52 protein-coding genes (2 of these 52 cut by a window edge) are annotated in these 56556 nt (G+C 60.9%); 19 read left to right on the top strand and 33 right to left on the bottom strand.

All coding sequences use genetic code 11. The features are described 5' to 3' along the window. A protein-coding gene (gene zwf / locus CAF78_RS17345; protein WP_085676525.1) for a glucose-6-phosphate dehydrogenase crosses the window boundary here: on the top strand, window positions 1-1295 show its 3' portion. 148 nt of this gene lie to the left of the window's left edge; the window shows 1295 of its 1443 coding nt (coding positions 149-1443); the start codon falls outside the window, past its left edge; its stop codon occupies window positions 1293-1295. 12 nt (window positions 1296-1307) lie between these two features. Here the strand turns inward: zwf and CAF78_RS17340 are convergent, their stop codons facing one another. Beyond that, window positions 1308-3536 (bottom strand): putative bifunctional diguanylate cyclase/phosphodiesterase, encoded by a 2229-nt coding sequence (locus CAF78_RS17340; protein WP_371856910.1) that lies wholly within the window; start codon window positions 3534-3536, stop codon window positions 1308-1310. Between the two features lie 354 nt (window positions 3537-3890). Between CAF78_RS17340 and CAF78_RS17335 the strand changes: the two genes are divergently transcribed. The 4 genes from CAF78_RS17335 (at window position 3891) to CAF78_RS17320 (ending at window position 8026) form a co-directional block, all read left to right on the top strand. Further along, complete coding sequence (locus CAF78_RS17335; RefSeq protein WP_085676527.1) at window positions 3891-4208, top strand: hypothetical protein; 318 nt, start codon at window positions 3891-3893, stop codon at window positions 4206-4208. A 142-nt stretch (window positions 4209-4350) separates the two neighbouring features. Continuing rightward, window positions 4351-6537 carry a DNA helicase II gene (gene uvrD / locus CAF78_RS17330; RefSeq protein WP_085676528.1) on the top strand — a complete coding sequence of 729 codons (2187 nt, stop codon included), beginning with the start codon at window positions 4351-4353 and terminating at the stop codon, window positions 6535-6537. A 109-nt stretch (window positions 6538-6646) separates the two neighbouring features. After that, window positions 6647-7504 (top strand): Tim44 domain-containing protein, encoded by an 858-nt coding sequence (locus CAF78_RS17325; RefSeq protein WP_085676529.1) that lies wholly within the window; start codon window positions 6647-6649, stop codon window positions 7502-7504. A gap of 114 nt (window positions 7505-7618) precedes the next feature. Then, window positions 7619-8026 carry an SMI1/KNR4 family protein gene (locus tag CAF78_RS17320; protein ID WP_085676530.1) on the top strand — a complete coding sequence of 136 codons (408 nt, stop codon included), beginning with the start codon at window positions 7619-7621 and terminating at the stop codon, window positions 8024-8026. A gap of 130 nt (window positions 8027-8156) precedes the next feature. Here the strand turns inward: CAF78_RS17320 and CAF78_RS17315 are convergent, their stop codons facing one another. Further along, window positions 8157-9917, bottom strand: a complete 1761-nt coding sequence (locus CAF78_RS17315; protein ID WP_085676531.1) for a cation:proton antiporter — start codon at window positions 9915-9917, stop codon at window positions 8157-8159. Between the two features lie 331 nt (window positions 9918-10248). Between CAF78_RS17315 and CAF78_RS17310 the strand changes: the two genes are divergently transcribed. Next, window positions 10249-10734, top strand: a complete 486-nt coding sequence (locus CAF78_RS17310; RefSeq protein WP_016394349.1) for an acyl-CoA thioesterase — start codon at window positions 10249-10251, stop codon at window positions 10732-10734. Here the strand turns inward: CAF78_RS17310 and pdxY are convergent. Further along, on the bottom strand, window positions 10731-11603 hold the full coding sequence (gene pdxY / locus CAF78_RS17305) for a pyridoxal kinase PdxY (RefSeq protein WP_085676532.1): 873 nt from the start codon (window positions 11601-11603) through the stop codon (window positions 10731-10733). The genes CAF78_RS17310 and pdxY overlap by 4 nt on opposite strands. Window positions 11604-11723: 120 nt before the next feature. On the opposite strand from pdxY, the gene CAF78_RS17300 reads away from it, so the two are divergent. Next, window positions 11724-12116 (top strand): DUF3301 domain-containing protein, encoded by a 393-nt coding sequence (locus CAF78_RS17300; RefSeq protein WP_027917088.1) that lies wholly within the window; start codon window positions 11724-11726, stop codon window positions 12114-12116. Window positions 12117-12420: 304 nt separating this feature from the next. Here CAF78_RS17300 and CAF78_RS17295 read toward each other — a convergent pair whose 3' ends face one another. The 3 genes from CAF78_RS17295 to zigA are packed head-to-tail and all read right to left on the bottom strand — an operon-like array spanning window position 12421 to window position 15263. Beyond that, entirely contained in the window at window positions 12421-13392 is a 972-nt protein-coding gene (locus tag CAF78_RS17295; protein WP_085676533.1) for a GTP-binding protein, read from the bottom strand. Window positions 13393-13431: 39 nt separating this feature from the next. Next, complete coding sequence (locus tag CAF78_RS17290) at window positions 13432-14058, bottom strand: DUF1826 domain-containing protein (RefSeq protein WP_085676534.1); 627 nt, start codon at window positions 14056-14058, stop codon at window positions 13432-13434. Next, the gene (gene zigA, locus CAF78_RS17285) at window positions 14055-15263 is read right to left on the bottom strand and encodes a zinc metallochaperone GTPase ZigA (protein WP_085676535.1); all 1209 of its coding nucleotides are present in this window, start codon (window positions 15261-15263) and stop codon (window positions 14055-14057) included. The genes CAF78_RS17290 and zigA overlap by 4 nt, the downstream gene beginning before the upstream one ends. Before the next feature lie 112 nt (window positions 15264-15375). Between zigA and CAF78_RS17280 the strand changes: the two genes are divergently transcribed. Further along, window positions 15376-15756 carry a glutamine synthetase gene (locus CAF78_RS17280; RefSeq protein ID WP_085676536.1) on the top strand — a complete coding sequence of 127 codons (381 nt, stop codon included), beginning with the start codon at window positions 15376-15378 and terminating at the stop codon, window positions 15754-15756. A gap of 21 nt (window positions 15757-15777) precedes the next feature. Next, window positions 15778-16665 carry a GTP cyclohydrolase FolE2 gene (gene folE2 / locus CAF78_RS17275; RefSeq protein WP_085676537.1) on the top strand — a complete coding sequence of 296 codons (888 nt, stop codon included), beginning with the start codon at window positions 15778-15780 and terminating at the stop codon, window positions 16663-16665. 3 nt (window positions 16666-16668) lie between these two features. Here folE2 and CAF78_RS17270 read toward each other — a convergent pair whose 3' ends face one another. After that, window positions 16669-17196 (bottom strand): DUF3617 domain-containing protein, encoded by a 528-nt coding sequence (locus CAF78_RS17270; RefSeq protein ID WP_085676538.1) that lies wholly within the window; start codon window positions 17194-17196, stop codon window positions 16669-16671. Between the two features lie 130 nt (window positions 17197-17326). Here CAF78_RS17270 and cls point away from each other — a divergent pair, with 130 nt between their 5' ends. Continuing rightward, window positions 17327-18766, top strand: coding sequence for a cardiolipin synthase (cls, locus tag CAF78_RS17265; RefSeq protein ID WP_085676539.1), 1440 nt, complete (start codon window positions 17327-17329; stop codon window positions 18764-18766). Window positions 18767-18813: 47 nt separating this feature from the next. On the opposite strand, the gene cfaB is transcribed toward cls, so the two are convergent. Continuing rightward, complete coding sequence (gene cfaB, locus CAF78_RS17260) at window positions 18814-19998, bottom strand: C17 cyclopropane fatty acid synthase CfaB (protein WP_085676540.1); 1185 nt, start codon at window positions 19996-19998, stop codon at window positions 18814-18816. A 208-nt stretch (window positions 19999-20206) separates the two neighbouring features. On the opposite strand from cfaB, the gene lpdA reads away from it, so the two are divergent. Further along, window positions 20207-21607 (top strand): dihydrolipoyl dehydrogenase, encoded by a 1401-nt coding sequence (gene lpdA / locus CAF78_RS17255; protein ID WP_085676541.1) that lies wholly within the window; start codon window positions 20207-20209, stop codon window positions 21605-21607. A 73-nt stretch (window positions 21608-21680) separates the two neighbouring features. Then, window positions 21681-22589, top strand: a complete 909-nt coding sequence (locus CAF78_RS17250; protein ID WP_085676657.1) for a LysR family transcriptional regulator — start codon at window positions 21681-21683, stop codon at window positions 22587-22589. On the opposite strand, the gene CAF78_RS17245 is transcribed toward CAF78_RS17250, so the two are convergent. Beyond that, the gene (locus CAF78_RS17245) at window positions 22575-23345 is read right to left on the bottom strand and encodes a substrate-binding domain-containing protein (protein WP_085676542.1); all 771 of its coding nucleotides are present in this window, start codon (window positions 23343-23345) and stop codon (window positions 22575-22577) included. The two genes, CAF78_RS17250 and CAF78_RS17245, sit on opposite strands and share 15 nt — an antisense overlap. Beyond that, window positions 23342-24640 (bottom strand): MFS transporter, encoded by a 1299-nt coding sequence (locus tag CAF78_RS17240; RefSeq protein ID WP_085676543.1) that lies wholly within the window; start codon window positions 24638-24640, stop codon window positions 23342-23344. The genes CAF78_RS17245 and CAF78_RS17240 overlap by 4 nt, the downstream gene beginning before the upstream one ends. A 326-nt stretch (window positions 24641-24966) precedes the next feature. Here CAF78_RS17240 and CAF78_RS17235 point away from each other — a divergent pair, with 326 nt between their 5' ends. Then, a complete protein-coding gene (locus CAF78_RS17235) occupies window positions 24967-25389 on the top strand; it encodes a DoxX family protein (RefSeq protein ID WP_085676544.1) in 423 nt (140 codons plus the stop codon). A 74-nt stretch (window positions 25390-25463) separates the two neighbouring features. Here CAF78_RS17235 and glmS read toward each other — a convergent pair whose 3' ends face one another. From glmS to rpmH, 21 genes are all read right to left on the bottom strand, one after another. Beyond that, a complete protein-coding gene (glmS, locus tag CAF78_RS17230; RefSeq protein WP_085676545.1) occupies window positions 25464-27299 on the bottom strand; it encodes a glutamine--fructose-6-phosphate transaminase (isomerizing) in 1836 nt (611 codons plus the stop codon). Window positions 27300-27301: 2 nt separating this feature from the next. Beyond that, complete coding sequence (locus tag CAF78_RS17225) at window positions 27302-28078, bottom strand: DeoR/GlpR family DNA-binding transcription regulator (RefSeq protein ID WP_085676546.1); 777 nt, start codon at window positions 28076-28078, stop codon at window positions 27302-27304. Between the two features lie 258 nt (window positions 28079-28336). Beyond that, on the bottom strand, window positions 28337-29704 hold the full coding sequence (gene glmU / locus CAF78_RS17220; RefSeq protein ID WP_085676547.1) for a bifunctional UDP-N-acetylglucosamine diphosphorylase/glucosamine-1-phosphate N-acetyltransferase GlmU: 1368 nt from the start codon (window positions 29702-29704) through the stop codon (window positions 28337-28339). A gap of 121 nt (window positions 29705-29825) precedes the next feature. Beyond that, window positions 29826-30245 (bottom strand): F0F1 ATP synthase subunit epsilon, encoded by a 420-nt coding sequence (locus CAF78_RS17215; protein WP_085676548.1) that lies wholly within the window; start codon window positions 30243-30245, stop codon window positions 29826-29828. A 44-nt stretch (window positions 30246-30289) separates the two neighbouring features. Continuing rightward, window positions 30290-31666, bottom strand: coding sequence for a F0F1 ATP synthase subunit beta (gene atpD, locus CAF78_RS17210; RefSeq protein ID WP_085676549.1), 1377 nt, complete (start codon window positions 31664-31666; stop codon window positions 30290-30292). Between the two features lie 27 nt (window positions 31667-31693). Further along, window positions 31694-32554, bottom strand: a complete 861-nt coding sequence (gene atpG, locus CAF78_RS17205; RefSeq protein WP_013974905.1) for a F0F1 ATP synthase subunit gamma — start codon at window positions 32552-32554, stop codon at window positions 31694-31696. A gap of 48 nt (window positions 32555-32602) precedes the next feature. Further along, on the bottom strand, window positions 32603-34147 hold the full coding sequence (gene atpA, locus CAF78_RS17200; protein ID WP_085676550.1) for a F0F1 ATP synthase subunit alpha: 1545 nt from the start codon (window positions 34145-34147) through the stop codon (window positions 32603-32605). Between the two features lie 21 nt (window positions 34148-34168). Next, complete coding sequence (locus tag CAF78_RS17195; protein ID WP_003253191.1) at window positions 34169-34705, bottom strand: F0F1 ATP synthase subunit delta; 537 nt, start codon at window positions 34703-34705, stop codon at window positions 34169-34171. 12 nt (window positions 34706-34717) lie between these two features. After that, the gene (locus CAF78_RS17190) at window positions 34718-35188 is read right to left on the bottom strand and encodes a F0F1 ATP synthase subunit B (RefSeq protein WP_027917106.1); all 471 of its coding nucleotides are present in this window, start codon (window positions 35186-35188) and stop codon (window positions 34718-34720) included. A 57-nt stretch (window positions 35189-35245) separates the two neighbouring features. Continuing rightward, on the bottom strand, window positions 35246-35503 hold the full coding sequence (gene atpE, locus CAF78_RS17185) for a F0F1 ATP synthase subunit C (RefSeq protein ID WP_003097235.1): 258 nt from the start codon (window positions 35501-35503) through the stop codon (window positions 35246-35248). 144 nt (window positions 35504-35647) lie between these two features. Continuing rightward, window positions 35648-36517, bottom strand: coding sequence for a F0F1 ATP synthase subunit A (gene atpB, locus CAF78_RS17180; protein WP_085676551.1), 870 nt, complete (start codon window positions 36515-36517; stop codon window positions 35648-35650). Window positions 36518-36533: 16 nt separating this feature from the next. Continuing rightward, on the bottom strand, window positions 36534-36941 hold the full coding sequence (locus tag CAF78_RS17175; protein WP_008092225.1) for a F0F1 ATP synthase subunit I: 408 nt from the start codon (window positions 36939-36941) through the stop codon (window positions 36534-36536). A gap of 149 nt (window positions 36942-37090) precedes the next feature. Further along, on the bottom strand, window positions 37091-37963 hold the full coding sequence (locus CAF78_RS17170; RefSeq protein WP_085676552.1) for a ParB/RepB/Spo0J family partition protein: 873 nt from the start codon (window positions 37961-37963) through the stop codon (window positions 37091-37093). A gap of 9 nt (window positions 37964-37972) precedes the next feature. Continuing rightward, complete coding sequence (locus CAF78_RS17165; RefSeq protein ID WP_012316952.1) at window positions 37973-38764, bottom strand: ParA family protein; 792 nt, start codon at window positions 38762-38764, stop codon at window positions 37973-37975. A gap of 18 nt (window positions 38765-38782) precedes the next feature. After that, window positions 38783-39433 carry a 16S rRNA (guanine(527)-N(7))-methyltransferase RsmG gene (gene rsmG, locus CAF78_RS17160; RefSeq protein WP_085676553.1) on the bottom strand — a complete coding sequence of 217 codons (651 nt, stop codon included), beginning with the start codon at window positions 39431-39433 and terminating at the stop codon, window positions 38783-38785. Further along, on the bottom strand, window positions 39430-41322 hold the full coding sequence (mnmG, locus tag CAF78_RS17155; RefSeq protein WP_085676554.1) for a tRNA uridine-5-carboxymethylaminomethyl(34) synthesis enzyme MnmG: 1893 nt from the start codon (window positions 41320-41322) through the stop codon (window positions 39430-39432). The genes rsmG and mnmG overlap by 4 nt, the downstream gene beginning before the upstream one ends. 537 nt (window positions 41323-41859) lie before the next feature. Further along, on the bottom strand, window positions 41860-43230 hold the full coding sequence (mnmE, locus tag CAF78_RS17150; RefSeq protein ID WP_085676555.1) for a tRNA uridine-5-carboxymethylaminomethyl(34) synthesis GTPase MnmE: 1371 nt from the start codon (window positions 43228-43230) through the stop codon (window positions 41860-41862). A gap of 86 nt (window positions 43231-43316) precedes the next feature. Continuing rightward, window positions 43317-44993: a membrane protein insertase YidC gene (gene yidC, locus CAF78_RS17145; RefSeq protein WP_085676556.1), complete on the bottom strand. Its 1677-nt coding sequence runs from the start codon at window positions 44991-44993 to the stop codon at window positions 43317-43319. Window positions 44994-44995: 2 nt separating this feature from the next. Beyond that, window positions 44996-45241: a membrane protein insertion efficiency factor YidD gene (yidD, locus tag CAF78_RS17140; protein ID WP_085676557.1), complete on the bottom strand. Its 246-nt coding sequence runs from the start codon at window positions 45239-45241 to the stop codon at window positions 44996-44998. Beyond that, a complete protein-coding gene (rnpA, locus tag CAF78_RS17135; protein WP_082433472.1) occupies window positions 45234-45638 on the bottom strand; it encodes a ribonuclease P protein component in 405 nt (134 codons plus the stop codon). The genes yidD and rnpA overlap by 8 nt, the downstream gene beginning before the upstream one ends. A 13-nt stretch (window positions 45639-45651) precedes the next feature. Next, window positions 45652-45786: a 50S ribosomal protein L34 gene (rpmH, locus tag CAF78_RS17130; protein WP_003253163.1), complete on the bottom strand. Its 135-nt coding sequence runs from the start codon at window positions 45784-45786 to the stop codon at window positions 45652-45654. 585 nt (window positions 45787-46371) lie between these two features. On the opposite strand from rpmH, the gene dnaA reads away from it, so the two are divergent. The 4 genes from dnaA to gyrB are packed head-to-tail and all read left to right on the top strand — an operon-like array spanning window position 46372 to window position 52598. Then, the gene (gene dnaA / locus CAF78_RS17125) at window positions 46372-47910 is read left to right on the top strand and encodes a chromosomal replication initiator protein DnaA (protein WP_085676558.1); all 1539 of its coding nucleotides are present in this window, start codon (window positions 46372-46374) and stop codon (window positions 47908-47910) included. 40 nt (window positions 47911-47950) lie between these two features. Continuing rightward, window positions 47951-49054, top strand: coding sequence for a DNA polymerase III subunit beta (gene dnaN / locus CAF78_RS17120; RefSeq protein ID WP_015268408.1), 1104 nt, complete (start codon window positions 47951-47953; stop codon window positions 49052-49054). Between the two features lie 15 nt (window positions 49055-49069). Continuing rightward, complete coding sequence (gene recF / locus CAF78_RS17115) at window positions 49070-50173, top strand: DNA replication/repair protein RecF (protein WP_085676559.1); 1104 nt, start codon at window positions 49070-49072, stop codon at window positions 50171-50173. Window positions 50174-50177: 4 nt separating this feature from the next. Then, window positions 50178-52598 (top strand): DNA topoisomerase (ATP-hydrolyzing) subunit B, encoded by a 2421-nt coding sequence (gene gyrB, locus CAF78_RS17110; protein ID WP_085676560.1) that lies wholly within the window; start codon window positions 50178-50180, stop codon window positions 52596-52598. 63 nt (window positions 52599-52661) lie between these two features. On the opposite strand, the gene CAF78_RS17105 is transcribed toward gyrB, so the two are convergent. Next, window positions 52662-53066, bottom strand: a complete 405-nt coding sequence (locus tag CAF78_RS17105) for an RcnB family protein (RefSeq protein WP_085676561.1) — start codon at window positions 53064-53066, stop codon at window positions 52662-52664. Window positions 53067-53192: 126 nt separating this feature from the next. Beyond that, the gene (locus tag CAF78_RS17100) at window positions 53193-54482 is read right to left on the bottom strand and encodes a sigma-54-dependent Fis family transcriptional regulator (protein ID WP_085676562.1); all 1290 of its coding nucleotides are present in this window, start codon (window positions 54480-54482) and stop codon (window positions 53193-53195) included. A 222-nt stretch (window positions 54483-54704) separates the two neighbouring features. Between CAF78_RS17100 and CAF78_RS17095 the strand changes: the two genes are divergently transcribed. Beyond that, window positions 54705-55589 carry an MBL fold metallo-hydrolase gene (locus tag CAF78_RS17095; RefSeq protein WP_085676563.1) on the top strand — a complete coding sequence of 295 codons (885 nt, stop codon included), beginning with the start codon at window positions 54705-54707 and terminating at the stop codon, window positions 55587-55589. Window positions 55590-55629: 40 nt separating this feature from the next. Beyond that, a protein-coding gene (locus CAF78_RS17090; RefSeq protein WP_371856908.1) for an FAD/NAD(P)-binding oxidoreductase crosses the window boundary here: on the top strand, window positions 55630-56556 show its 5' portion. The gene runs 330 nt beyond the window's last position; the window shows 927 of its 1257 coding nt (coding positions 1-927); its start codon is at window positions 55630-55632; its stop codon lies beyond the right edge, outside the window.

Raw genomic sequence — 56556 nt, 5'->3', positions numbered from 1 at the left:
GTGACGACTACCTCAAGCTCGCCGAGCGCCATTGCCGGGCGCAGATCGCCCGCCACGACTTCGAAGAGGATGTGTGGCAACGCTTTTCCGCCCGCCTCGACTACTTCCCCATGGATGCCGCGCAAAGCGCCGATTTCGGCCGCCTGGCGCGCTACCTCGGCGAACCAGGAGGCCTGACCCGTATCTACTACCTGGCCACTGCGCCCAACCTCTTCGTACCGATCGCCAACCACCTGCGCATTGCCGGGCTGGCCGACAGCGAAGCGCGCATCGTGCTGGAGAAACCGATCGGCCACTCGCTGACATCCGCCACCGCCATCAACGAAGCGATCGGCGCGGTGTTCGACGAATCGCAGGTGTTTCGTATCGATCACTACCTGGGCAAGGAAACCGTGCAGAACCTGATGGCCCTGCGCTTCGCCAATGCCCTGCTGGAGCCGGTGTGGCGCAACGGCCAGGTCGACCATGTGCAGATCAGTGTCTGCGAAACCCTCGGCGTGGAAAACCGCGGCGGTTACTACGACCGCGCCGGGGCGACCCGCGACATGCTGCAGAATCACCTGCTGCAGCTACTGTGCCTGGTGGCCATGGAACCGCCGGCGCAGTTCGAGGCCGAGGCCGTGCGCGACGAGAAGGTGAAGATCCTGCGTGCCCTCAAGCCCATTACCGGGCAGGACGTGCAGGACAAGACCGTGCGCGGCCAGTATGGTGCCGGGCACATCGGCGGCCAGGAAGTGCCGGCCTACTACTTCGAGAAGGACGTCGACAACGACACCGACACCGAAACCTTCGTCGCCGTGCACGCCCACATCGACAACTGGCGCTGGGCCGGCGTGCCCTTCTACCTGCGCACCGGCAAGCGTATGGCGCGGCGCTCGTCGCAGATCGTCATCCAGTTCAAACCGGTGCCCCACGAGCTATTCAACGGCGGGCAGGTCAACCAGCTGCTGATCCAGCTGCAGCCGGAGGAGCGCATCAGCCTGCGCATGATGACCAAGAGCCCGGGCAAGGGCATGCGCCTGGAGCCGGTCGACCTGGACCTGAACCTTGCCCAGGTGTTTGGCCAGACCCGCCGCTGGGACGCCTACGAGCGCCTGCTGCTGGACATCCTGGAGGGGGATTCGACGTTGTTCATGCGCCGCGACGAAGTGGAAGCCGCCTGGGCCTGGATCGACCCGATCATCAAGGGCTGGGAAGAGCACTTCCAGGCGCCCCGCCACTATGCTGCTGGCAGCAACGGCCCGGAACAGGCCAACAGCCTGCTGGCCAGGCACGGCAGGCACTGGCATAACTGAGTGACCTTGCGCTCAATGCATCCACGGTCGGGCAAGCATCTGCCTGAATTCAGGCTCTGGGACGGGCCTGCTGATCAGGTAACCCTGGGCCTCATCACACGCGTGCTCACGCAGGAACGCCAGTTGTTCCGCCGTTTCCACCCCTTCCGCCACCACCTTCAGGCCCAGGCTCCTGGACAGGGTGATGATCGCGCGGGTAATGGCCGCATCCTGGCTGCCCTCGTGCAAGCCGCGGATGAAAGCCTGGTCGATCTTCACGAAGTCCACCGGCAACCGCTTCAGGTAGCTCAATGACGAATAGCCGGTGCCAAAATCGTCGATGGCCAGTTTCACCCCCAACGCATGCAATTGCTCGAAGGTCGAGATGATGTGCTCGACGCTGTCCAGCAACTGGCTTTCGGTAAGCTCCAGCTCCAGCAGGCGCGGTGCCAACCCACTCTCCTCAAGCACCTGACGCACCAGGCTGACCAACTTGCCCTGGCGCAACTGGTACACCGACAAGTTGACCGAAACTCGCACCTCCAGCCCTTGGCGCTGCCAATCGCGAGCCTGCCTGCAGGCTTGGCGGAGCACGAACTCACCGATAGGCGCGATCAGCCCGGTCTCTTCCGCCAGGCCGATGAACTCCCCAGGCGGCACCATGCCCCATTCTGGATGCTGCCAGCGCACCAGTGCCTCGGCGGCATGCAGGTGCCCACTGAGCAGGCACAGTTTGGGCTGGTAATAGACCATCAGTTGCTCTTCCTCGATAGCCTTGCGCAGCTGGTTCTCCAGCTGCAGGCGCTCGAGGGTGCTGGCACGCAAGCTCTCGGTATAGAACTGGAAGTTGTCGCCACCCAGATGCTTGGCATGTTGCTTGGCCATGTCTGCCTGGCTGATGAGGGCATCGGCATCGAGGGTGGCGTCGGACAGCACACTGATACCCACCGAAGCGCTGACCACCACCTCATGCCCGTCGAGCCGCTGCGGCTTGCGCAACTTGCTCAACAACCGGGTGGTGACCCGCACCAGGCTCGACAGGTTGCTGTAACCATCGAACAGGATGGCAAACTCATCGCCCGAAAGCCGCGCCACGGTATCCGCCTCTGGCACGGTGCTGACAATGCGCCGGGCAATCCTGCGAATCAGCTGATCGGCCAGTTCGTGGCCCAGGCTTTCATTGAGCAGCTTGAAGCGGTCCAGATCGACATGCAGCAGCGCGAGGCTGCGGCCGTTGCTGCGCACGCGCTGCGCGGCTTGCTGCAGGCGCAGCCGGAACAGCGAGCGGTTGGCCAGTCCGCTCAATTCGTCGTAGTGCACCAGGTAGCGCAGGCGCTCCTCGGAGGCCCGGCGCGCCGACAGGTCGGTGAAGAAGCCGACCACCTGGCTCACGTGGCCCTGGGGGTCGCGCACAGCCGTCAGCTGCAACCGTTGCGGATGCAGCTCGCCATGCTTGCGCGCCTCGACCAGCTCAGCCTGCCAGCCGCCTTGCTGCGCCAGCGCCGACTCGATGGCCTGGCTGTGCCGGCGCGCATCGCTGTGGCACGGCAGTTCGAACCAATCGCGTGCAAGCAGCTCGGCGCGGTTGTAGCCGGTCATCTGGCAGTAGGCCTGATTCACTGCAAGCACCACGAATTCGGCGCTCAGGATCACCACACCTTCATTGCAGGCTTCGAACACCGTGGCAGCCAGGCGCTGCTGTTCTTCGAGCACCTTCTGCGCAGAAATCCGTTGCAGGTCCTGGTTCAACGCCTGGTTGTGGAAACGCCGCAGCAGGCTGCGGTCGAGTAGCCGGTTGACCTGCCAGGCCACCACCACCAGCGCCGCCAGCAGGATCAGGCCAAGCCAGCCCCAGCCGCGCTGCTGCCCCGCCTCGAAGTAGAACAGGAACAGGATCGGCGGCAACAGGCAGGGCAAGGCAAAGCTGAGAAAGGCCGGCAGGCTGACGGCATAGGCGATGCTCGCACTCAAGGTGGCCATCCCCAGCAAGCCGAACACCCAGGCCTGCTGCACGAAGTTGTCTTCCGGCACCAGGGCGATCGCGGCGCAGGCCAAGGTCAAACCACTGAATGCCGAACCGAACAGGAACATGCGGCGCCAGCCGGGGTTGGCCTGGCGTTGCGCCGAGGCGGCGTCGAACGCCGCAACCTGGATCACCCGAAGGGCCACCAGCGCCAGCAGCCATACCAGCCACACGCCCACCAGCAGATAACGCCCAGGGTTCCACAACAGCCAGGCGCACAGCAGGCCGTTGAGCAGCATGAACAATGTGGGTAGCAGGGAGCCTTGATACAGCAGGCGCGTTCGCTCGACGGAGAGCTGAGTGGCGAACTGCCTGCGCACATTCCTTGTCATCTCCAGCGATACTCCGATCGCCGTGCAGTCCTGGGTCATAGCGCGGGTTCTTGTAGAGTTCTTGTTATGGTTGGCACTCAACGAGCTGCGATCTTACACAAACGGCAGACCTGGCCAAACTGCTGTGGGTCATCTTTCACCACGTCACGCCGGTGCAGACACTGGTATAGCTGAAATGTTGCCGGATCCCATCAGCAACCCTGGAAAGCGAAAGTGGCGCTGCGTCCATCGGCGCAACTCTCGATTACCAAGGAGTTCATCATGAACACGATCGAAAACCTGATTGCCTACAACACCGATGCACCCGGCGAGCCGACCTACTTCGAAGTGCAAGGAACCGTGACGGTTGCCCACCCTGGCATCGAGCCGGTTCTGGTAGAACCCAAGGTACGCCACCGCGGGGGCTGGGAAGTACTCGAGCTGCAACTGGTGGAGAAAGAAGGCATTGCCTTGCAGGTGGTTACCCAGAAGGATGTGTTCTTCAGGCGCGAAGGCGGTACCTCGTGGAAGTCGCTGGAGGTCATCGAGCCTGCGGGGTCGCAGAAGGTTGAAATCGGCTACCGCAAGGCAATCGCCTGAGCCTGGCGCGAGTCAGCCTGATCGCAGCCATGCGGCGGTCAGGCAACTGCCGGCGCCAGAACCCGATGAGCGACAGCTCAAGAGGTGAATATTTATACAGTGGACGTTTGCCCGTTGACCGGCCTGCCCCTAGAATGGCCGGATGCACACAGATGACCTCTCCCTCCTGCTGAATTCCCTCAACGATGCCCAACGCCAGGCCGTCGCGGCCACGCTTGGGCGTCAACTGGTGCTTGCCGGCGCCGGTTCCGGTAAAACCCGCGTGCTGGTGCACCGCATCGCCTGGCTGATCCAGGTCGAGCAGGCCTCGCCGCACTCGATCCTGTCGGTGACCTTCACCAACAAGGCTGCCGCCGAAATGCGCCAGCGGATCGAGCAATTGCTGGGCATCAACCCGGCCGGCATGTGGGTAGGCACCTTCCACGGCCTGGCGCACCGCCTGCTGCGGGCGCACTGGCAGGAAGCACGGCTGGTGCAGAACTTCCAGATCCTCGACAGCGATGATCAGCAACGGCTGGTCAAGCGTGTGATGCGCGAGCTCGGCCTGGACGAGCAGAAATGGCCGGCGCGTCAGGCCCAGTGGTTCATCAATGGGCAAAAGGACGAGGGCCTGCGTCCGCAACATATCCAGGCCGGCGGCGACCTGTTCCTGCAGACCATGCGCGATGTCTACAGCGCCTACGAACAGGCCTGCGAACGCGCCGGGGTCATCGACTTCTCCGAATTGCTGCTGCGCGCCCTCGACCTGTGGCGCGACCACCCTGGCCTGCTGGAGCACTACCAGCGGCGCTTCCGTCACCTGCTGGTGGACGAGTTCCAGGACACCAACGCCGTGCAGTACGCCTGGCTGCGCCTGCTGGCAGGCAAGAACGGTGGCAGCCTGATGGCCGTGGGCGACGACGACCAGTCCATCTACGGCTGGCGCGGCGCCAAGATCGAGAACATTCACCAGTACACTGCCGACTTCCCTGATGCCGAGATGATCCGTCTGGAGCAGAACTACCGCTCCACCGGCGGCATCCTCAAGGCCGCCAACGCCCTGATCGCCAACAACAGCGGGCGCCTGGGCAAGGAACTGTGGACCGACATGGGTGAAGGCGAGCCGCTGACGCTGTACGCCGCCTACAACGAACACGATGAAGCGCGCTACGTGGTCGAGACCATCGAGAGTCTGATCAAGCAAGGCAACGCACGCAGCGACATCGCCATCCTGTATCGCTCCAACGCCCAGTCGCGGGTGTTGGAAGAAGCCCTGTTGCGCGAGCGCATCCCCTACCGCATCTACGGTGGCCAGCGCTTCTTCGAACGCGCCGAAATCAAGAATGCCATGGCCTACCTGCGCCTGATCGAAGGCCGCGGCAACGATGCGGCGCTGGAGCGGGTGATCAACGTGCCGCCACGCGGTATTGGCGAGAAAACCGTCGAAGCCATTCGCGAGCATGCCCGCCACAGCCAGCTGTCGATGTGGGAAGCCATGTGCCAGCTGCTGGCCGCCAAGGCGCTCAAAGGCCGCGCGGCCTCCGCCCTGGGTGCCTTCATCGAGTTGATCGAGGGCCTGGCCAGCAAGGTCGCCGACATGCCGCTGCACACCATGACCCAGACGGCCATCGAGCAGTCCGGCCTGATCATCTATCACCAGGAAGAAAAGGGTGAAAAGGGCCAGGCACGGGTAGAAAACCTTGAGGAACTGGTCAGCGCCGCGCGCAACTTCGAAACCAGCGAAGACGACGCCGACCTGTCGCCGCTGTCGGCCTTCCTTGGCCATGCCTCGCTGGAGGCTGGCGATGCCCAGGCGGACGAGCACGAAGACAGCATCCAGCTGATGACCCTGCACAGCGCCAAGGGCCTGGAATTCCCCTACGTGTTCCTGGTGGGCATGGAAGAAGGCCTGTTCCCGCACAAGATGAGCCTGGAAGAACCCGGCCGCCTGGAAGAGGAGCGCCGCCTGGCCTACGTGGGCATCACCCGCGCCATGCGCCAGCTGATCATGACCTATGCCGAGACTCGCCGTCTTTATGGCAGCGAGACTTACAACAAGGTGTCTCGTTTCGTACGAGAGATTCCGAGCGGCCTGGTTCAGGAAGTGCGCCTTTCCAACAGCGTCAGCCGACCGTTCGGCGGTTCGACGAGCACGAGCAGCAACCTGTTCGCCAATGCCAATATCCCGCAGACCGCCTTCAACCTCGGCCAGCGCGTGCAGCACGCGGTGTTTGGCGAAGGGGTGATCCTCAACTTCGAGGGCTCCGGTGCCCAGGCGCGGGTGCAGGTGAACTTTGCCGAAGGCAGCAAATGGCTCATGCTGGGGTACGCCAAGCTCGAGGCCATCTAAAGCCTCGAAACATTCAGGCAAAAGCTGGAAACATCTTGTCGCTGGCCATGTGCACAGGAACCTGTGCACCATGGCGCGCGTGCAATCCACAACAGGGGAAATCCCATTTATGCAACGTTTTCTTAGCATCGCACTGGCGCTCTGCGTCGGCCTGACGCTGAGCCTGGACGCCAACGCCAAGCGCTTTGGCGGCGGCAAGAGCTCGGGCGCTGCGCCTATCCACCAGACCCGCCAGGCTACGCCAACCACGCCAGCCGCCGCGCCGACCGCTCCTGGCCGCGCCCCGGCCGCCGCCAGCGGTGCTTCGCGCTGGCTGGGCCCACTGGCCGGCCTCGCCGCCGGTGGCCTGCTGGCGTCCATGTTCATGGGTGACGGCTTCCAGGGCATGCAGATCATGGACTTCCTGATCATCGGCCTGATCGCCTTCCTGGTGTTCCGCTTCATTGCCGCACGCCGTCGCCAGCAGCAGCCGCAAATGGCCGCTCCGGGCCACGCGCCGTTCCAGCGTGAAGCGCATGGCCAGCAGCCCGCTCAACCGTCGATCTTCGGTGGTTCGGCTGCCCCTGCTGCCGCAGCCGCGCCAGTGATCAACGCACCGGCCTGGTTCAACGAGCAGAGCTTCCTGGCCGCGGCCCGCAGCCACTTCCAGTCGCTGCAGCAGCACTGGGATGCCAACGAAATGGACAAGATCGCCGAGTTCGTCACCCCGCAGATGCTCGAGTTCCTCAAGCGCGAGCGTGCCGACCTGGGTGATGGCTTCCAGTCCACCTACATCGATGACCTCGATGTGCAACTGGACGGTGTCGACGATCGCGCCGACCGTACCGACGCCACCCTGACCTTCCGTGGCGTGTCGAAGACCTCGCGCTTCGACCAGGGCGAAGCCTTCAGCGAAAGCTGGCACATGGTTCGCGCCCAGGGCGAGAACCAGCCTTGGCTGGTCGCCGGTATCCGTCAAAACGGTTAACCGTCGCACGTTGCACAAAAAACCCCGGGCCTGCCCCGGGGTTTTTGCTTTTGCCAGAGTGGGCTACTAGGGTATAACGCGCAGCGTTGTCATCAAGGTCAGAGGATGTAAACCGTGGAAGAAGTGATCGAACAACTCCGTGAAGCCAATGAACCCGTGCCGGTGCCGCTGGAGCTTCCCGATGAGGACCAACTGGTCGAGATCGAGGAACAGCTGTTCATCAACATTCCGTTCGTGTTCAAGGAGTTTCTGCTGACCGTGAGCGATGTGGTGTACGGCTCGCTCGAGCCGGTGACCTGCACCGACCCGCAATCCCACACCTACCTGCCCGACGTCGCTGCCAACGCCTGGGACGCCGGTGTTCCGCGCGACCTGATTCCGCTGTGCGAAGACGGCAACAACTACTACTGCGTCGAAGAAGATGGCACCGTGGTGCTGTGGGATGGCGACGAAGAAGCCGTTGCCGAGGAAAGCTGGGAATCGGTGTGGCATTGGGCACGGGACGTGTGGCTGGAAAGCTGACACGCACAGGGAAAATAATGGCCTAGTGCCACTCGTGCAGTTAGAATCGCCAGGCTTTCTGCGCCTGGCGACATCGCTACCGCTCCATCCCCTCGGACGACGGTGAAATCTTGCGCAGGGAGCGTATCCCTTAGTGCGAGTGATCGCGGTTGTTCTCCAGCGTCTCCAGCAGGGCGATCTGCATCCGCGAATGCACCCGGATGAACCAGCGCCACAACAACGCCACCACCACTGCCGCGACCACTGCGATCACCAGCAACAGCTCGCTGGTCGGCAGGATGCTCGCCGACAATGCCGACAGCAGCAGGAAGATCACCAGCAGCGACAGCAGCGGTATCACTTCGGCAACCACGCGGCGCACGCGCTGGGTATGCCGCCCGGCCATTTCCGGCTTCACCCCCATCTCTGCCAGCAGCATCGACAGTGCCTTGAGCTTGCGATAGGCGGCAATCAGGAACGGCAGCGACAGCAGTAGCGCCGCGCCCCAGATCAGCGCCTTCTGCTGGCTGACATCCGTCACCCACTCATTCAGCCAATTGCCGATGCGCCCGGCGAAATAGCCGCCGCTGAAGAAGATCGCGATCACCAGTGCCAGGTTGACCCCCACCTGCAACAGGATGCGCCGGATCATTGCCGCCAGCATGGCGCTTTCACCTTGCGGCTGAATGTTGCGCAACCATTCACCATAGAGTGACAGTACCCGCGCCAGGCGCCGTGGCACGACGTTGCCAAGCTTCTGCGACAGCGGGTCGGCGGCGCGGATCAGATAAGGGGTCAGCAGCGTGGTGATGGCCGAAACCGCCACCGCCACCGGGTAAAGGAAGTCACTGGTCACCTGCAGCGTCATGCCCAGCGCCGCGATGATGAAAGAGAACTCGCCAATTTGCGAAAGACCCATACCCACTCGCAGCGAGGTACGGCCATCGTTACCGGCAATGAATGCGCCCATGCCGCACGACAGCATCTTGCCCAGTACCACCGCAAGGGTGATGACCACGATCGGCCAGGCATAGTCGACCAGCACCTGAGGGTCGATCATCAGGCCGATGGCAACGAAGAAGATGGCGCTGAACAGGTCACGCACGGGCTCGATCAGCCGTTCGATTTTCAGCAGCTGGCGCGACTCGGCCATGATCGCGCCGATCAGGAAGGCGCCGAGCACCATGCTGTATTCCAGCTTGACCACCAACAGACAGAACCCGAAGCACAGGCCCAGTACGGTGATCAGCAACATCTCGTTGCTTTCGAACTTCGCCACATAGGCCAGCAGCCTCGGCACCAGCAGGATGCCGATGACCAGCGCGACAATCATGAACAACGACAGCTTGCCGACCGTCGAGAACACTTCGCCGGAGCTGACCGAGCCACTGACGGCAATGCCGGACAGCAAGGCGATGATGCCGATGCCGAGGATGTCTTCGACGATCAGCACGCCGAAGATCAGTTGGGCGAAGCGCTCGTTCTTCATCTTCAGGTCGTTCAGCGCCTTGACGATGATGGTGGTCGAGGAGATCGCCAGGATCGCGCCAAGGAATAGCGAGTCCATGGTATTCCAGCCGAACCAGCGGCCGATCTCGAAACCGATCCAGATCATCAGGACGATTTCCAGGAACGCCGCGATGAAGGCCGTGGCGCCAACCTTGAACAGCTTGCGCAGGCTGAACTCCAGGCCCAGGCAGAACATCAGGAAGATCACCCCCAGCTCGGCCAGGGTCTTGATCGTGTCTTCATCGTGGATCAGGCCGAACGGCGGAGTGTGCGGGCCGATGATGAAACCCGCGACGATGTAGCCCAGCACCACGGGCTGCTTGAGGCGATGAAAGAGGATCGTCACCACGCCGGCGACCAGCATGATCACTGCCAGGTCCTGGATGAAGCTGATGGCATGCATGGCGCGATACTCCTTTTCGACGTTGCTGGATGCCCAGGCAGACCGCTCCTCTGCCAAGGCCAAGCCGAGCGAGCAGCAAGTACATACTGTATTGAATGCAGGAAAGCCCATGTTGCATGGGCGTACTCAGGGTAACATCGCACCCCGCCGCAAAAAGCCGGTGCAATATGTAGAAACAGATCGGCCGATCAGCCGCCCCGGATGACGCGTCAGGCGTGACGACGGAGCGTCTGGCAACGTCCCGTAACAGGAAGGCAAACCTTCAAGAGGGGAACCAGAAGTGTCAGAAGATACCCGCCCCGATTCAGCGCAACCTCACCGTGAGCACACTATGGAACCTGGAAACGCCCAGCTGAGCATGACCGTCCTGATGACGCCGGACATGGCCAACTTCTCTGGCAACGTACACGGCGGCACCTTGCTCAAGTACCTCGACGAAGTGGCCTATGCCTGCGCCAGCCGCTACGCCGGCAGCTATGTGGTGACCTTGTCGGTCGACCAGGTGATCTTCCGCGAGCCGGTGCACGTCGGCGAACTGGTGACCTTCCTCGCCTCGGTCAACTACACCGGCAACACCTCGATGGAAGTGGGTATCAAGGTGGTCACCGAAAACATCCGCGAGCGCTCGGTACGCCATTCCAACAGCTGCTTCTTCACCATGGTTGCGGTCGATGACAACCGCCGCCCGGTGCCGGTGCCGCCCCGCCAGCCGCACTCCAGCGAAGAGAAACGCCGTTTCCTGCAGGGCCAGCAGCGCCGCCAGATCCGCCAGGAACTGGAAAAGCGCTACCAGGACCTGAAAACCGACTCGATCTAGAACGCCAGGCGCTGCGCCTCGAAGCGCACGCGCGGGTGAGCGATACGGTCCTGGGCCCGCACCAGCTGCAGTTCGTAGCTGGCGCAGGCCTGGGTTTCCTGCAGCACCTCATGCACCGCCGCCGCAGTGAACTCGAAGGCCTGCAGCCAGCTGTCGCCCAGCAGCACGCGAGCCAGGAACAACCCCGAGGTCAGGTCGCCCACGCCAACCGGTTGCTTCGGGAACGCCAGCAGGGGGCGGCACAGGTGCCAGCTTTCTTCGCGGGTCACCAGCAACATCTCGAACATGTCTTCAGCACGCCCGGGGTACGCCAGGTGCTTGACCAGCACCACCCGCGGGCCGCGATCGAGCAGGCTGCGGGCCATGTTCACGCAGTCCTCGAGCGATTGCGCACGGCGGCCGCAGAAGCTGTCCAGTTCCAGTTGATTGGGGCAGAGGACATCGGCCTTGGCCACGGCTTCGTCGAGCAGGAACTCGCTGACCTCCTGCGGAACGATACAGCCCTTCTGCGCATGGCCCATGACCGGGTCGCACAGGTACAGCGCCTTCGGGTTTACTGCCTTGATCCGCGCGACGCCGGCAAGGATCGCCCGGCCCTGTTCGGCACTGCCCAGATAGCCGGACAGCACGGCATCGCAGTGCCCCAGCTCGCCGATGTTGGAAATGCCTTCCACCAACGCAGGAATTTGCGCTGGAGCGAGCACTTCACCCGCCCACTGGCCATACTGAGTGTGATTGGAAAACTGTACTGTATTGAGGGGCCAGACGTTGACCCCGATACGCTGCATGGGGAACACCGCAGCGCTGTTGCCGGCGTGGCCGAACACCACGTGGGACTGGATGGCGAGCAGATGCGGGGTACGTTTCATGCGAGCGGATTCCAAAGCTGTTTCAAGGATTGTGCAGCGCGCAGTATGAACTCGATTGCCACCTGTACGACAGGCCAGGGACGCAGTTAAGCTGGTTCGACCTGTTTGGAGCATACGTAAATGTTGACCCTGGAGAATCTCTTCGTCCTGATGTTGTTGGCCACGGCAGGCGCTTGGTTATGGCACAACCATGGGCTGCGCGAGAAGGCCCTGGAGCGGGTCAAACAACACTGCGCAAAGCTCGACCTGGAACTGCTGGATGACGCCGTTGCGCTCAAACGCATCGCCTTCATCCGCGATGCCAACGGCAGAAAGCGCCTGGCCCGGGTCTATGCGTTCGAGTTCACCGTGACTGGCGAACAGCGCCACCCCGGCACCGTGACCCAGTTCGGGGCCCACAGCGTACAGATCGAACTGGCACCCTACCCGTTCGAAATCAAGACACCGCCACGGGCTGACAATGTGATCGAGATGCAGCAGTGGCGCCAGGAGCACAATCGCTGGCGCAACTGAAGTTGGGGCCGCTTTGCGGCCCTTCGCGGGCAAGCCCGCTTCCACCGGAGCAGCGCAATACCTGTGGGAGATCACCCAGCCCTTTGGGCTGCGCTGTCGCGCAGAGAACAAAGCCTCAGCATGCGCCGCTTTACCCTGTGGGAGCGGGCGTGCCCGCGAAGCATGCGACGCGGTGCATGGCACCGGCTTCGCCGGTGTTCGCGGGCGCGCCCGCTTCCACAGGACCTCAGCTAAATCAAAGAGTTATGTATTGTTCTATGAGAGCGGGCTTGCCCGCGAAGGGCTGCGAAGCAGCCCCAACCGGTTAACTGATCAAGCACCGGGCGATTGCATCCATCAACAGTGACTGAGACTGCGGTCGACCAAAGATAAGCTCGATGCGCGAGTCCTTGCGCCAATCGCTCGGCAGCCACTGCGACAAGTCACCTGCCAACCCATTGAATGACTGCCATCCATCCTTGCTGTGGATAACGCCCTTGGCACGCTTCCATGGCCAGGCCTCAAGAAAGGCCTGCAAGCGCTGTGGATCAAATCGCTGAGTGGGGTGCCAGCGCCAGCCGATACTCCAACCCCCCTCGCCCTCGTGAGCTGAACAAATCGGCCGTGCAGGATCTATCCACAGGGCTGAAGGCGCTGTGGATAGACTTGCCTCAGGCAAATTATTCACAGAACTGTCATTGATTTGGCTTGTGGATGAAACAGGCAGCATTTCGAGTTGGACCAAGCCCTGCTGGGTCCAAATCTTGTGGACATCTAAAAAATCTTTATTTATCAACAACTTGATATCTTCATCCACAGCGTCGGCTTTGTTCAGCAGCACCAGCGCTGCCGCTTGCAGGGCCTGCTCTTGCGCCTCCGGTAATGGCTCGCCTCGCGCCAGAGCATGAGCATCCAGCACCATCACCAACGGTTGCACATTCAGCACCCCAACCCAGGGTGCCTGCCCCAGTTGGTTCAGCAACTGCAACGGATGACCCAGCCCGGAAGGCTCGATGAACAGCCGATCGGGCCGTGCCTTGCGCAGCAGTCGGCCCAGGCCGACCTGGAACGGTGTGCCGTTCACGCAGCACAGGCAACCGCCGGCGACCTCGCTGAGGGCAATACCATCCTCATCACGGCTGAGCAGCGCCGCATCGAGGCCGACCTGGCCAAACTCATTGACCAGCACGGCCCAGCGTTCGTTTGCCGGCCGCTGGGCCATCAGTTGGCGGATCAGGCTGGTCTTTCCGGCTCCCAAAGGGCCGGCGATCACGTGGGTGGGGATGTTCTGCAGCATGCCAGGGCTTCTATGCGGGTTTCCTCCCACTATGCCCCGTCATGCCAGCCAGTCAAGGCTGAGCAACAGCCGCCGCTGTTCGCTGGCAGGCGAGCGGTGGATAAGCCCCGCGCCTTCGTTACCCAGCCATTTTTCCCCTTTGAGGACAGCCACCTCACCCGCCTGCAAACGGCGAATGTTATCCACAGGCGCCGCCGCCAGATGCAGGCCGGCCCGCTCTACTGCGCCTTCTTCCAGCCATTCGCTACCAGGGCCGACGTAGGTGGTCAGCAAGCGCAGGGGCACGTTATCCACATGGAAGCGCGGGCACATGGCGCCTTGCAGCACTCGCAGCCGCAAGCCCACGCGCCGCGCTCCGAGCAGGCAGGTGTAGGCCGATACCAGCCATTTCACATCGGCGACAAACCCCTCGTAGCCATGCAGATCGGCAGCCTCCTGCAGCAAGCCGGGCAATAGCGGCGGCTCGTGCTCGTTCACATCGAGTACACGCTGGTCAGCCAGGGTTTGGCCGAGGCTGACCACCAGCGCGGCAAAGTCTTCCACCTGGGCCGGCAGGCGGCGCTGCCAGACGGCCAGGTTCACGCCATCCTGGAAGATCTCGGTAAGCACCTTTGGCGCTTCACCAAATGCCTGGCAGATATCCACAGGGCGCGGCGCCAGGTTCATGCCGCTTCCTCGGCGTGCCAGGGGCCGAACGGATCCGGCAGGCGAAGCCAGGCCATCGGGCCTAGCGCCATTTCCTCATCACTCAGCAGGCAGGCGTCGAGCTCTGTGGATAACTGTGCGAAGTCGATGTTCTGCCCAATGAATACCAGCTCCTGGCGGCAGTCACCGGTTTCGGCCTGCCAATGCTTGAGAATGTCGGCGGTGCTCTGCTCATCCTGCGGCCAATGCTCGCGTGGCACAAAACGCCACCAGCGCCCGGCCAGGCCATGGCGCATCATGCCACCGGCCTGCGACCAGCTGCCGGCTTCCTGGAATTTGCTGGCCAGCCAGAAAAAGCCCTTGGAGCGCAGCAGCCGGCCATTGCTCCAGGTGTTGTGGATAAAGTCGAAGAAGCGTTGTGGGTGCAGGGGCCGGCGGGCTTCCCAAGTGGTCGCAGCGATGCCGTACTCTTCGGTTTCCGGAATGTGTGCACCGCGCAGCTCCTGCAACCAACCAGGTGCCTGTGCCGCCTGATCGAAGTCGAACAGCCCGGTGTCGAGAATCCGCGCCAGCGGCACCTGGCCCATGACCATCGGCACGATCTGCGCGCGGGCATTGAGGCTGCGCAATATGGCGGTGAGTTCTTCGCGCTCGTGCTGGCTGATCAGGTCGATCTTGCTCAGCAGCAGCACATCGGCGAACTCGACCTGTTCGATCAACAGGTCGCTGATGGAACGCTCATCTTCATCGCCCAGCGTCTCGCCACGGCTGGCCAGGCTGTCGGCTTGCTGATAATCGCGCAGGAAGTTCAGGCCATCGACCACGGTGACCATGGTGTCCAGGCGCGCCATGTCGGACAGGCTACGGCCCTGCTCATCGCGGAAGGTGAAGGTCTCGGCCACCGGCAGCGGCTCGGAGATGCCAGTGGACTCGATCAGCAAATAGTCGAAGCGGCCTTCCTCGGCGAGCCGCGCAACTTCTTCCAGCAGGTCTTCCCGCAAGGTGCAGCAGATGCAGCCGTTGCTCATCTCGACCAGTTTTTCCTCTGCACGGTTGAGGCTGACATTGCGCTGCACTTCACTGGCATCGATGTTGATTTCACTCATGTCGTTGACGATCACCGCGACCCGGAGGTTGTCGCGATTACGCAGCACATGGTTGAGCAAGGTGCTCTTGCCGGCGCCAAGGAAGCCGGAAAGCACGGTGACAGGGAGGCGATTGGACATGGTGAAACCTCTTCAGGCGGACGCACTCGAAACGATGCATTGCATAATGTTATAAAGTAACAATACAATTTCGCCAAGTCGTTCTCGTCGCGAGCGTCATTCGGAGATGGAAATGCGCCTGTCACTTGCTGCCCTGTTGCCGCTGCTTCTCACACCTCTGCCTGCCTTGGCATTGGCGCAGAGCAACGCGCTGGCGCTGTGTACCCGTAGCGCAACGCTGCTCGCCTGCCAGGACGGCAGTGGCAGTTACTACAGCGTGCGCACCGAGGGCAGCCATTTCTACCTGCGCGGCTTCGACACGACGACGCGCCGGCTTTGGGCGCAGACCAACAGCCGCTACGGCACGCTTACATTCTTCACCGGCCTGGCCAGCGATGGTGAAACCTGGTTCGGCTACAGCCGCCGGGTTGGCTGGACCACCGTGAATCGTGTTTCCAGCTCCAGCGGCCAACGTTTCAATTTGCATTGCAGCCTGGTCGGCGGATGTCGCTGACCCTCTTGCCTGGTATCCCGCATGACTAGCCTGACGCTTCCGGACATCGCCTCACAGCCTCAAGAGCACACCGCCCCGCTTGATTGGGTCGGCATGTGCGGTATAGCCCTGCCTATCCAGGTTGATGGCCATCAGATATCGGCCATGGCTGATGCCGGTGTCAGCCTGGTCGATGGCACTGCGCGGGGCATCCACATGTCCCGCCTCTACCTCGCGCTGGAAGCGCTTGAACAGCAGCCGTTGACGCCCTTGGCGATCCGTCGACTCCTGGCAGACTTCCTTGCCAGCCACGAAGGGCTTTCCAATGCGGCTTATCTCAACCTGGCTTTCGAGCACCTGCTGAAACGGCCTGCTTTGGTCAGCCCACTTGCCGGCTGGAAGCGCTATCCGATTTGCCTCGAAGCGAAGATAGAAAATGAAATGTTCCACGTGGAACTATCAGTTGGCGTACCTTACTCCTCAACCTGCCCCTGCTCGGCAGCGCTAGCCAGGCAATTGATTCAGCAGCAGTTCAAGGCGGATTTCGCAGAACAACCCTTGGAGCGCAGCGAAGTACTGGAATGGTTGGGCAGCAGCCAGGGCATCGTCGCCACGCCCCACAGCCAGCGCAGCCAGGCGTTGATCCATGTGCGCCTGCAGAACAACCACGCGTCGTTACCGATCACCGAACTGATCGACCGGATTGAAGCCAGCTTGGGTACGGCCGTGCAGACTGCTGTAAAGCGAGCCGACGAACAGGCGTTCGCGTTGGCCAATGGGCAGAACCTGATGTTCTGCGAGGACGCCGCTCGGCGACTGCATCGGTCGCTGCGACAGGTGGAATGGGCGACAGCCTTCAAGCTGCGCGTGGAACATGCAGAGAGCCTGCATGCCCACGATGCGGTAGCCAGCAGCCAGTGGCAGTGGTGAAACTCAGGTACGGGGTTTGACTGTTCCACAGTCGTTGCCGAGCCATACGGCCCGGGTGTTCATGCTGCCTTGCTGCTGAACACCCGAGGCATTGAAGGTGCCGTTGACCTGCGTGGTGAATTCCTTATCACTGAGGAAAGTCGCCTGGCCAGTGCCTTGGGCTTTCGGGCAGCTAAATTGAAACTTCCAGACATTGCCGCTGCGGTCGGTGATTTTTTGCGTGCAGCCAGACTTCGGATCCTGCAACGGAATATCGTTGGTCTGGACCTGCTCCGGTGTCAGGCACGAACGCACGCCATTGCCGCCGATGGTAACGCCCTGCTTGGCCAACACACCTTCCATCATGGCCCGCTGTTCCGGTGGCAGGTTCTTCAACTGCCCGAGCATGAATTGCATGTCGGGTAACGGCTTGCCATCGACCTGCATGTTGCTGGTGGTCAGCTCCCACAGGCCAGGTTGCAGCATCTGCGCATGCACCAGTGGGCTGCTCAGGCCCAGGGCCAGAGCCAACAGTGGCAGACGAATATTCATCAACGAACGCTCCTCGAAAAACCGGCCAATGGGCCGGGTTCAGCCTTAGACGCCAAATCCGCTTTCAGGTTGCAAGGCGGACCTGGAACGTGTTCTGTTATCCGCTGTGTATTCGGCAAGCAGGATGCGTATGGATTACCACAGCCCCTACTTCTTCGGCTACGTGCTCGGCCTGGTCCACTTGCTTGGCATGATCGCCGCGTTGCATGCAGTGTTCACTGTGCGCACCGCCCAAGGTGCAATCGCCTGGGCCATGTCACTGTTCTTCATTCCTTACTTCACGTTGATCCCTTATCTGGTTTTTGGCGCCCGTTCCTTCTATGCCTACATCCAGGCCCGACGCCAGGCCAACCAGGAAATGCACGTCGCCATGGCCAACCTCAACTGGCGCCCCTGGGTAGAGGAGGCCCTCACCGCCAGAGAATCTGAAAGCTACACCGCCTTGCGCGCCATGCCGAAACTCGGGCGAATGCCTTGCCTGGCCAATAATCAAGTGAAGCTGCTGATCAATGGCAAAGCCACTTTCGACGCCATATTCGCCGCTATCGAGCAGGCACGCGAAGCGGTGCTGGTGCAGTTCTTCATCATCCATGACGACGGCCTTGGCAAGGCCCTGCAGCAACTGCTGCTGCGCAAGGCCGCCGAGGGGGTAAAGGTATTCGTGCTGTATGACCGGGTCGGCAGCCATGCCCTACCCGGCAGCTACAGCCAGGTGCTGCGTGACGGGGGTGTGCAGATCCATGCCTTTGCTACCCGGCGAGGATTGTTCAATCGCTTCCAGGTCAACTTCCGCAACCACCGCAAGATCGTCGTGGTCGACGGCCTGCTCGGCTTCATCGGTGGGCACAACGTGGGTGATGAGTACCTTGGCAAAAAACCGCACCTGTCACCCTGGCGCGATACCCATGTGCAGATCAGCGGGCCGGTGCTGGCCTGCCTGCAAGAGTCGTTCGCCGAAGACTGGTACTGGGCCACGCGCCAGCTACCGCCTTTGATCCTGCCGGACACCTACCCTGACAACGGCGTGCTGTGCCAAGCCCTGGCCAGTGGCCCGGCAGACCCGCAGGAAACCTGCTCGCTGTTCTTCATCGAAGCCATCCACTCGGCAGTCAAGCGGGTATGGATCACCAGCCCCTATTTCATTCCGGACGAAGCCGTGTTCGCCGCCCTGCGCCTGGCTGTGCTGCGCGGGGTGGATGTGCGCGTGCTGATCCCATCCCGGCCCGATCACAAGATCGTCTATGCAGCGTCCAGCCTGTTCGCATTCGAAGCGGTTCGCGCAGGGGTACGCATGTTTCGCTACCAGCCAGGCTTCCTGCACCAGAAGGTGGTGCTGGTGGATGACGAGGTCAGTGCGATCGGCAGCGCCAACCTCGACAACCGCTCGTTTCGCCTCAACTTCGAGATCACCTTGCTCACCGTCGACCGCACGTTCGCCGACCAGGTGGAGGCGATGTTGCTGGACGACTTCGAGCAGGCCCGCGAAATCACCGCCGAGGACAGCCGTGATACCCATCGTGTCCAGCAGTTGGGGATGCGCATAGCACGGCTGATTTCACCCATTCTCTGAATGAAGAAGGGGCCGCATCTGCGGCCCCTTCTTCATTCAGAGCATGGTCAGCGGTAAAGGTCTTCCCGCGTCCAGGGCAGATCATGATGCCCATCGGCATACGGCTTCACGGCCAGAATCTGATGCAGGTTGATCCAGCCCTTCTGGAACGCATAGGCACAGCCGGCCAGGTACAAGCGCCAGATGCGCAAGGTCTTCTCCGGCACCAGCGCTGCCGCTTTGTGCAACTGGTTCTCCAGGTTCTCGCTCCAGTGGTGCAGCGTCTTGGCGTAGTGCAGGCGCAGGCTCTCCACGTCCACCACCTCCAGCCCTGCCTCACAGATGCTCGCCGTGATCATCGACAGGTGCGGCAGCTCGCCATGGGGGAACACGTAGCGGTCGATGAACTCACCTGCACCGCGCCCGACCGGTCGGCCATCGACGTGCTTGGCAGTAATCCCATGGTTCATCACCACGCCACCTTCCCTCACTGCACCGAACAGCTTCTGGCAATAAAGCGCCAGGTTGGCGTGCCCGACATGCTCGAACATACCGACGCTGACGACCTTGTCGAAACGGCCATCCTGGGGCAGGTCGCGGTAGTCGAGGATCTGCAGGTCAACCTTGTCGGCCAGGCCCTCTGCCTTGACCCGCTGGCGCCCGAGCTTGAGCTGCTCCTTGCTCAGGGTGATGCCGAATACCTTGGCGCCATACTCGCGCGCGGCGAAACGCGACAGCCCGCCCCAGCCACAGCCCACGTCGAGCAGGTAATCACCGGCATCCAGGCGCAGCTTGCGGCACAGGTGGTCGAACTTGTCCTGTTGAGCCTGATCCAGGGTGTTGTCCGGCTCACGGAAGTAGGCACAGGAATAGGCCATGTCCTGGTCGAGCCAGAGTTGATAGAACTCATTAGAGACATCGTAATGGTAGGAAATCGCCTTGGCGTCTGTGCTCTTGTCGTGGGACAGCCGCTGTGGCGGGGCGTCATCCTCGTCGGTCAGCAAGGCTTCGCTGAGCTCGTCACACACGCGGATGGCTTCGCCGATATCGCCTTCCAGCTCCAGCTTGCCCTCCACGAATGCAGTGCCCAGCTGATCCATGCTCGGGTGGGTCAGCTGGCTGATCAGCTGTGGCTCCTTGACCAGGATGGTGACCTGCGGGCTGGGTCCCAGATCGAACTGGTTGCCGTCCCACAGTTTCAGCCGCAGCGGCAGATGCAGGCTTTGCAGTGCCGGTGGAAGTTGAGCAAGCATGAACACTCCTCCTGTCCCTGAAAGGCTACGACGCCTGATATTTCGAACGTCGCCGGAACAGAGTAGTTCATTCGTGGGATGTTTCCTCTAAACGCGACCAAGGTCTAGAACCAACCGATCTGAAGAAAGCAACGGATTGTATACAATCCCCCCTTCTCAGCTTAACCTTATGCCCCTCTCGCGCTTCTTCATCTGGAGTACAAAACCCATGAAATCCTATGACGTGGTGATCATCGGCGGCGGCCCTGGCGGCTACAACGCAGCGATCCGCGCCGGTCAACTGGGCCTGAGCGTCGCCTGCGTGGAAGGCCGCTCGACCCTCGGTGGCACCTGCCTGAATGTCGGTTGCATGCCGTCCAAAGCCTTGCTGCACGCCTCCGAGCTCTACGAAGCCGCCAGCGGCGAAGAGTTCGCCCACCTGGGCATCGAAGTGAAGCCGACGCTCAACCTCGCCCAGATGATGAAACAGAAGGACGAGAGCGTGACCGGCCTGACCAAGGGCATCGAGTACCTGTTCCGCAAGAACAAGGTCGACTGGGTCAAGGGCTGGGGCCGGCTGGATGGCGTCGGCAAGGTCATCGTCAAGGCTGAAGATGGCAGCGAGACCGCGCTGCAGGCCAAGGACATCGTCATCGCCACGGGCTCCGAGCCCACTCCCCTGCCTGGCGTGACCATCGACAACCAACGCATCATCGACTCCACCGGTGCCCTGGCCCTGCCACAGGTACCCAAGCACCTGGTGGTGATCGGCGCGGGCGTCATCGGCCTGGAGCTGGGTTCGGTATGGCGCCGGCTGGGTGCGCAGGTCACCGTCATCGAGTACCTCGACCGCATCTGCCCAGGCACTGATGAAGAAACCGCCAAGACCCTGCAGAAAGCCCTGGCCAAACAAGGCATGGCCTTCAAGCTCGGCAGCAAGGTCACCCAGGCCAAGAGCGAGGCCGACGGTGTCAGCCTGACCCTCGAACCGGCCGCTGGCGGTGCCGCCGAAACCCTGCAAGCCGACTACGTACTGGTCGCCATCGGCCGTCGTCCCTATACCAAGGGCCTGAACCTGGAAAGCGTAGGGCTGGAAACCGACAAGCGCGGCATGCTGAGCAACGAGCACCACCGCACCTCGGTGCCAGGTGTGTGGGTGATCGGCGACGTCACTTCCGGCCCGATGCTGGCGCACAAGGCTGAAGACGAAGCGGTCGCATGCATCGAGCGCATCGCCGGCAAGCCGCATGAAGTGAACTACAACCTGATCCCGGGCGTGATCTACACCCGTCCGGAACTGGCTACCGTCGGCAAGACCGAAGAGCAGCTGAAGGCCGAAGGCCGCGCCTACAAGGTCGGCAAGTTCCCCTTCACCGCCAACAGCCGCGCCAAGATCAACCACGAGACCGAAGGCTTCGCCAAGGTCATCGCCGATGCCAACACCGATGAGGTGCTCGGCGTGCATCTGGTCGGCCCGAGTGTCAGCGAGATGATTGGCGAGTTCTGCGTGGCCATGGAATTCGCCGCCTCAGCTGAAGACATCGCCCTGATCTGCCACCCGCACCCAACCCGCTCCGAAGCCCTGCGCCAGGCAGCGATGAACGTGCACGGCATGGCCATGCAGATCTGACCCTGCTGGCTCCGCCGGTTTTTTCGAAATACCATTGATGCACGCTTTCGATCAAACCAGCGGGGCCCACCGGTTGAGCATCAACTTCGATCTGAATGACCTGCACGCTTTCCGCGCTGTCGTCGAGCAAGGCAGCTTTCGCCGCGCCGCCGACACCATCCGCATCACCCAGTCGGCGTTGAGCCGGCGTATCGAAAAACTCGAGTCGGCCCTGGGCGTGAAGCTGCTCGAACGCACCACGCGCAAGGTGTCGCTGACCAATGTCGGGCGAGCGTTCCTGCCCCAGGTCGAGCGGCTGCTGGACGACCTGGACCTGGCCCTGCTCAGCGTCGGTGATGGTGGCTCGCTGCGCACCGGCACCCTGACCATCGCCTGCGTGCCTTCCGCCGCCTACTACTTCATGCCCCATGCGATCCGCGCCTTCCATGCGCAGTACCCGAAAGTCCGGATCAACCTGTACGACGCCTCCGCCAATGAAGTCAGTGCCGCCGTGGCATCCGGCGAAGCGGACTTCGGCCTGAGTTTCACCGGCAACCTCGCCCCGGAGATCGAGTTCAGCGTGCTGATCGAAGAGCGCTACGTCATCGCCTGCCGCCAGGACCACCCGCTGGCCAAGCTGGACGAGGTGACCTGGGCACAAGCGTACGAATACGACTACATCACCCTGGGCAAATCGTCAGGCAACCGTCTGGTACTGGACCGGGCGCTGGCCGGGATGCAGGTCAGCAAAGAGAGTGTTTGCGAAGCCAGGCATGTGACCACCCTGCTTGGCCTGATCGAAGCGGGGCTGGGTATTGCGGCAGTGCCATCGATCGCCCTGCCGATGACGCCGCACCCGATCCTCGCCAGCATTGCGCTGGTGGAACCTGAGGTCAGCCGCAAGATGGGCCTGCTCAAGCGCCGCGGCCGCACACTGACGCCTGCGGCACTTGAGATGGTCAAGCTGATTCATGAACTGCCCGGGGTGCTACCGGGCGACTGAATCCAGCCCGGTAGCACGCACGGCAGGCTGCACGCCGGGTGAAGCGAGATACTTCAGCAACTGCTTCGCCTCGGCCGGGTGCTCGGCGGTGTTCGGGATACCGGCGGCAAAGCGGGTCACCGACTGCAGGCCCTCCGGAATCTTGCCAACGTAAGTGACACCCGGCACAGGCAGCAGCTCGGCAACCTGCTGGAAGCCAAGCTGATAGGTGCCCTTGGCTACCTGCGAGGCCACCGGAATGCGCTCCACCATGGTGCTCTTGCCGACGAGCTGGTCCTGAATACCCAGCTTCTTGTACAGCTCCTTCTCGATGTACACGCCGCTGGCGCTGTCCGAATAGGCCACCGACCGTGCCGCCAGCAAGGTCTGTTTCAATTCGTCGGCGGTGCCGATGGCAGGCTTGGCCTGCCCCTCCCTGACCACCAGGCCGATGCGCGAGTCAGCCAGTTCCACCCGCGATGCCGGGTCGACCTTGCCCTGACGGATCAGCTCGTCCAGCGCATAGCCGACCATGATCACCACATCGGCGTGCTCGCCGCGTGCGAGGCGATTGGGGATCGCCTCGGGGGCCTTGCCCATGGATGGCCCCAGCACGGTGACCAGGGTATCGCCGCTCTGCGCCGCATACTGCGGCCCCAGCTGCTTGTAGGCGGCGGTGAAGCCGCCCGAGGTCATCACGGTCAGTTCCGCAGCCTGGGCAAGGCTGCTGCCAGCGAGCAACGTAGCGGCCAGCAACGCTTTCAACGAAGCCCTCATGCGGCCACCGCTGCGCGGTGGGCCAGGCGACGATAGAGCATCCAGGTGGCGACGAACGCACAGAGCGCGGCGAACATCATCCAGTAGGCCGGAGCGGCCTTGTCATTGGTGACGTGGATCATCCAGGTCGAGATGGCCGGGGTGAAACCGCCGAACAATGCCGTCGCCAGGCTGTAGGCCAGCGAGAAACCTGCCACGCGGACTTCCACCGGCATGATTTCGGTCAGCGCCGGGATCATCGCGCCGTTGTACATGCCGTACAGGAACGAGAACCACAGCAGCACTTCGAGCATGTGGCCAAAGGTCGGCGACTGCGCCAGGTAGGTCAGCGCCGGGTAAGCGGTGATCACGGTCATCAGCGACATCGCCAGCAGCAGTGGTTTGCGACCGAGGCGGTCGCTGAGGGTGCCGCCGATGGGCAGCCAGATGAAGTTCGACACCGCCGTCAGCAAGGTCACCAGCAGTGCATCGCTGGTACTCAGTTGCAGCACGGTCTTGCCGAAGGTCGGCGCATACACCGTGATCATGTAGAAGGCGGTGGTGGTCATGGCCACCATCAGCATGCCGAACAGCACCACGCCTGAGTTGGCGGCCAGCGTCGCCAGCACCTGCTTCATGGTGGGGCGATGCTCGCGGGCGGCGAACTCTTCGGTTTCCTGCAGGTTGCGCCGCAGCAGGAAGATCACCGGGATGATCATGCAGCCCACACCGAATGGCACGCGCCAGCCCCACTGAGCGATCTCGGCGGCAGACAGCCACTCGTTGAGGGCAAAGCCCAGCGCTGCGGCAACAACGATCGCCACCTGCTGGCTGGCGGACTGCCAGCTGGCGTAGAAGCCCTTGTGCCCCGGTGTGGCCATTTCTGCCAGGTACACCGACACACCGCCCAGCTCGGCGCCAGCCGAGAACCCTTGCAGCAAGCGCCCGATCAGCACCAGGGCCGGGGCCAACAACCCGATGCTGGCATAGCCGGGCACCAGCACGATCAGCAAGGTTCCGCTGGCCATGATCGCCAGGGTGACGATCAGCCCTTTGCGCCGGCCCACGTCATCAATGTAGGCACCCAGGATCACCGCACCCAGCGGGCGCATGAGGAAGCCAGCACCGAACACGGCGAAGGTCATCATCAGCGAGGCGAATTCATTGGAGGCGGGAAAGAAGGCCGCCGCGATGTGCGTGGCGTAGAAGCCGAACAGAAAGAAGTCGAACTGTTCGAGGAAGTTTCCGGACGTTACCCGGAAGACCATACCGGCCTTGGACTTGCCCTCGGGTACTGGGCGTGACGGCAGACTCATGGTGGATCTCCAGCGTTTTTTAAAAATTGTAAGTGCTTATTTCTGGAATGATCGTCGAAAGCGGCGCTGGAGATAATCGTTCATTTTTCATTAATTGATGCGCAGATGAGATCAATGAAGCGCGTGCTGCGGTTTCCTGAGCAGAGGAAGCTTACTATTCGGTGCTTTGATGGATGTCTAAATTGTCCCGTTTGGTGGAACAATTATTCACTTTCAAGCCTAATTGTCTTGGATGATCTTGAGCTTCAGAATGGCCCCATACCGCAGACAACGCCACCGGGCACAGCGCGGTGAGCCAATCGAACTCAAGTATCAGGAGCTACAAAATGAACACTTTCAAAGGTACAACTGCAGTCGTCGGTCGTGTGTTGCTGGCTGTTCTCTTCCTGCTCAGCGGCTTCAGCAAGCTGACTTCGCCAGAAGGCACCATTGCCTATATCGAATCGAGCGGCCTGCCCTTCCCGGTACTGAGCTACCTGGCAGCACTGGGTGTTGAACTCGGCCTCGCGGCATTGCTGATCATCGGTTTTCAAACCCGCATCGTCGCCGTGGTCATGGCGCTCTTCACCGTGATGGCCGCCTTCGCCTTCCACAACAACCTGGCGGACCAGGGGCAGTTCATCAACTTCTTCAAGAACATCTCGATTGCGGGTGGCCTGTTGCAGATCGCAGCGTTCGGCGGGGGTGCTCTGAGCGTGGATGCGCTACTGGCCAACATCAAAGCGCGGACCGTGCTGAAAGCAGCTTGAAGGCATACTGATCGCACAAATGAAAAAGCCCCGGCATCGCGCCGGGGCTTTCGTTTTTCCAGACGGAAAACGCTTTATTCCACAGTCACCGACTTCGCCAGGTTACGCGGCTGGTCGACGTCAGTGCCCTTGAGCACTGCCACGTAATACGACAGCAGCTGCAGCGGAATGGTGTAGAGGATCGGTGCCAGCTCGTCGACGATGTGCGGCACCTTGATCACGTGGGTGCCTTCGCCGTTGCTCATACCGGCATTCTCGTCGGCGAACACCACCAGTTCACCACCGCGGGCGCGCACTTCCTGCAGGTTGGACTTGAGCTTCTCCAGCAGTTCGTTGTTCGGCGCCACGGTCACCACTGGCATGTCGTTATCCACCAGCGCCAGCGGGCCGTGCTTGAGCTCACCGGCCGGGTAGGCTTCGGCGTGGATGTAGGAGATTTCCTTGAGCTTCAGCGCACCTTCCATGGCCACCGGGTACTGTGCACCACGGCCGAGGAACAGGGTGTGGTGTTTGTCGGCGAACAGCTCGGCGGTTTTCTCCACCGTGCTGTCCATGGCCAACGCTTCGCCCAGACGCGCAGGCAGGCGACGCAGCTCTTCCACCAACCCGGCTTCGACGCCCGCTGCGAGGGTGCCACGCACCTGGCCCAGGGCCAGGGTCAGCAGCATCAGCGAGACCAGCTGGGTGGTGAAAGCCTTGGTCGAGGCCACGCCGATTTCCGGGCCGGCCAAGGTCAGCAGGGTCAGGTCGGACTCACGCACCAGCGAGCTGATACCGACGTTGCAGATGGCCAGGCTACCAAGGAAGCCCAGTTCCTTGGCATTGCGCAGGGCGGCCAAGGTGTCGGCGGTTTCGCCGGACTGGGAGATCGACACGAAAAGGGTGTCTGGCTGCACCACCACCTTGCGATAACGGAACTCGCTGGCCACTTCAACCTGGCAAGGAATGCCGGCCAGGCTTTCCAGCCAGTAACGGGCGACCATGCCGGCGTGGTAGCTGGTACCACAGGCGACGATCTGAACGTTGCGCACCTTGCCGAACAGCTCGGCCGCCTGTGGGCCAAACGCCTGGACCATCACATGGTCCTTGCCCAGGCGGCCTTCGAGGGTGCGCTGGACCACGGTCGGCTGCTCGTGGATCTCCTTGAGCATGAAGTGGCGATAGGCGCCCTTGTCGGCCGCTTCGGCGCCTTCGTGGTATTGCACGGTTTCGCGCTGCACCGGCTGGCCGGCCTGGTCCCAGATCTTCACCTGGTCGCGGCGGATCTCGGCGATATCGCCCTCCTCCAGGTACATGAAGCGATCGGTGACCTGGCGCAGCGCCAGTTGGTCCGAGGCGAGGAAGTTTTCGCCATGGCCCAGGCCGATCACCAGCGGGCTGCCGCTGCGCGCGGCGACCAGGCGATCAGGCTGTTTCACGCTGATCAGCGCCAGGCCATAGGCACCGTGCAGGCGTTTGACTGCGGACTTCAGCGCATCGGCGAGGTCCGGGTGGGCCTTCAGCGTGTGATGGATCAGGTGCACGATGACTTCGGTGTCGGTCTGCGAGGTGAAGACGTAACCCAGGCCTTTCAGTTCTTCACGCAGTTCTTCGTGGTTTTCAATGATGCCGTTGTGCACCACCGCCACTTCGTTGCCGGAGAAATGCGGGTGGGCGTTGCCTTCGGTCGGCGCACCGTGGGTGGCCCAACGGGTGTGGGCGATACCCAGCTGGCCGTTCAGCGGCTCGGCGGCCACCGCAGCCTCCAGCTCGGCGACCTTGCCGATGCGGCGGCGGCGCTGCAGTTCGCCCTGCTGGGTGTAGACGGCCAGGCCGGCACTGTCGTACCCGCGATACTCAAGACGCTTGAGGCCTTCGATGAGAATGGCCGTGATGTTGCGCTCGGCTACGGCACCAACGATTCCACACATGGTTATTGCTCCTGGCTGATCGCGGCGCAGATCAGGTTGATGCCGCGGGCTTGAATCTGTTCGCGTGCCACTGCGGGCAGGCGTTCGTCTGTAATAAGGGTGTGCACGCTGCCCCAGGGCAGCTCGAGATTGGGGATCTTGCGCCCGACCTTGTCGGACTCGACCATCACGATCACTTCGCGGGCCACTTCGGCCATGACTCGGCTCAGGCCAAGCAGTTCATTGAAGGTGGTGGTGCCACGCTGCAGGTCGATGCCGTCGGCACCGATGAACAGCTGGTCGAAATCGTATGAGCGAAGCACCTGCTCGGCGACCTGGCCCTGGAACGACTCGGAGTGCGGGTCCCAGGTGCCGCCAGTCATCAGCAGCACCGGTTCGTGCTCGACCTCGCTGATGGCGCGGGCCACATTCAACGAGTTGGTCATCACCACCAGACCGGGCTGGCGGCCCAGTTCCGGGATCATGGCGGCAGTCGTGCTGCCACTGTCGATGATGATCCGCGCATGCTCGCGAATACGCCCGACCGCTGCACGGGCGATAGCCTGCTTGTAGGCAGAGACCGGTTGCGCGGGTTCGCTGAGCATCTCCTGCGGCACCGGTACCGCACCGCCGTAACGGCGCAGCAGCAGGCCGTTGGCCTCTAGCGCGGCAAGGTCCTTGCGAATGGTCACTTCCGAGGTTTCGAAACGCTTGGCCAGGGCATCCACACTCACCTCGCCCTGCTCGCTGAGCATGGCCAGGATGTTGTGCCGGCGCTGGGGGGTATTTCGTTTCGACATGGGCTTTTAAGTTTCGATTCGAAAGATAATGGTTGCAATCAAAACCTAAGATGGTCGATTCGTCAAGATGTGGATAAATATTCCTGACAACGCACATCCCTGTGGGAGCGGGCGTGCCCGCGAACACGGGCGCAGCCCGTGCCATACTCCGTGTTGCCTTCTTCGCGGGCACGCCCGCTCCCACAGGGGTTGGTACAGGCAAAAAAAAGCCGACTTATTCACACAAGTCGGCTTTCGATCCAGGCAGCTGTGTATAACTCAGCTTTTCTTGATCTTCTCCGGCCGCTTCCAGCCCGAGATGTTTTCCTGGCGCGCACGCGCCACCGCCAAGTCGCCCGGTTCGACGGCCTTAGTGATGGTCGAACCAGCCGCCGTCGTCGCACCCGCCTTGATTTCCACAGGTGCCACCAGCGAGTTGTTGGAGCCGATGAATACGTCATCACCCATCACGGTCTTGAACTTGTTGGCACCATCGTAATTGCAGGTGATGGTACCGGCGCCGATGTTGGTGCGGGCACCGATCTCGGCATCGCCCAGGTAGGCCAGGTGACCGGCCTTGGCGCCTTCGCCCAAGTGGGCGTTCTTCAGTTCGACGAAGTTACCCACATGGGCCTTGGCTTCAAGCACGCTGCCCGGGCGCAGGCGGGCGAACGGGCCCGCATCGCTGCCCTCGCCCATCACCGCACCGTCAAGGTGCGTGTTGGCCTTGATGATCGCGCCCTTGCGCAGGGTGCTGTCCTTGATCACGCAGTTGGGGCCGATCTGCACATCGTCCTCGATGACCACCTTGCCCTCGAGGATCACGTTGATATCGATCAGCACGTCGCGACCAACGGTCACTTCGCCACGCACATCAAAGCGTGCCGGGTCACGCAGGGTAACGCCCTGGGCCATCAGGCGGCGGCCTTCGCGCAGCTGGTAATGCCGCTCGAGCTCGGACAGCTGACGACGGTCGTTGGCCCCCTGCACTTCCATTGCATCGTGCGGCTGCTCGGTGGCCACCACCAGCCCATCGGCCACCGCCATGGCGATGACGTCAGTGAGGTAGTACTCGCCCTGGGCATTGTTGTTCGACAGGCGGCCCATCCAGTCGGCCAGACGCGCGGCTGGCAAGGCCAGGATGCCGGTGTTGCCTTCGGTGATCGCCTTCTGGGCTTCGCTGGCGTCCTTGTGCTCGACGATAGCGGTCACCTGGCCTTCGCCATCACGCACGATGCGGCCATAACCGGTCGGGTCCTGCAGGGTGACCGTGAGCAGCCCCAGCTGCTTGTCGTTGACCTTGGCCAGCAGGCGCTGCAAGGTCTCCACTTCAATCAACGGCACATCGCCATAAAGCACCAGCACCGTGTCGGCAGTGATCGCCGGCAACGCCTGCGCAACGGCATGGCCCGTACCCAGCTGCTTGTCCTGCATGACGAAGTTCAGGTCGTCGGCTGCCAGGCGCTCACGTACCTGTTCGGCACCATGGCCGATGACCACGTGGATGCCTTGAGGCTGAAGCTGGCGAGCACTGTGGATAACGTGGCCGAGCATGGAATTGCCGGCTACCGGGTGCAGCACCTTGGGCAGCGCCGAACGCATGCGGGTGCCTTGGCCGGCGGCGAGAATAACGATATCAAGGGACATTGACTGGCTACCAATCCTGGGCGGTCAGGGGCGTGACCAAAGAAGAATTCGGAAAAAGAAAAAGGGTAGCCGAGGCTACCCTTTAACTCAATCACAACGGAAGTATGCGGCCTGAACCGGATTACTTGCCTTTGCGCAATTGCTGGACGGTACGCAGCTGAGCTGCAGCCTCGGCCAGACGTGCGGCAGCAGCACCGTAGTCGAAGTCCGAGCTTTTCGCATTCAGGGCGTTCTCAGCAGCCTTGAGGGCTTCCTGAGCCTGAGCTTCGTCCAGGTCGGCAGCGCGCTGCACGGTGTCGGCAAGAACCTTGACCATGTTCGGCTGCACTTCGAGGAAGCCACCGGAGATGTAATACACCTCACGATCGCCACCTTGCTTGGTCAGCGTGATCGGACCAGGCTTGAGATTGGTGATCAGCGGCGCGTGGCCTGGAGCGATACCAAGATCGCCCAGGTTGCCGTGCGCTACTACCATCTCGACCAGGCCGGAGAAGATTTCTCCTTCCGCGCTGACGATATCGCAATGGACTGTCATAGCCATCTGCTTGCCTCAACCTGATTAGCGCCCCTTGCGGGGCGCCGGGATTACAGTTTCTTGGCTTTCTCGATCGCTTCGTCGATGCTGCCGACCATGTAGAACGCTTGTTCTGGCAGGTGGTCGTAGTCACCTTTGAGGATGCCGCTGAAGCCAGCGATGGTGTCTTTCAGGGAAACGTACTTGCCTGGCGAACCGGTGAAGACTTCGGCCACGAAGAACGGCTGCGACAGGAAGCGCTGGATCTTACGAGCGCGGGCTACCAGTTGCTTGTCGGCTTCGGACAGCTCGTCCATACCCAGGATCGCGATGATGTCCTTCAGCTCTTTGTAGCGCTGCAGAACATACTGAACGCCACGAGCGGTCTCGTAGTGCTCGTTGCCGATCACGTTCGGGTCCAGCTGGCGCGAAGTCGAGTCCAGTGGGTCGACCGCTGGGTAGATACCCAGGGAGGCGATGTCACGGGACAGAACGACGGTGGCGTCCAGGTGGGCGAAGGTGGTGGCTGGCGACGGGTCGGTCAGGTCGTCCGCAGGTACGTATACGGCCTGGACGGAGGTGATCGAACCTTCCTTGGTGGAGGTGATGCGCTCTTGCAGAACGCCCATCTCTTCAGCCAGGGTCGGCTGGTAACCTACTGCCGAAGGCATACGGCCCAGCAGTGCGGATACTTCGGTACCGGCCAGGGTGTAACGATAGATGTTGTCGACGAACAGCAGAACGTCGTTACCTTCGTCACGGAACTTCTCAGCCATGGTCAGGCCGGTCAGCGCTACGCGCAGACGGTTTCCTGGTGGCTCGTTCATCTGACCGTAGACCAGTGCTACCTTGTCGAGAACGTTGGAGTCCTTCATCTCGTGGTAGAAGTCGTTACCCTCACGAGTACGCTCACCCACACCAGCGAACACGGAGTAACCGCTGTGTTCCATGGCGATGTTACGGATCAGTTCCATCATGTTTACGGTCTTGCCGACACCGGCACCACCGAACAGACCAACCTTACCACCCTTGGCGAACGGGCAAACCAGGTCGATAACCTTGATGCCGGTTTCCAGCAGGTCGTTGCCGCCTGCCTGGTCAGCGAACGAAGGCGCTGGCTGGTGGATACCGCGACGCTCGTCTTCGCCGATCGGGCCGGCTTCGTCGATCGGGTTGCCCAGTACGTCCATGATACGGCCCAGGGTGGCCTTACCAACTGGAACGGAAATGGCAGCGCCGGTGTCGACGACATCCAGACCGCGCTTCAGGCCTTCGGTCGAGCCCATCGCAATGGTACGAACCACGCCGTCGCCCAGCTGCTGCTGAACTTCGAGGGTGGTTTCCGCGCCTTGTACTTTCAGCGCGTTGTAAACACTCGGTACGACGTCACGTGGGAATTCCACGTCGATGACGGCGCCGATGATTTGAACGATACGTCCGCTACTCATAGCTGGATCCTCTGAATTTTTGAACCGTTAAACCGCGGCAGCGCCGCCGACGATTTCCGAGATCTCCTGGGTGATCGCAGCCTGACGCGCCTTGTTGTAGATCAACTGAAGCTCTTTGATCAAATCACCGGCGTTGTCTGTGGCGTTCTTCATGGCGATCATCCGGGCCGCTTGTTCAGCAGCGTTGTTCTCGACCACCGCCTGGTAGACCTGCGACTCCACGTAACGCACCATCAAGCCGTCCAGCAGCTCTTTTGCGTCGGGTTCGTACAGGTAGTCCCAGTGATGCTTGAGATCCTGATCCGGGGTTGCCACCAACGGTACCAATTGCTCGACCGTCGGTTTTTGGGTCATGGTGTTGATGAACTTGTTCGAAACCACCGAGAGGCGATCGATACGGCCGTCCAGGTAGGCGTCCAGCATCACTTTGACGGAGCCGATCAGATCGTTGATCGATGGCTCTTCGCCCAGGTGGCTGATCGCGGCTACGACGTTGCCGCCAAAGATGCGGAAGAAAGTCGCACCCTTGCTGCCGATCACGCACAGGTCGATTTCAACGCCCTGTTCGCGGTTTTCGTTCATGTCCTTGACCAGGGCCTTGAACAGGTTGGTGTTCAAGCCACCGCACAGACCACGGTCACTGCTCACCACGATATAACCGGCGCGCTTTACAGGGCGCTCGATCATGAACGGGTGGCGGTATTCCGGGTTGGCGTTGGCCAGATGACCGATCACCTGGCGGATACGCTCCGCGTAAGGACGGCTAGCAGCCATGCGCATTTGTGCCTTGCGCATCTTGCTTACCGCCACTTTCTCCATGGCGCTGGTAATTTTTTGCGTGCTTTTGATGCTCGCAATCTTACTGCGAATCTCTTTTGCGCCTGCCATGTATCACCTATCAGGTTAGCAAGCGGGGGCCGGAGCCCCCGCTGCGGCTTACCAGGTCTGGGTGGCCTTGAACTTCTCGATACCGGCTTTCATGCCAGCGTCGATTTCGTCGTTGAAGTCACCCTTCACGTTGATCTTCGCCATCAGTTCGGCGTGATCACGGTTGAAGTAGGCGATCAGTGCTTGCTCGAAGCTACCGACCTTGGAGACTTCCACGTCAGTCAGGAAACCACGCTCAGCGGCGTACAGCGACAGGGCCATGTCCGCGATGGACATTGGCGCGTACTGCTTCTGCTTCATCAGCTCGGTTACGCGCTGACCATGCTCCAGCTGCTTGCGGGTCGCTTCGTCCAGATCGGAAGCGAACTGGGCGAATGCAGCCAGTTCACGGTACTGAGCCAGAGCGGTACGAATACCACCGGACAGCTTCTTGATGATCTTGGTCTGAGCGGCACCACCTACGCGGGATACCGAAACACCGGCGTTCACTGCAGGGCGGATGCCCGAGTTGAACATGGCCGATTCCAGGAAGATCTGACCGTCGGTGATGGAAATCACGTTGGTCGGAACGAACGCGGAAACGTCGCCAGCCTGGGTTTCGATGATCGGCAGGGCGGTCAGGGAACCGGTCTTGCCAGTGACTGCGCCGTTGGTGAACTTCTCGACGTACTCTTCCGAAACGCGCGATGCACGCTCCAGCAGACGGGAGTGGAGATAGAACACGTCACCTGGGTACGCTTCACGTCCTGGTGGACGGCGCAGCAGCAGGGAGATCTGACGGTAGGCAACGGCCTGCTTGGACAGGTCATCGTAAACGATCAGGGCGTCTTCACCGCGGTCACGGAAGAACTCGCCCATGGTGCAGCCGGCGTATGGCGCCAGGAACTGCAGTGCGGCGGATTCCGAAGCACTGGCAACGACCACGATGGTGTTGGCCAGGGCGCCGGCTTCTTCCAGCTTGCGAACGATGTTGGCAACGGTGGAACGCTTCTGGCCGACAGCAACATAAACACAGAAAATACCGGAGTCTTTCTGGTTGATGATGGCGTCGATGGCCATGGCGGTCTTGCCGATCTGGCGGTCACCGATGATCAGCTCACGCTGGCCACGGCCGACTGGGATCATGGCGTCGACGGACTTGTAGCCAGTCTGTACAGGCTGGTCTACCGACTTACGCCAGATCACGCCCGGGGCCACTTTCTCGACCGCGTCGGTCTGGGTGTTGCCCAGAGGACCTTTGCCGTCGATCGGGTTGCCCAGTGCGTCAACGACGCGACCCAGCAGTTCCTTACCAACCGGAACTTCCAGGATGCGGCCGGTGCACTTGGCGCTCATGCCTTCGGCGAGGGTGTCATAGGCACCCAGGATCACTGCACCTACGGAGTCTTGCTCCAGGTTCAGGGCCATGCCGAAGACGCTGCCAGGGAACTCGATCATTTCGCCGTACATGACGTCGGCCAGACCGTGGATCCGCACGATACCGTCGGATACCGAAACAACGGTACCTTCGTTACGGGCTTGGGAGCTCACATCGAGGTTGTCGATGCGGCCCTTGATGATTTCACTAATTTCGGAAGGATTGAGTTGCTGCATTGCTCTGCTGCCCCTTCAAACTCAAGATTTCAATGCTTCGGCCAGTTTCGCGATCTTGCCGCGAACAGAGCCATCGATTACCAGGTCACCAGCGCGGATGACGACGCCGCCAATCAGGCTGGCATCCTCCGACGCGTGCAGGCGCACTTCCTGGCCTAACCGTGCACTGAGAACCTTGGCGAGTTTGTCTTGCTGTTCTTGGTTCAACGCGAAGGCACTGGTGACTTCCACGTCCACGGATTTCTCTTGCTCGGCCTTGTACAGGTCGAACAGGGCGGCAATCTCCGGCAACAGCAGGAGACGGTCGTTTTCCGCGGCAACATGAATGAAATTCTGTGCCTGTGCATTGAACTTGTCACCGCACACGTCAATGAACGTGGCGGCCTTTTCTGCGCTCGTCAGTCGCGGGGCCTTGAGCAGGCGCTGCATGGTGTCGTCCTGCGACACCGCAGCAGCCAGGCCGAGCATGGCTGACCAATTGGCCAGTTGCTGATGGGCCTGGGCATGCTCAAAGGCAGCCTTAGCGTAAGGTCGGGCCAACGTGGTCAGTTCTGCCATGATCGCCCTCGCTTAAATTTCAGCGGCCAGTTTGTTAACCAGCTCCGCATGCGCGTTTTGATCGATTGTGGCGCCAAGGATCTTTTCAGCACCGCCAACGGCCAGAGCACCCACCTGGGCACGCAGAGCGTCTTTAGCGCTGTTCAGTTCCTGTTCGATCTCGGCCAGAGCCTGAGCCTTCACACGGTCAGCTTCGACGCGGGCCTGATCACGGGCTTCCTCGACAAGCTGAGCAGCGCGTTTCTTGCTTTGCTCAATGATTTCGGCTGCCTGTGCTTTAGCTTCACGCAGTTGCTGACCCACTTTCTCTTGGGCCAGCTCCAGGTCGCGAGCTGCGCGGTTGGCAGCGTCCAAGCCGTCGGCAATCTTCTTTTGGCGCTCTTGCAGAGCAGTGATGACCGGAGGCCATACGTACTTCATGCAGAAGAGTACAAAAATCAGGAAGGCAACGGATTGGCCAATCAGGGTTGCATTAATGTTCACGCCAACACCTCGCTCGGTCTTAATTCATCACAGCCATCAACTCGTGGTTACGAGTGATTAGCCGGCGATCTGACCAACGAACGGATTCGCGAAGGTGAAGAACAGAGCGATACCAACACCGATCATGGTTACGGCGTCGAGCAGACCGGCAACGATGAACATTTTGACCTGCAGCATCGGAACCATCTCAGGCTGACGAGCAGCGCCTTCCAGGAACTTGCCGCCCAGCAGGCCGAAACCAATGGCGGTACCCAGAGCACCCAGGCCGATCAGCAGAGCAACAGCGATAGCGGTCAGACCAACTACAGTTTCCATCTTTCCTCCCGACTTTTACGTCGTATTGGTTAGGTTTTTAAGTTGAAGCGGTAAAACAAATCGTTTGGTACAGCTGCCCTTGCGGACTTTTAAAGCCCTCCCCCCAAACGAGCGGGGGAAGGCTACAAGACACGCCAGGCGGTCTTAATGGTTATCTTCATGAGCCATCGACAGGTAGACGATGGTCAGCATCATGAAGATGAAAGCTTGCAGCGTGATGATCAGGATGTGGAACACAGCCCACGCCCACTGCAGCACGATACCCAGGCCGCTCAGCCACAGGATGCCGGCGCCGAACATCACGGCGATCAGGATGAACACCAGCTCGCCGGCGTACATGTTGCCGAACAGACGCAGTGCCAGCGAGATCGGCTTGGCGATCAGGGTGACGAATTCCAGCAGGAAGTTCACCGGGATCAGCAGGATCTGCAGGAAGATGTTCTTGCTGCCGAACGGGTGCAGGGTGAGTTCACCGATGAAGCCGCCCAGGCCCTTGACCTTGATGCTGTAGAAGATGATCAGGGCGAACACGCAGAAGGCCATGGCCAGGGTCGCGTTCGGGTCGGTGGTCGACACGGCGCGGAACGGAATGTGCGGGTCACCGGAAATCAGGATGGCCAGCTGAGGAATCCAGTCGACCGGTACCAGGTCGATGGCGTTCATCAGGAACACCCAGACGAAGATGGTCAGCGCCAGCGGGGCGATCACCGGGCTACGGCCGTGGAAGGAGTCCTTCACGCTGCCGTTGACGAAGTCCACCAGCACTTCCACGAAGTTCTGCAGGCCGCCGGGTTGGCCGGAAGTCGCCTTCTTGGCCGCCATGCGGAAAATGAACAGGAAGATCAGACCCAGCGCGACGGACCAACCCAGGGTGTCCAGGTGGAACGCCCAGAAGCCCATTGCCTTGGCTTCTGCAGCCGAATGGGCAAAGCCCCAGCTGCCGTCTGGTAGTTGACCGTAGGTCAGGTTCTGCAAGTGGTGCTGGATATAGCCCGAAGCGGTTTCTGCTGCCATGGTTGCCTCAAACGCCCTAAGGTCTCGAAAGTCTTTTATTCATCAGCAGGGGCGCGAACCAGCTGACCAAAAGGGTCAACACGAAGACGCCGAATACTGCTAACGGCGCCAGTGGCTTCACTCCTGCGAAGGTCAGTGCAAAAAGCACTGCCGTCAAAATCATCTTGCCTGCCTCGCCAGCGTAAAACGACTTGACGATGGCTTGTGCCGCCCGAGCTCCGCTGAAGCGAAAAGCCTTCCAGGCGAAATACACATTGGGCAGCCAGGCAATCAAACCTCCGCAAAGGCCTGAATATCCACTGACCGCCCCTTTCCACTGCCACAACACCAAGGTTGCCAGCAGCAGTACGACGAATTGAGCCAGCAGTACCGGAAAAACCGCCCAGCGATGGAAAGGCAGGCGGTTTGGCGTGCGGATTTCCATCACAACTGCTCCTCGGAAGTCGACCAACAAGTCAGTTATGACTTGGCATAATTTGTGCCGACAAAATGCGCGCAGAGTATAGGGGTGGATTAACCCCTATTCAACTCTTCGGTAGTGATTTCCGACTGCGCGCTACAACGGGAATTGTTTCAGCGGATGTGAGCAAGCACGCCTTGCAACTCGTCAAGCGAGTTGTAGCGAATAACCAATTGGCCTTTGCCCTTGTTCCCGTGGCGTATCTGCACGGCAGAGCCCAGGCGCTCTGCGAGCCGTTGTTCAAGGCGCGCGATGTCCGGATCAGGTTTGCTCGGTTCGACCGGTTCAGGCTTGCCATTGAGCCACTGACGGACCAGTGCCTCGGTTTGGCGCACGGTGAGCCCACGTGCGACAACATGACGCGCCCCCTCTTCCTGACGATCTTCCTCAAGGCCGAGCAAGGCACGGGCATGGCCCATCTCCAGGTCGCCGTGGGCGAGCATGGTCTTGATCGCTTCGGGCAGCGAGATCAGGCGCAGCAGGTTGGCCACGGTCACCCGCGACTTGCCCACGGCATCGGCCACTTGTTGCTGGGTCAGCTCGAACTCCTGCTGCAGGCGCTGCAGGGCCAGGGCTTCTTCCAGCGGGTTGAGGTCCTCGCGCTGAATGTTCTCGATCAGCGCCATGGCGATGGCGGCTTCGTCCGGCACTTCGCGCACCATCGCCGGGATGGTGTCGAGCCCGGCCTGCTGGGTGGCGCGCCAGCGGCGCTCACCGGCAATGATCTCGTAGCGGCTACCGTCGATCGGACGAACCACGATCGGCTGCATCACCCCATGGTTGCGAATCGAGTGCGCGAGTTCTTCCAGTGCCTCGGGGTCCATGTCGCGGCGCGGCTGGTACTTGCCGCGCTGGATCAGTTCGACGGGCAGGTGTTGCAGTTCTTTCTGGTCGATCTTCACAGCCTGCTCTTCGAGCGCGCTGACGGAAGGACCACTGAGCAGTGCATCCAACCCACGTCCGAGACCCCGTTTCTTAACGGCCATGCGGATTCCTTAAGTTGTTTGTGCAGTGCGTGATTGACGGCGTTGACGGCGTACCAGTTCCCCGGCCAGGGCCAGGTAGGCCAGTGCGCCACGCGATTGCTTGTCGTAGGCCAGCGCCGGCATGCCGAAGCTCGGGGCCTCGGCCAGGCGGATGTTGCGCGGGATGACCGTGTCGTAGAGCTGCTCGCCGAAGTGTTCCTTGAGCTGCGCCGAAACATCGTTGTTCAGGCTCAGGCGCGGGTCGTACATGGTCCGCAGCAGGCCTTCGATCTTCAGCTCCGGGTTCAACCGGGCAGCGATGCGCTTGATGTTATCCACAAGGTCGCTGAGACCTTCGAGTGCGTAGTACTCGCACTGCATCGGGATGATCACGCCATCGGAGGCGACCAGCGCGTTGAGCGTCAGCATCGACAGCGACGGTGGGCAGTCGATGAGGATGAAATCGTAGTTTTCGCGGATCGGCGCCAGCGCGTTGCGCAGGCGGCTCTCCTTGACCTGCATTTCCAGCAGCACCACTTCCGCAGCGGTCAGGTCGCGGTTGGCCGGCAGCAACTGGAAGCCGCCGTGCTCGGAGTAGTGCATGGCCTGGGCAAGGTCGCATTCCCCGATCAGCAGGTCATAGACCGAATGCTCGAGTTCGTGTTTGTCCACACCGCTGCCCATGGTCGCGTTGCCCTGCGGATCGAGGTCGATCAGCAGCACACGACGCTTGGTCGCGGCCAGCGATGCTGCGAGGTTGATACAGGTGGTGGTCTTGCCGACCCCACCTTTCTGGTTCGCGATTGCGAATACCTTAGCCATTGTTGCGTGTGTTCCCAATCAAGCCTTGCGGCGCAGTATCAGCAGATGGCGCTGGCCCTGGCAACCGGGGACGGTCAGGGCCTGCTCGCTTTCCACTGTGAAGTCTGCGGGCAATGCTACCAGTTCATCGGCAGGATGCAGCCCCTTCATTGCAAGCCATTGCGTCCCGGTGTCGCCCAGATGGCGGGTCCAGTTGGTGAAGTTCTCCATGCTGCTGAAGGCGCGGGAGATGATTCCGCTGAACGGTAGCGACGGCTGGAAGGCTTCGACCCGGCTGTGGATAACCGTGAGGTTGTCCAGTTTCAGTTCCATTTTCACCTGGGTCAGGAAGCGGGTCTTCTTGCCATTGGCGTCCAGCACCGTCACCTGCTTGTGCGGATGCAGGATAGCCAAAGGGATGCCGGGCATGCCACCGCCGCTGCCAACATCCAGCCAGTTGTCACGCTCGCTGTGGATAAACGACATGATGCTGAGGCTGTCGAGCAGATGGCGGGAAACCATCTCGTCCGGATCGCGCACGGCAGTGAGGTTGTAGGCTTTGTTCCATTTGATCAACAGGGCCAGGTAGCCCAGCAGCTTTTCGTGCTGCTCGGCGCTCAGCTCGACACCGAGCTGGCGCGCACCTGTGGACAACTCTTCGGCGTGTTGCGGGGTGACCAGGGAACTCAAGCGCTTTGCTCCAATTCGCGGCCAGCGCCGCGTTTTTTCAGATGAATCAGCAACAGGGAAATCGCCGCCGGGGTGACGCCGGGAATACGCGAAGCCTGGCCCAGGGTCTCTGGACGGGTCTGGCCGAGCTTGCCCTGGATTTCCTTCGACAGCCCGGAAATCGTGGTGTAGTCGATATCCACAGGCAGGCGGGTGTCTTCGCTGGCGCGCAGGCGGGCGATCTCGTCCTGCTGGCGATCGATGTAACCGGCGTACTTGGTCTTGATCTCGACCTGCTCGGCGACCTGTGGATCGATCGCTTCACCGCCGGTCGCTTCGATCAGCCCGGCATAGTCGATCTCTGGACGGGCCAGCAGGTTGAGCAGGCTGTACTCGTGGGCCAGTGGGGTGCCGAACTTATCCACAATGGCTTGGCCCTGTTCGGTGTTCGGGCGCACCCAGGTCGATTTCAGGCGCTGTTCTTCACGCTCGATGCCGTCGCGCTTGGCGCAGAACGCCGCCCAGCGCTCGTCATCGATCAGGCCGAGCTCGCGACCTTTCTCGGTCAGCCGCAGGTCAGCGTTGTCCTCGCGCAGGATCAACCGGTATTCGGCACGCGACGTGAACATCCGGTACGGCTCCTGGGTACCGAGGGTAATCAGGTCGTCGACCAGTACGCCGATGTACGCCTCGTCGCGGCGCGGGCACCAGCTTTCGCGGCCCTGGGCACGCAGCGCAGCGTTGGTCCCGGCCAGCAGGCCCTGGGCGCCGGCTTCTTCGTAGCCGGTGGTGCCGTTGATCTGACCAGCGAAGAACAGGCCGCCGATGACTTTGGTCTCGAGGCTGTACTTGAGGTCACGCGGGTCGAAGTAGTCGTACTCGATGGCGTAACCCGGCCGAACGATGTGGGCGTTTTCCATGCCGCGAATCGAGCGCACCAGCTCCAGCTGCACATCGAACGGCAGCGAAGTGGAAATGCCGTTGGGGTACAGCTCGTGGGTGGTCAGGCCTTCCGGCTCGATGAACACCTGGTGGCTTTCCTTGTCGGCGAAGCGGTGGATCTTGTCTTCGATCGACGGGCAATAGCGCGGGCCGACACCCTCGATCACACCGGAGTACATCGGTGAACGGTCGAGGTTCGAGGCAATGATCTCGTGGGTGCGGGCGTTGGTGTGGGTAATCCAGCAGCTCACCTGGCGCGGGTGCATCTGTGCGTTGCCCATGAACGACATCACCGGGATTGGCGTGTCGCCTGGCTGCTCGGTCATGACCGAGAAGTCCACGGAACGCCCATCGATACGTGGCGGGGTACCGGTTTTCAGGCGGCCGACGCGCAGCGGCAGTTCACGCATGCGGTGAGCCAGGGCAATCGATGGCGGATCACCGGCGCGACCACCGGAATGATTCTGCAGGCCGATGTGGATAAGGCCACCGAGGAAAGTACCGGTGGTCAGCACCACGGATTCGGCGAAGAAACGCAGGCCCATCTGGGTCACCACGCCTTTGACCTGATCCTGTTCGACGATCAGGTCGTCGCAGGACTGCTGGAATATCCACAGGTTCGGCTGGTTTTCCAGGATCTCGCGGACCACGGCCTTGTAGATGGCACGGTCGGCCTGCGCACGGGTGGCACGTACGGCCGGCCCTTTGCGGTTGTTCAGGATGCGGAACTGGATGCCGCTCTTGTCGGTGGCCAGTGCCATCGCACCGCCGAGCGCATCGATCTCTTTGACCAGATGGCTTTTACCGATACCGCCAATGGCGGGGTTGCAGCTCATGTGACCGAGGGTTTCCACGTTATGGGTCAACAGCAGGGTTTTCACACCCATGCGTGCTGACGCAAGCGCAGCCTCGGTACCGGCATGGCCGCCGCCGATGACGATCACTTCAAAACGGGAAGGGAAATCCACCACGCACCTCGTGCCTGTTTTTGCGAATAGAGAAGGTAAGCGGACAAGTATAGGGACTTCCCCCCCTCTAAAGGAACCGTCTGAGCAAATTTTGACCAGTCTGTGGATGAGTGGCAGACAACAGAAATCAAAGAAGAGAAATTTAAAAAAGCTTTGTTTTTATGTTTATTCTTATGCACAGCCCTATCTGTGGATAAGGTTCTGCAGCCCTTTTAACTCAAGTACTACAGCGAAATTAAACCCTGTGGCTTACCCACCATGAGGGGTATGGATAACGTCTTTTAGCCTGTGGATTAAATGGCCATTTACCCACAAGGGCCTTTTTCCTCAGAAAAAAAGCCTGCTTATCAACGGAGCTGAAGGGCAGTTTTCCACAGGGCTCCTGAGCACGTTTCCGTGTCTGTGGATGAATTCATGGGGCTGCTCGCTGGACGATGGCGCCCCTGAGCCACGGGGGCGAAACCGACGAATGGTTAAATCGCAGGCAAAAAAAAGCCGCTCCCGAAAGAGCGGCCGAAGGTTTTACCGGGCTGTGGATTACTTGCCGATGCAGAAACTGGAGAAGATCCGCCCCAACAGGTCATCGGAACTGAATGCCCCCGTGATTTCGCCCAGCGCCTGCTGTGCCTGACGCAGGTCCTCCGCCAGCAATTCACCTGCACCCGCCAGGGTCAGCTGTGCGCGGCCATGCTCCAGGTGCGAACTGGCCTGGCGCAAGGCATCCAGGTGGCGCCGCCGGGCGCTGAAACCGCTCTCGGCGGTCTGTTCATAACCCATGCAGGCCTTGAGGTGGTCACGCAGCAATTGCAGCCCCTGGTCATCCCCCTTGGCACTCAGGGTGATGGTCACATGGCCGTCGTCGCATTGCTCCAACCCAACCCGCTCACCACTGAGATCGGCCTTGTTGCGTATCAGCGTGACCTTGGCCGGGTCTGGCCGCTGGTCGAGAAATTCGGGCCACAGGGCGAACGGGTCGCTGGCCTCAGGTGCGGTGGAGTCGACTACCAGCAACACCCGATCGGCCTCGCCGATGGCCTTCAGCGCACGTTCCACGCCAATTTTTTCCACATGGTCATCGGTATCCCGCAGGCCAGCGGTGTCGACCACGTGCAGCGGCATGCCGTCGATGTGGATATGTTCCCGGAGAATGTCCCGAGTGGTGCCGGCGATGTCGGTGACGATCGCCGCCTCGCGCCCCGCCAACTGGTTCAGCAAGCTCGACTTGCCGGCATTCGGCCGACCGGCGATGACCACCGTCATACCGTCACGCAGCAACGCGCCCTGCCCGGCCTCACGCTGCACGGTGGATAACTCGGCACGGACTGCATCGAGCATCGACAACACATGGCCATCGGCGAGGAAGTCGATTTCCTCTTCAGGGAAGTCGATTGCCGCCTCGACGTAGATGCGCAAGGCAATCAGCGCTTCTGTCAGGCTGTGCACGCGTTTGGAGAATTCCCCCTGCAGCGAGCGCAAGGCGTTGCGTGCGGCCTGGCTGGAGCTCGCCTCGATCAGGTCGGCGATGGCTTCGGCCTGGGCCAGGTCGAGCTTGTCGTTGAGGAACGCGCGCTCGCTGAACTCGCCCGGGCGCGCCAGTCGGCAGCCAACCTGTACACAGCGCTGCAGCAGCATATCCAGGACCACCGGGCCGCCGTGGCCCTGCAGTTCGAGTACATCCTCGCCGGTAAATGAATTGGGACCAGGGAAGAACAGCGCGATGCCTTCATCCAGCACCAGGCCCTCCTCGTCGCGGAAAGGCCCGTAGTGGGCATGCCGTGGCGTCAGCGTTCGGCCGGTGATCAGCTGCCCAGCCTTGCTCGCCAGTGGCCCGGACAGCCTGACGATACCGACGCCTCCGCGGCCTTGGGCGGTGGCGATGGCGGCGATGGTTTCACGCACAGTGTTCATGCTCGAAAGCCTCTACGACAAAAACGACAGATAGCAAAAACGCCCCCGAGGGGGCGTTTTTATTCACAGGCTAGCGCAGTAGCCCGTCAAGCAGCAGCTTTTTTGGTGGCTGCTTCGATACGGCGGGTGATGTACCACTGCTGAGTGATCGACAGGCAGTTGTTCACAACCCAGTACAGCACCAGACCAGCCGGGAACCACAGGAAGAAGAAGGTGAAGATGATCGGCATCATTTTCATCACCTTGGCCTGCATCGGATCCGGCGGCGTCGGGTTCAGGCGCTGCTGGATGAACATGGTGGCGCCCATGATGATCGGCAGGATGAAAAACGGATCCTTGATCGACAGGTCGGTGATCCACAGCATCCATGGGGCCTGGCGCATCTCGACGCTTTCCAGCAGTACCCAGTACAGGGACAGGAACACCGGCATCTGCACCAGGATCGGCAAGCAGCCGCCCAGCGGGTTGATCTTCTCTTTCTTGTACAGCTCCATCATCGCCTGGGACATCTTCTGGCGATCGTCACCGAAGCGTTCCTTCAGTGCAGCGAGCTTCGGCGCCACGGCGCGCATGCGAGCCATCGAGCGGTAGCTGGCAGCCGACAGCGGGAAGAACAGGCCCTTGATGAGCATGGTCAGCACGATGATCGACCAGCCCCAGTTGCCCAGCAGGCTGTGGATATGTTGCAGCAGCCAGAAGATCGGCTGGGCAATGAACCACAGGAAGCCATAGTCGACGGTCAGTTCCAGGCCTGGGGACAACTCTTTGAGCTTGGACTGGATCTTCGGACCGGCATACAGCATGGCGCTGGTTTCGACCTTGCCGCCCGCTGGAACGCTGAGGGCCGGGCCGGTGTAGCCGATGATGTAGTTGCCCTGGCTGTCCTTGCGGGTCTGGACAACGTTATTGTCCGACTTGGCCGGAATCCAGGCGGTCACGAAGTAGTGCTGCAGCCAGGCAACCCAGCCGCCGGACACATTTTCTTTCAAACTACCTTTGTCGATGTCCTTCATCGAGACCTTTTTATAAGGCTCGGAAGCTGTCCACATGGCAGCGCCCAGATAGGTCGCGGTACCGGTGGCGGTGCTCGACGATGGATCGGAGCTGGCGTCACGCTTGAGCTGGGCGAACATGTTGCCGCTCCAGGCCTGGCCGCTCTGGTTGTCGATCAGGTAGCTGACGGTCAGGTCGTATTCGCCGCGCTTGAAGCTGAAGCGCTTGATGTAGTTGACGCCGTTGTCGCTGAACTTCAGGTCGACCACCAGTTGTTCCTGGCCGTCGGCCAGCTGGTAGCTCTTCTGCTCGGCAGCGTACAGCGGGCGACCGGACGAACGGGCATCGGGGCCATTGGCGCCGGTCAGGCCGCTTTGTGCCAGGTAGACACGCTCGCCGCCGTTGTCGAACAGCTGGAACGGAATGTCCGGGTGGTCCTGGCGACGCGGGTATTGCGGCAGGTTCAGTTGGACGATGTCACCACCGACCGGATCGATAGCCAGGTCCAGGACATCGGTCTTGACCCGGATCAGGTCCTTGCTGACTGCAACTGGCGCCAGTTCGGCAGGGCTGGATTCGGCATTGGCGCTCGGCACATCGGCGCTGGCGTTACCGGCCGGCACGCCATCCGGCAAGGCCGGTGCAGGGGTGCTGGCAGCAGTATTCTGAGTCGGCAGGGCAGCCTGGCCGTAGTCCTCGTTCCACTTGAGGACCATGACGTAGGACACGATTGCCAGGGCGACGATCAGGATCGTGCGTTTAATATCCATGATTACTCGGCTATCGAAGAAGTGCGGGAGGAAGGAGCGGGGGGAACGGGATCGAAACCACCGTCGTTCCACGGATGACAACGCCCCAGGCGACGAACGGCTAGCCACCCGCCACGCATGAGGCCATGGTTTTCAATGGCTTCAAGGGCGTAACAGGAGCAACTGGGGTAAAAACGACAGTGATTGGCCATCAGGGGACTGATGGCGTAACGGTAAAACTGGATCGGAACGAGGGCCAGTTTACGCATTTTGACTGTCTACCCCTGCGGAATCGGCGTTTGCCGCTGGAGTTGGCCGGCTGCGCGCCAGACGTTTCCAGAGCTTGCCAAAGTGTTGGTGCAATTCCGGGTTTTCTATCTCACCCAATCCCTTGCGCGCGACGATCACTATGTCCAGGCCACCCAGCAATTGCTGGTTGAGCCGGAAGGAATCGCGCATCAAGCGCTTGAGGCGATTGCGTTGAACGGCGAGCTTGACGCTCTTCTTGCCGATCACCAGGCCTAGGCGCGGGTGATCCAGGCCGTTCTCGCGAGCAAGGATCAGCAGGTTTTTCCCTGGAACCTTGCCGGTTGGGGAGTCGAAGACCGCTTTGAAGTGCCGGGGTGTAAGCAGTCGCTTTTCCCGACTGAAGTCCTGACTCACCACCTGTGCCGAAAAATCAAATGGCCAGACGCTTACGGCCTTTGGCACGACGACGCGACAGAACAGCGCGGCCGTTCTTGGTAGCCATACGGGCACGGAAGCCGTGGGTGCGAGCGCGCTTGATGGTGCTTGGTTGGAAAGTACGTTTCATGGCGTTGTTACCTGGGTTTGTCGACTACGGGCCGGAATGGCCCCCTTTTTAAGAGATCGGCGATTCTAGAGAAAGCAAGCCCATAGGTCAATTTCCAACCAGTCTTTCCTTATGGAAGGCGCTTTGGGTGGCTGGGAACCTGGAAGGCTTGATCGGGCAGGCAAACGGAGGACAAGATTAGAAAAAAGAAGAGACATATAAAAAGCTTTTCTGAAGAACTTATAGATCTTAAGTGGATAACCTTCTGTGGATAACTGCCTTAGGCCCAGAATTCATGCACTGTACAGAGATTTGAAACCTTGTCGGTAACAGGTGCTGCGCCTGTGCTGGACGTGCGAACAGCCTGTGGACAGAACAAGCCCTTATCCACAGCTGAGTTATCAACAGGGCTGACCTCAGGGTTGTGCATAGCCCTCATGGTAGGTTATCCACAGGGCTTATTCACAGTGGTTGGAAGACGTTTTTGCCGCTAAATGGCTGTTTTGTCATGGCTCTGAATGTTTCCACATGTGGATAACTGATCGCTCGACCGGTACAATGGCGGTTTGTTTTGGCCTCATCCGGCTTTCAACTCAGGGGATATCCGTGTCAGTGGAACTTTGGCAGCAGTGCGTGGAGCTTCTGCGCGATGAACTGCCTGCCCAGCAATTCAACACCTGGATCCGTCCGCTACAGGTCGAAGCCGAAGGCGACGAGTTGCGCGTCTATGCGCCTAACCGTTTCGTGCTCGATTGGGTGAATGAAAAGTACCTTGGCCGTCTGCTCGAACTGTTGGGTGAAAACGGCAGCGGCATGGCGCCAGCCCTTTCCTTGTTAATAGGCAGCCGTCGCAGCTCCGCTCCCCGTGCTGCACCTAATGCACCTGTCAGCGCTGCAGTTGCCGCGTCGCTTGCCCAAAGCCATACGCAACAGGCCACTGCGCCTGCCGTGGCCGCCGTTGCCGAACCGGTTCAGGCGCCTGTAGCTGAGCCTGTGCAGCTGAACGAGATCGCTGAACCGGCTTCGCGTGACAGCTTCGACGGCATGGGTGACAGCACTTCGGCTCCTGCCACAGGCAGCCGCACCGAGCAGCGCACAGTCCAGGTGGAAGGCGCGCTCAAGCACACCAGCTACCTGAACCGCACATTCACTTTCGAAACCTTTGTCGAAGGTAAGTCGAACCAGTTGGCCCGGGCTGCGGCCTGGCAGGTGGCTGACAACCCCAAGCATGGTTACAACCCGCTGTTCCTTTATGGCGGCGTGGGCTTGGGTAAGACCCACCTGATGCATGCTGTGGGTAACCACCTGCTGAAGAAGAACCCGAATGCCAAGGTCGTGTACCTGCATTCCGAGCGCTTCGTCGCGGATATGGTCAAGGCGTTGCAGCTCAACGCGATCAATGAATTCAAACGTTTCTATCGGTCGGTCGATGCGCTGCTGATTGACGACATCCAGTTCTTTGCCCGTAAAGAGCGTTCCCAGGAAGAGTTCTTCCATACCTTCAACGCCCTGCTCGAGGGTGGTCAGCAGGTGATTCTCACCAGCGACCGCTACCCGAAGGAGATCGAAGGCCTGGAAGAGCGCCTGAAGTCGCGCTTCGGCTGGGGCCTGACGGTAGCCGTCGAGCCGCCGGAACTGGAAACGCGGGTGGCAATCCTGATGAAGAAGGCCGACCAGGCCAAGGTGGAGCTGCCGCATGATGCAGCGTTCTTCATCGCCCAGCGCATCCGCTCCAACGTCCGTGAACTTGAAGGCGCCCTGAAGCGGGTGATCGCTCACTCGCACTTCATGGGCCGTGACATCACCATCGAGCTGATTCGCGAGTCGCTGAAGGACCTGCTGGCGCTGCAAGACAAGCTGGTGAGTGTGGATAACATCCAGCGCACGGTGGCCGAGTACTACAAGATCAAGATCGCCGATCTGTTGTCCAAACGCCGTTCGCGCTCCGTTGCACGCCCGCGTCAGGTAGCCATGGCATTGTCGAAGGAACTGACCAACCACAGTCTGCCGGAGATCGGCGACATGTTTGGCGGCCGCGACCACACCACCGTGCTGCACGCCTGCCGCAAGATCAACGAATTGAAGGAATCCGACGCGGACATCCGCGAGGACTACAAGAACCTGCTGCGCACGCTGACGACGTGATGTTCGCCAGCCCAGCTAATTGAAGGCAAGGGACTAGACCATGCATTTCACCATTCAACGCGAAGCCCTGTTGAAACCCCTGCAACTGGTCGCCGGTGTCGTCGAGCGCCGCCAGACCTTGCCGGTGCTGTCCAACGTCCTGCTGGTCGTGCAAGGCCAGCAGCTGTCGTTGACCGGTACCGACCTGGAAGTCGAACTGGTTGGCCGCGTGCAACTGGAAGAGCCGGCCGAGCCAGGCGAGATCACTGTCCCGGCGCGCAAGCTGATGGACATCTGCAAGAGCCTGCCGAACGACGTTCTGATCGATATCAAGGTCGACGAGCAGAAGCTGTTGGTCAAGGCTGGCCGTAGTCGCTTTACCTTGTCGACCCTGCCAGCCAACGATTTCCCCACCGTTGAAGAAGGCCCGGGTTCGCTGACCTGCAACCTGGAACAGAGCAAACTGCGCCGTCTGATCGAGCGCACCAGCTTTGCCATGGCCCAACAGGACGTGCGTTATTACCTCAACGGCATGCTGTTGGAAGTGTCGCGCAACACCCTGCGCGCGGTGTCCACCGACGGTCACCGCCTGGCGCTGTGCTCGATGAGCGCACCGATCGAGCAGGATGATCGCCATCAGGTCATCGTTCCACGCAAGGGTATTCTCGAACTGGCGCGCCTGCTGACCGATCCGGAAGGCATGGTCAGCATCGTTCTCGGTCAGCACCACATCCGTGCGACTACCGGTGAATTCACCTTCACGTCCAAGCTGGTCGATGGCAAGTTCCCCGATTATGAGCGTGTACTGCCGAAGGGCGGTGACAAGCTGGTAGTCGGTGACCGTCAGGCGCTGCGTGAGGCTTTCAGCCGCACCGCGATTCTTTCCAACGAGAAATACCGTGGTATTCGCCTGCAACTGGCTGCCGGCCAATTGAAGATCCAGGCCAACAACCCTGAACAGGAAGAAGCGGAAGAAGAGATCAGCGTGGACTACGAAGGTAGCTCGCTGGAGATCGGCTTCAACGTCAGCTACCTGCTAGACGTATTGGGCGTCATGACTACCGAGCAAGTTCGTCTGATTCTGTCCGATTCCAACAGCAGTGCCCTGCTGCAGGAAGCTGGCAATGACGATTCTTCCTACGTTGTCATGCCAATGCGCCTGTAACTCGTAGCAGGCGAAATGTCCCTTCGACGTATCATGGTCACCGCGGTGCGCAACCTGCACCCGGTGACCCTCTCACCTTCCCCCCGCATCAATATCCTCTACGGCGCCAACGGCAGCGGCAAGACCAGTGTGCTCGAAGCTGTGCACTTGCTTGGCCTTGCCCGGTCATTTCGCAGTACGCGGTTAAACCCGGTCATTCAGTATGAGCAACCCGCTTGTACCGTGTTTGGCGAAGTCCAGTTGGCTGAGGGGGGTACCAGCAACCTGGGCGTTTCAAGGGAGCGGGCGGGCGAATTCACTATTCGCATCGACGGGCAGAATGCCAAGAGCGCCGCTCAGCTGGCTGAACTGTTGCCGCTGCAGCTGATCAACCCGGACAGTTTTCGATTGCTGGAAGGCGCACCAAAAATTCGCCGACAGTTTCTCGATTGGGGAGTGTTCCACGTGGAACCTCGATTCCTGCCTGCCTGGCAACGTCTGCAGAAGGCGCTGCGGCAGCGGAACTCGTGGTTGCGGCATGGTACACTTGACCCAGCTTCGCAAGCCGCCTGGGACCGGGAGTTGTGCCTGGCCAGCGCGGAAATAGATGAATACCGTCGCAATTACATCAAGGCCTTGAAGCCCGTCTTCGAGCGAACCCTGAGCGAACTGGTCGAGCTGGACGGGTTGACCCTGAGCTACTACCGAGGCTGGGACAAGGACCGGGAACTGCAAGAAGTCCTCGCCTCCTCTCTCCTTCGCGATCAGCAGATGGGCCACACCCAGGCCGGCCCCCAGCGCGCTGATCTGCGTCTTCGTCTGGCTGCCAACAATGCAGCTGACATCCTGTCGCGTGGTCAGCAAAAGCTGGTGGTGTGCGCACTGCGCATTGCCCAGGGCCATCTCGTCAGTCAGGCTCGCCGCGGCCACTGTATTTATCTCGTTGACGACCTGCCGTCCGAGCTGGATGACCAGCATCGCCGCGCGCTGTGCCGCTTGCTTGAAGAATTACGCTGCCAGGTGTTCATCACCTGTGTAGATCACGAATTACTGAGGGAAGGCTGGCAAACGGAAACGCCAGTTGCCTTGTTCCACGTGGAACACGGCCGTATCACCCAGACCCACGACCATCGGGAGTGAAGGCATGAGCGAAAATCAAACGTACGACTCCTCCAGCATCAAGGTGCTGAAAGGTTTGGATGCCGTACGCAAGCGTCCCGGCATGTACATTGGCGACACCGATGATGGTAGCGGCCTGCACCACATGGTCTTCGAAGTGGTCGACAACTCGATCGACGAAGCCCTCGCCGGTCACTGCGATGACATCACCGTCATCATCCACACGGACGAATCCATCAGTGTGCGCGACAACGGTCGCGGCATTCCGGTCGACGTGCATAAAGAAGAAGGCGTATCCGCAGCCGAGGTCATCATGACCGTGCTGCACGCTGGCGGTAAGTTCGACGACAACTCCTACAAGGTATCCGGCGGTCTGCACGGTGTAGGTGTTTCGGTGGTAAACGCCCTGTCCGAGAAGCTGGTACTGACTGTTCGCCGCAGCGGCAAGATCTGGGAGCAGACTTACGTTCACGGTGTTCCACAGGCGCCGATGGCCGTTGTCGGCGACAGCGAAACCACCGGTACCCACATCCACTTCAAGCCCTCGGCAGAAACTTTCAAGAACATCCACTTCAGCTGGGACATTCTGGCCAAGCGGATTCGCGAACTGTCGTTCCTCAACTCGGGTGTCGGCATCCTGCTGAAGGACGAGCGTTCGGGCAAGGAAGAGTTCTTCAAGTACGAAGGTGGCTTGAGCGCGTTCGTCGAATACCTCAACACCAACAAGACCCCGATCAACTCGCAGGTCTTCCACTTCAACGTTCAGCGTGACGATGGCGTGGGTGTCGAGATTGCTCTGCAGTGGAACGACAGCTTCAACGAAAACCTGCTGTGCTTCACCAACAACATTCCGCAGCGTGACGGCGGTACTCACCTGGTCGGTTTCCGCTCCTCGCTGACCCGTAGCCTGAACAGCTACATTGAGCAGGAAGGCCTGGCCAAGAAGAACAAGGTCGCCACCACCGGTGACGATGCCCGTGAAGGCCTTACCGCAATCATTTCGGTGAAGGTGCCGGATCCGAAGTTCAGCTCGCAGACCAAGGACAAGCTGGTCTCCTCGGAGGTGAAAACCGCCGTGGAACAAGAGATGAACAAATACTTCGCCGACTTCCTGCTGGAAAACCCGAACGAAGCCAAGGCCGTGGTCGGCAAGATGATCGACGCTGCCCGTGCCCGTGAAGCGGCGCGTAAAGCCCGTGAAATGACCCGCCGTAAAGGCGCGCTGGATATCGCCGGCCTGCCGGGCAAACTGGCGGACTGCCAGGAGAAGGACCCTGCTCTTTCCGAACTGTACCTGGTGGAGGGTGACTCCGCAGGTGGCTCGGCCAAGCAAGGCCGTAACCGTCGCACCCAGGCGATCCTGCCGCTCAAGGGCAAGATCCTCAACGTCGAGAAAGCGCGTTTCGACAAGATGATCTCGTCCCAGGAAGTGGGCACGCTGATCACCGCGCTGGGCTGTGGCATTGGCCGCGAAGAGTACAACATCGACAAACTGCGTTATCACAACATCATCATCATGACCGATGCTGACGTCGACGGTTCGCACATCCGTACCCTGCTGCTGACCTTCTTCTTCCGTCAGCTGCCGGAGCTGGTCGAGCGCGGTTACATCTATATCGCCCAGCCGCCACTGTACAAGGTGAAGAAAGGCAAGCAGGAGCAGTACATCAAGGACGACGAGGCCATGGAAGAATACATGACCCAATCGGCCCTCGAAGATGCCAGCCTGCACCTGGACGAGTCGGCGCCAGCCGTTTCCGGCGTACAGCTGGAAACCCTGGTGAACGAATTCCGTTCCGTGATGAAGACCCTCAAGCGCCTGTCGCGCCTGTACCCGGAAGACATCACCGAGCACTTCATCTACCTGCCGGAAGTCACCCTGGAGCAACTGGGCGACCACGCCGTGATGCAAGCCTGGCTGGTGAAGTTCCAGGAGCGCCTGAGCAACAGCCAGAAGTCGGGCCTGGTCTACAAGGCCAGCCTGCGCGAAGACAAGGAGCGCAATGTCTGGCTGCCGGAAGTGGAAGTTACCTCCCACGGCCTGGCCAGCTACGTCACCTTCAACCGTGATTTCTTCGGCAGCAACGACTACCGTACGGTGGTCAACATCGGTGCCAAGCTCTCCAGCCTGCTGGGTGAAGGTGCCTACGTTCAGCGCGGTGAGCGCCGCAAGGCGATCGTCGAGTTCAAGGAAGGCCTGGACTGGCTGATGAACGAGACCACCAAGCGCCACACCATCCAGCGATACAAAGGTCTGGGCGAGATGAACCCGGAGCAGCTGTGGGAAACCACCATGGACCCAACCGTCCGCCGCATGCTCAAGGTCACCATCGAAGACGCGATTGCCGCCGACCAGATCTTCAACACCCTGATGGGCGACGCGGTGGAACCACGCCGTGACTTCATCGAAAGCAATGCGCTGTCGGTGTCGAACCTGGACTTCTGATCAGGTGTAGATCGCAAGATAAAAAAACGCCCGCTGATGCGGGCGTTTTTTTATCTGCAAAAGTCAGTAGCCAGAAAGGACGCTGACCACCGCACCACTGGCAATCGCCACCAGCACGTAGTCTCCGTTCACATACAACCAACGATGATCACGCGGCGGTGCGTACAGGTGGCGTGCACGCCAGTCGGTTACCCAATAGCGGTCAGCACGGTAGTGCGGTTCAACCACGTAACCGCGGTGCCATTGCTGATGGGGCACCGGCATACCCGCTTCGGGGCGGAAGTTCGGATTGTGGTAGGCCGGGTAGCGGCCATTGTCATGGCGGTCATGCCGTTCGGGTTGACCCTGTGGCGGGTAGCCCTGATGGGATGGGCCACCGTCGTGGCGGTCCGGGCCTGGTTGAGCAAAGCTGGCCAAGGGGGCGCTGAGCACAAGCGCGGCGCAGAGTATGGTTAGGGCTTTCTTCATTTGCTGATCCTCTGCCTGTTAACGCCCGGCAGGTAGTAAGGGCTGCCGGGTACGGTTGACTGATCAGACCACAACCTTTTCCACTTTATGTCAGGGCAGAGGTAAAGGTCTGGTAAAGGCAGACGGCTACAAGCCAAGCGCCTTCAAGCGGCGATACAAGGTGCGTTCACTCAGCCCCAGGTGACGAGCCAGCTCGCTGCGTGATCCTTGAAACTGCTCCAGCGCCTGCGCCAGATCGCCCAGATTGTTCCGCCCTCTGTTCATGACCAATGCCTGCTGCGGCCCAACATCATCCGGCAGGTGTTCAGGCCGGATCAGCCCGTCATCGGCAAACAGCCGTGCCCTTTCCAGGATGTTGCGCAACTCACGAATGTTTCCCGGGAACGCATGCAGCTTGAGTTGCTGCAGTGCCTCCTCGGTCAAACTCGGTGTCGGCTTGCCAGCCATGCGCTGCAGCAAGCTCTCGGCCAGCAGAGGCAGATCGTCCACGCGCTCGCGCAAAGCTGGCAAGCGGATTGGAAAGCCACTGATGCGGTAATACAGATCTTCACGGAAGGTCCCCTCTGCCACCATTTGCTTCAGTGGTTTATGGGTCGCCGAAACCAGGCGGAAATCCGCATGCACGGTGCGCAGGCTGCCAACCGGGCGGAAGCTTCCGGACTCGATCAAGCGCAGCAACTTGACCTGCATCGCCAACGGCACCTCGCCGATCTCGTCGAGGAACAACGTGCCGCCATGGGCGGCTTCGGCCAGGCCGATCTTGCGCTGGTTGGCGCCGGTGAACGCGCCTTTCTCATAGCCGAACAGTTCGCTCTCGAACAGCGATTCGGTCAGGCCGGTGCAGTCGACAACGACCAAGGGGCCATTGGCCCTTGGGCTACCCATGTGAATGGCGCGGGCGAAGAGCTCCTTGCCGGTACCCGATTCGCCCTGGAGCAGTACAGGAATCTGCGCGGGTGCCGCACGCTGCAGGCTGGCCAAGGCTGTCTTGAAAGCAGGTGCTCGCCCGACCAGCCCCTGTTCTTGAGGTTGCGCGGAAGCCAGGGTGATGCTGGTAAGCCGTTCGACGAAGGCGACCACCCTGCCCTCTTGATCGAGGATCGGCCGCAACTCTACATCCACATGTTCGGGACCACGCGGCGTGTGATGAATGTGCAGCACACGCTCAGGCACCTTGCTGTCCCATGCCTTGCGCATCGGGCAGTGCTCACCCGCCTGGTCACACGGGACGGCGTAGTGGTGCGACACCCGGTGGCATTTCTCACCCAGCGGGGCCTGCTCGTCCCGACCGAATTGCCGGCGATAAGCCGCATTGGCTGCGAGGATGTTGTAGTCGGTGTCCAGCACGATGGTCGGCAGGGCATCGTGCTCAAGGTAGGAAACCAGAGCTAGGATGAGGGGATGAGATTCAGGCATGACGGCACCGGTTGGATTACCTGGCGCAGGTTAACAAGGACTGCCAAACACTGCCATTGGCTGACAGTCGACTGCCAAACGTGCTGCCAGAATAGTTTTCAGATGTCAGTGACGTGCCGGACTCATTGTGTGTCGCCATGAAAAAGCCCTGGCATGCATCTTGATAAACCTCCTGTCACCGCCTTCCCTTTACAGGGCGAGGTGGATCAATTGGAGAACGTGATGATCATCGGCAACAACCTTCACGTGGACGCCTTCTATGACAAGGCGACCTCGACCATCAGCTACCTGGTCATGGACCGTGAAACCCGTCAGTGCGCACTGATCGATAGCGTGCTGGACTACGACCCCAAGTCCGGGCGCACCTGCACTGCCTCGGCGGATCGCCTGATCGAACGCGTGGCTGAACTGAATGCCAAGGTGCAGTGGGTACTGGAGACTCATGTCCACGCCGACCACCTCTCGGCGGCGGCCTACCTCAAGAAAGCGCTCGGTGGCCACACGGCCATCGGTGCGCACATTACCCAGGTACAGAAAGTCTTCGGCACGCTGTTCAATGCCGAGCCTGGCTTCGCCCGGGATGGCAGCCAGTTCGATGTGCTGTTCGAAGACGAAGAGGGCTTCAGCATCGGCAACCTGCATGCCCGAGCCCTGCACACCCCGGGGCATACCCCGGCGTGTCTCAGCTACATGGTTGTGGACGCTGGCGAGACTGCGGTGTTCGTCGGCGATACGCTGTTCATGCCTGACTACGGTACCGCCCGCTGCGATTTCCCCGGCGCCGATGCGCGCACGTTGTATCGCTCGATCCGTCGCCTGCTGGCCTTCCCCGACCGGACCCAGCTGTTCATGTGCCACGACTACCTGCCAGGCGGGCGCGAGATGCAGTACGTCACCACGGTGGCCGAGCAGCGCGCCAGCAACATCCACATTCGCCAAGGCATCGACGAGGACAGCTTCGTGGCCATGCGCGAAGCCCGCGACAAGACCCTCGACATGCCCGTGCTGATCCTGCCATCGGTGCAGGTGAACATGCGCAGCGGCCAGTTCCCGGAGCCTGAAGAAAACGGCGTGAGCTACCTGAAGATCCCGCTGAACAAGCTTTGACTGCCCTGCCCCATTACCAGAAATTCCAGGATTGACTGCCATGCCTGCCAATGCCGACCACCACAAGGTGGTCATCGTCGGTGCCGGTGCCGCCGGTATCGCCACTGCTTCCAGCCTGATTGCCCGTGACCCGTCACTGGACATCGCCCTGATCGACCCTGCCGACGTGCACTACTACCAGCCAGGCTGGACCCTGGTCGGCGCGGGGGTGTTCAAGGCGCCGAGCACTGCCCGCACCATGGCCTCGGCCATGCCGCGGAGCGTGCGCTGGATCAAGGCGCGGGTTGAGCAATTCGACCCCTCGGCCCAACTGGTCATCCTCGAAGGTGGCCGCGCCATCAGTTATGAGCAACTGGTGGTCTGCCCCGGCCTCAAACTCGACTGGGATGCCATCGACGGGCTCAGCGAAACCCTCGGTCGCAACGGTGTCACCTCCAACTACCGCTACGACCTGGCGCCCTACACCTGGGAAATGGTGCAAAAGCTCAAGCAGGGGCGCGCGCTGTTCACCCAGCCGCCGATGCCAATCAAGTGCGCCGGTGCGCCGCAGAAGGCGCTGTATCTGTCCTGTGACCATTGGCTGCGCAATGGTCGACTTGGCGACGTGAAGGCCAGTTTCTTCAATGCCGGTGCCGTACTGTTCGGCGTCCCCGACTATGTGCCGGCGTTGATGGCCTACATCGACAAGTACGGCGTAGACCTCAATTACACCCATCGCCTGGTAGCAGTGGATGGCCCCAACCAGCGTGCCACCTTTGTGCGTACGCTACCCGACGGCAGCAGCGAAACCCGTACCGAAGCCTTCGACATGTTGCATGTGGTGCCCCCGCAGGTTGCCCCGGACTTCATTCGCCTAAGCCCGTTGGCCGATGCCGCCGGCTGGGTCGATGTCGACCCGCATACCTTGCGCCACCGTCAGTTCGGCAACATTCACGCGCTGGGCGATGTGGCCAACACCAGCAACGCC

Source organism: Pseudomonas sp. R28(2017) (assembly GCF_002112505.1).
Classification (GTDB): domain Bacteria; phylum Pseudomonadota; class Gammaproteobacteria; order Pseudomonadales; family Pseudomonadaceae; genus Aquipseudomonas.
Note: the sequence above shows the minus strand (reverse complement) of the source record. Positions and strands in the feature narration are given on the sequence as shown.

What these genes read in the sequence shown, in the direction of transcription:
- lpdA (WP_085676541.1), top strand. Translation starts at nt 20,207, where the DNA reads ATGAAATCCTATGACGTGGTGATCATCGGCGGCGGCCCTGGCGGCTAC.
- CAF78_RS17225 (WP_085676546.1), bottom strand. Translation starts at nt 28,078, where the DNA reads ATGTCGAAACGAAATACCCCCCAGCGCCGGCACAACATCCTGGCCATG.
- CAF78_RS17105 (WP_085676561.1), bottom strand. Translation starts at nt 53,066, where the DNA reads ATGAAGAAAGCCCTAACCATACTCTGCGCCGCGCTTGTGCTCAGCGCC.
- atpB (WP_085676551.1), bottom strand. Translation starts at nt 36,517, where the DNA reads ATGGCAGCAGAAACCGCTTCGGGCTATATCCAGCACCACTTGCAGAAC.
- mnmE (WP_085676555.1), bottom strand. Translation starts at nt 43,230, where the DNA reads ATGAACACTGTGCGTGAAACCATCGCCGCCATCGCCACCGCCCAAGGC.
- CAF78_RS17095 (WP_085676563.1), top strand. Translation starts at nt 54,705, where the DNA reads ATGATCATCGGCAACAACCTTCACGTGGACGCCTTCTATGACAAGGCG.
- pdxY (WP_085676532.1), bottom strand. Translation starts at nt 11,603, where the DNA reads ATGAAACGTACCCCGCATCTGCTCGCCATCCAGTCCCACGTGGTGTTC.
- rpmH (WP_003253163.1), bottom strand. Translation starts at nt 45,786, where the DNA reads ATGAAACGTACTTTCCAACCAAGCACCATCAAGCGCGCTCGCACCCAC.
- CAF78_RS17240 (WP_085676543.1), bottom strand. Translation starts at nt 24,640, where the DNA reads ATGAGTCTGCCGTCACGCCCAGTACCCGAGGGCAAGTCCAAGGCCGGT.
- CAF78_RS17235 (WP_085676544.1), top strand. Translation starts at nt 24,967, where the DNA reads ATGAACACTTTCAAAGGTACAACTGCAGTCGTCGGTCGTGTGTTGCTG.
- CAF78_RS17245 (WP_085676542.1), bottom strand. Translation starts at nt 23,345, where the DNA reads ATGAGGGCTTCGTTGAAAGCGTTGCTGGCCGCTACGTTGCTCGCTGGC.
- CAF78_RS17315 (WP_085676531.1), bottom strand. Translation starts at nt 9,917, where the DNA reads ATGCATGCCATCAGCTTCATCCAGGACCTGGCAGTGATCATGCTGGTC.
- CAF78_RS17300 (WP_027917088.1), top strand. Translation starts at nt 11,724, where the DNA reads ATGTTGACCCTGGAGAATCTCTTCGTCCTGATGTTGTTGGCCACGGCA.
- CAF78_RS17170 (WP_085676552.1), bottom strand. Translation starts at nt 37,963, where the DNA reads ATGGCCGTTAAGAAACGGGGTCTCGGACGTGGGTTGGATGCACTGCTC.
- cls (WP_085676539.1), top strand. Translation starts at nt 17,327, where the DNA reads ATGGATTACCACAGCCCCTACTTCTTCGGCTACGTGCTCGGCCTGGTC.
- CAF78_RS17325 (WP_085676529.1), top strand. Translation starts at nt 6,647, where the DNA reads ATGCAACGTTTTCTTAGCATCGCACTGGCGCTCTGCGTCGGCCTGACG.
- atpA (WP_085676550.1), bottom strand. Translation starts at nt 34,147, where the DNA reads ATGCAGCAACTCAATCCTTCCGAAATTAGTGAAATCATCAAGGGCCGC.
- dnaN (WP_015268408.1), top strand. Translation starts at nt 47,951, where the DNA reads ATGCATTTCACCATTCAACGCGAAGCCCTGTTGAAACCCCTGCAACTG.
- glmU (WP_085676547.1), bottom strand. Translation starts at nt 29,704, where the DNA reads ATGTCCCTTGATATCGTTATTCTCGCCGCCGGCCAAGGCACCCGCATG.
- CAF78_RS17310 (WP_016394349.1), top strand. Translation starts at nt 10,249, where the DNA reads ATGGAACCTGGAAACGCCCAGCTGAGCATGACCGTCCTGATGACGCCG.
- cfaB (WP_085676540.1), bottom strand. Translation starts at nt 19,998, where the DNA reads ATGCTTGCTCAACTTCCACCGGCACTGCAAAGCCTGCATCTGCCGCTG.
- CAF78_RS17215 (WP_085676548.1), bottom strand. Translation starts at nt 30,245, where the DNA reads ATGGCTATGACAGTCCATTGCGATATCGTCAGCGCGGAAGGAGAAATC.
- glmS (WP_085676545.1), bottom strand. Translation starts at nt 27,299, where the DNA reads ATGTGTGGAATCGTTGGTGCCGTAGCCGAGCGCAACATCACGGCCATT.
- CAF78_RS17270 (WP_085676538.1), bottom strand. Translation starts at nt 17,196, where the DNA reads ATGAATATTCGTCTGCCACTGTTGGCTCTGGCCCTGGGCCTGAGCAGC.
- CAF78_RS17165 (WP_012316952.1), bottom strand. Translation starts at nt 38,764, where the DNA reads ATGGCTAAGGTATTCGCAATCGCGAACCAGAAAGGTGGGGTCGGCAAG.
- CAF78_RS17280 (WP_085676536.1), top strand. Translation starts at nt 15,376, where the DNA reads ATGCGCCTGTCACTTGCTGCCCTGTTGCCGCTGCTTCTCACACCTCTG.
- CAF78_RS17340 (WP_371856910.1), bottom strand. Translation starts at nt 3,536, where the DNA reads ATGCTGCTCAACGGCCTGCTGTGCGCCTGGCTGTTGTGGAACCCTGGG.
- recF (WP_085676559.1), top strand. Translation starts at nt 49,070, where the DNA reads ATGTCCCTTCGACGTATCATGGTCACCGCGGTGCGCAACCTGCACCCG.
- yidC (WP_085676556.1), bottom strand. Translation starts at nt 44,993, where the DNA reads ATGGATATTAAACGCACGATCCTGATCGTCGCCCTGGCAATCGTGTCC.
- yidD (WP_085676557.1), bottom strand. Translation starts at nt 45,241, where the DNA reads ATGCGTAAACTGGCCCTCGTTCCGATCCAGTTTTACCGTTACGCCATC.
- CAF78_RS17290 (WP_085676534.1), bottom strand. Translation starts at nt 14,058, where the DNA reads ATGAACCTGGCGCCGCGCCCTGTGGATATCTGCCAGGCATTTGGTGAA.
- gyrB (WP_085676560.1), top strand. Translation starts at nt 50,178, where the DNA reads ATGAGCGAAAATCAAACGTACGACTCCTCCAGCATCAAGGTGCTGAAA.
- CAF78_RS17295 (WP_085676533.1), bottom strand. Translation starts at nt 13,392, where the DNA reads ATGCTGCAGAACATCCCCACCCACGTGATCGCCGGCCCTTTGGGAGCC.
- folE2 (WP_085676537.1), top strand. Translation starts at nt 15,778, where the DNA reads ATGACTAGCCTGACGCTTCCGGACATCGCCTCACAGCCTCAAGAGCAC.
- atpG (WP_013974905.1), bottom strand. Translation starts at nt 32,554, where the DNA reads ATGGCAGGCGCAAAAGAGATTCGCAGTAAGATTGCGAGCATCAAAAGC.
- CAF78_RS17335 (WP_085676527.1), top strand. Translation starts at nt 3,891, where the DNA reads ATGAACACGATCGAAAACCTGATTGCCTACAACACCGATGCACCCGGC.
- zigA (WP_085676535.1), bottom strand. Translation starts at nt 15,263, where the DNA reads ATGTCCAATCGCCTCCCTGTCACCGTGCTTTCCGGCTTCCTTGGCGCC.
- CAF78_RS17195 (WP_003253191.1), bottom strand. Translation starts at nt 34,705, where the DNA reads ATGGCAGAACTGACCACGTTGGCCCGACCTTACGCTAAGGCTGCCTTT.
- CAF78_RS17100 (WP_085676562.1), bottom strand. Translation starts at nt 54,482, where the DNA reads ATGCCTGAATCTCATCCCCTCATCCTAGCTCTGGTTTCCTACCTTGAG.
- atpE (WP_003097235.1), bottom strand. Translation starts at nt 35,503, where the DNA reads ATGGAAACTGTAGTTGGTCTGACCGCTATCGCTGTTGCTCTGCTGATC.
- atpD (WP_085676549.1), bottom strand. Translation starts at nt 31,666, where the DNA reads ATGAGTAGCGGACGTATCGTTCAAATCATCGGCGCCGTCATCGACGTG.
- uvrD (WP_085676528.1), top strand. Translation starts at nt 4,351, where the DNA reads ATGCACACAGATGACCTCTCCCTCCTGCTGAATTCCCTCAACGATGCC.
- CAF78_RS17175 (WP_008092225.1), bottom strand. Translation starts at nt 36,941, where the DNA reads ATGGAAATCCGCACGCCAAACCGCCTGCCTTTCCATCGCTGGGCGGTT.